Source organism: Catonella morbi ATCC 51271 (genome assembly GCF_000160035.2).
Classification (GTDB): domain Bacteria; phylum Bacillota; class Clostridia; order Lachnospirales; family Lachnospiraceae; genus Catonella; species Catonella morbi.
The window spans coordinates 477,783-535,453 of record NZ_KI535366.1 but is presented as its reverse complement, the minus strand read 5'-3'; the positions used below and the strand labels follow the sequence as shown (position 1 = coordinate 535,453).

Genomic DNA, 57,671 nt, shown 5'->3' with positions numbered 1-57,671 from the left:
AGCATCTAATACAAACAAGAAAATAATAGTTTTAATTAGTGGTGGAGCTCCAACTATTTCTTATGGGCTTACTCTTGATTTTAATCAAAGAGAAGAAGCGCTTTCTAATACACCTAAAGAAGGTTATGAAATTTGGAGTTTAACCAGGTGGCTTGATCCTAAATATCATAGTTCTTGGAAAAAAGGTTATCATAAGAGTAATGAATGGACACCATATTATGTAAAACTTGTTAAAGGACTTATAGATGTCCCAATGGGTAAGACAGCTGAAGTGAAAACTAACACTATAGCTGAAGCGAATAAGATTAAAACTGATAGCGGTGTTGAGATATTTTCTGTTGGTATAAAGGCTGACGGTGATGCAGCGGAAGTATTAAAAAAGATTGCTTCTGATAATAGATATTATGTAGACAATATCTTAAAAGATGTTATAGACAAAGTTATTGAAAGTCTTAAAGAAGTAAAGAAGGAATATAGCATTAAAGATGGTGATTTGGAGATTAAAATGAATGAGGCGGTTAAGTCTGAACTTGATCCTTCAAAGATTACTTTAACTGCACAAAATACAGATTCAACTGCGACAGCAGAAGATAAAGCTGATTTAGCTAGGCGTTTTAATGAAATAAATAAGGAATTTGACAATAAAACTCTTACTTTAAGAAAAATTAATTTAGGTAAAAATGAAGTCCTTAACATAAAATATCAGGCAGAGTTACTTGAAGCATATAAAGATGGAAATCCTCATAACATAGTTGAATATGTTATTTTATATCCTGAAGGGAAAAATGGGAGTAAGGAAGTAAATTTTGCAATCCCTACAGTAAAAGAAGCAATTCATTCGTCTGTTGCCATTACCAAGGTTTGGGAGGGAAAACCGGCAGATACGGCGAATTTTGGGCTTTTCAAAAAAGTAGCTCCTGATGACAGACTTGAACGGATACCTAATGCTAATCCTAAAATATCTAAAAATGCCAATCAATGGACAATTAAATTTGAAAATGTAAAGACTTTTGATATAAACGGTAAAGCAATTGAATATGTAGTAAAAGAGCTTAATGAGCAGGGAAATCCTCTTAAAACGGGGGAGGTTGTAACCCTAAATAACAGAAAATATAGAATTTCTGAGTCTGATAACGGTAAGACTATTACTAACACAGAGCTTATTGACATAAGTGTTGAGAAAAATTGGGCAGATGGTGTTCCTGAAATTGCAATGCAGTCCGTAAAGTTTAGGATAACTGAGGACAATAAGTCAGCTGAATTTAATAAGACTTATGAATTAAATAAAGCAAATGGATGGACGAAGAAATTTGAAAATCTACCTTTATACAAAGGCAATGAAAAGATTAAATATTCAGTAGTTGAAACTTACATAAATGGCGAGAAGATTACAGAGCCTATCAATCCTGAAGCAGATTCAGAAGGTAATCATGTTTATTATTATAAGGCATTTAAGATAACTTTAAGTAAAAATGCCATAGATATAATAGATTCCGGCAAAGTTACAATAACAAACAGTGTAAGAAAACCTGAACAAAATATTCCTGATAAGAGAAGAATAAAGGTTGTCAATAACTGGGGAAAAACTCCGGATTCTAAGAAAAAAGAGATTGAAGTATCACTCTATAAAGTAAATAAAGATGGAGAACTGATTAAGGTTGATGATGCTGCTTCAATGGTTTTAAATAAAAATAATGAGACTGATAAGGATTGGCAGGGTGAATTTGTTGTTGATAATAAAGACAAAGATGGTAACCTTATTCAGTATTATGTTTTTGAAACAAGGATAGATAATGCAACAACCGGTGCTGTTAAGTTTGATCCTAATCTGTACAATGATGGTTATAAGATTGGTGAGTATAATGTAAGAATCAGTGAGCTGACCAGTGAAGCTCAAAATGCTGAGGCAGGAGATTATGGTTTCTACATTCTTAATGAAAGTGAAGGTGTTTCTACTGATCCTGCCACACCTGAAGAAAAGATAGATATTAATGTTACAAAAACCTGGACAGGTTCAACACCTGTTGGACATAAGCTTCCTGTTAAAGTCAGGTTGTTCATTGAAAATGGCGAGTATTTAGTTCCTGTAACAAATGTAGCCGAATTAACATTGAATGACGGCAATAATTGGACAGGAAAATTTGAGAATTTAGAAAAAATTGTTGATAATTATGGCAATGAGATTAAGTACTATGTATATGAAGTAGGTGTAGGAAATAATAATATCATTAATAATAGTGAGTTTATGTCTAAACCTGCTGCGTATAAGATAGGAAGTTACAATGTTACTATTGCAGGAAATGGTACTATAGATGTAACAATAACCAATGATCATAAACCTGCTCAAGCACCCGGGGGTGGGGCAGTAGATCCGGGAAATCCGGGAAATTCCGGAAATCCGGGAGCATCATCAAATCAGGGCTCAAATACACCAAATGTAAATGTTACTGATGACAAAACTCCTCAGGGAACTGTCAATACAGATACAAAACCAACTGATGAAGACACGGACGAAACCGGTGTAGAAGATATTGATGATGATGATATACCGGAGGATGAAGCTGGCTCAAATGAAGATACAGATTCTGGCGGTAAAACTAAAGCTCCGAATAAAGTGAAAGTAAATGAAGATAATGTTCCACGGGGAAAAGCTGCATTACCAAAAACCGGCGGAACTGATTCCACATTGTTTGGCGTTCTTGGCTTTGGCCTTATAGGTTTAGGTTTTTTAATTAAAAAAAGAAGATAAAAAGCTTTCTAAAATAAAAAATAATTACCGCATATCTTTGTGCAATATATACAAAGATATGCGGATTTTTTTGTGCAAGTTCAACATTATCCAATGAATAATACCAAGAAATACTTAGCTTTTTAACACAAACTATCCTTCGGGTAATATTATTTTATCCAAAAAAGTTATATAAAGATTATATAGCACATTATATGCAAATTTCTTTAAGAAAGAAGGTAGGAGTATGAGAAAAAAAGAAAAAAAGCAAAGATTATCTATGCTTGCAAAGTTTATGGTTTTATTAATGATTATAAACTTGTTCAGTGCAATCAGTCCTATGGTTGCAAAGGCAGATGAGCCTGATGACGCGCATTGGAAACCGGGTTCTGTTACAGAAGGAGATTTTACCATTGAAAAAGAAGTTACAGACTATAAGAGCGACGATGATACCTACGGGATTAAGCTCACAGTAAAAATAAGCGACCAGACGCAGGTTCAGGGGTTGCTCATTGACGGCGGAATCATAACTGATGATATGAGTCAATTTGTTGATTTTGTTGAAAATTCTGAACAAAATGTAACAGATGGCGGAGTGCCTCAGATAAATTTTGATAATACTACCGAAGTGTTAAAGGTACGAAATGTAAGTCTTGCCAAAGGTCAAAAACTGGAAGTTACATACAGAATTAAGCTTAAAGAAGTAATGAAAGATGGAGAGTTTCGCGAAACAAACGGTGAAACCAAATTATGGATTCCGGATAACGGAAACGGAAGGATAATGAATTTCGAGATTCCTGAGATAAAACAATTGGTAACAAAAAAGATTACCGTTAGAAAAAACTGGGAAAATACTGAAGAAGCATCAAAAACAGATGTAAATTTTAAGGTTTGGGGTAATACCATTCCTTTATACACAGGTATAATTAATAAGGGTCAACAGGAGACTACCTTTGATGTACCTAAATATGCAAATGGTGATGAAATACCTAATTATGATGTGAGAGAGATAGATATACAGAATGGTAATACTCCGATAAATGAAGGTGAAGAAATTATCTTAGGAGATTCTAAGTTTGAAGTACATTATAGCAATGCTAATGAACCTGATACATATATAATCACCAATAAATTAATAGACAATAAAATTAAGATTAACATTACTAAAAAATGGGCACCGGGTGTTCCTGAGATAGCAAAGAAGTCAGTAAAAGTAATGATTATTGAAGCAGGGCTTAAGGTTGAGCCTAAAGAGGTAACAATAACTGCAGCTACAAACTGGTCTGTCACTGTTGAAGTTCCTAAATATAAAGATGGTGATGCTCTCAGCTATTCAGTTTTAGAAACTGAAATAAATGGTGAAAAAATAAATATTCCGTTTCCGATTAACCAAGATCCGTCAGGTAATGGATATTATTATCATAAAGCGTTTAAGATTACCTTAAAGGATTTTATAGATATAACCGAAGACAGAGAAGTTGTAATTACTAACGGTACAAAAACACCTGAGTTTGATAATAATGACCGTTTAATAAAGGTAGTTAAAAATTGGGGGGAAACTGCAGAAAGCCTTAAAGCAACAGTTAAAGTGAGATTATATAAGCTTAATGGTGCAGGTAAACTTGAAGAAGTGATACTGGTCGGTGATGATAAACCGTTAGAAGTTGAGCTTACTAAAGACAATGACTGGATGAATCAGTTCAAAGTTACTTCTGTACCCGGTCCTGATGTTTACTATGTTCTTGAAACAAAAGTCGGTGGAACTGATATTGATAATGCTAAATTGGATGAATTGGTTTCATCCCCTGCTTTAATTAACGATGGTTATAAGATTGGCGATTATCAGGTAAAAATTAATAAGTTAAGCCATGTAAACGGTAATTATGGATTCTATATTCTAAATGAAGGCAAGAAAACAAATAATAACGGTGGCGGACCTGTAATACCGGGTCCTGATCCAACTCCTGATACAACACCGGGGACTGATACTGCTACCGATTCTGCGATTAATGTATCTACAGATTCAACACCTAAGGGGGATACAGGTAATAATGCAGATAATTCGGATAAAAATACGGATGATAATACAGATGATACAGGTATAATTGATGATATTGAAGATGATGACATACCTGAGGGTGATGTGACTGATGAAGAAAAAGATGAAGATTTAGATGTTACTGACGATACCGCTCCAAAAGGTACTTCAAACTTACCTAGAACCGGTGGAGTTCCTGCTGAGGTATTCGGACTTCTCGGTCTCGGAGTTATAGGCTTAGGTCTTGTAATTAAGAGAAGAAAGTAAGATTGTTAAAAGGATTTTAATATTGACAGAAGCACTGATTACAGATAAAATTGTATAAAATCTTATAATAAAGACCGAAAGGCTTATCTTTCGGTCTTTTATAGTGCAGGAAGGCAGAATGAATAATATATATAGGAACCTTATAAATCATAAAAACAGTGACTTTTATCCGTTTCATATGCCGGGGCATAAGAGAAATGCTGAACTTACTAAGAAATATGGACTCTGGGATGAGGAACTGACTCCTTATGATATCGATATAACTGAGATTGATAATTTTGACAATCTTCACAACCCTGAAGGTATAATAAAAAATGCGGAAACTTTTGCTGCCGGTCTATATGGAGCAAAAGAAAGTATTTACTCTGTAAATGGAAGCACCGGAGCAATCCTTGCTGTACTCGGACTTATGGAGAGAGGAGAGGCTGTGCTTATAGCCAGAAACTGCCATAAGTCTGTTTATCATGGGGTGGAACTCTATGGCCTTGTACCACATTATCTTGCGGGAGAAATTGATGAACTTGGCATATATCAAAGTATTAGCCCTCAAGAAGTAGAGAAGGTATTAAAACTTTATAATTCTGATTGTGAAATTATAAACAAAGAGTGTGGAAAAGTAAAACAGGCAGATAATTCTATTAAACTTGTGGTTATAACCTCACCTACCTATGAAGGTATTGTTTCTGATATAAGTCAAATAGCGGATATCTGCCATAAGTACGGGGCTTTACTTATGATTGATGAAGCACATGGGGCACATTTTGGCTTTGATAAATTTTTTCCGGAAACAGCGGTAAGATTGGGAGCGGACTTTGTAATACACAGCCTTCATAAAACCCTGCCTTCATACACTCAGACTGCAATTTTACATATGAATCTTGAAGATGTGGCTATAATTAAGAGATTACACAGACAGTTTAATTTGCTTGAAACTTCCAGTCCTTCATATATATTTTTAGCTGGTATGGAAAATAGTCTGAAACTTGTGGAAGAGTATGGAAGCAGGTTATTTGAAGAGTATAAGAACAGGCTTATAAATTTTAGAAATAAAACGGCTTCATTGAATAAGGTGAAAATTTATATGCCCAATAATTATTATGCTTATGATTACGGAAAACTTGTTATTACAGCAGGAATTAATTCGGGGGCGGAGCTTTACAGGTATTTATATGAAGAACATCATCTTGTAACGGAAATGAAGTCTAAGGATTATGTAATTGCAATGACAAGTATTTTTGATACTGATGAAGGCTTTGAAAGACTTTCCGGGGCTCTTTGTAAATCAGATAAAGATGAAAACTTCTTTAAACTTGATAATAAGGTAAAATTTGATTATACTTTAAGGAGTGGAACTTTGCCTGAAAGAAAATTACTTCCTTCTGAGGCGGTAAGCCTTTCTGCCAAATATTGCAGGAAAGTAGAGCTTGAAGATTCGGAAGGACTTATTTCAGCGGACTATGTGTATTTTTATCCACCGGGAATTCCTCTTTTAGTGCCGGGTGAAGTAATCGGAGAGGATATTATTGAGCAAATAAAGGCTGCAAGGCTTACCGGCATAGAGATTTATGGAGGATGTGACGGAAATGGGATATTTGTATGTGCTTATTGGCAAGAGCGCAACAGGCAAGGATAGCATATATAAGAAGCTTTTGGAAAATCCTGAGCTTAACTTAAAAGAAGTTGTCCTTTATACAACACGCCCTATGCGTAAGAAGGAAACAGACGGAGTTGAGTATCATTTTGTGACCGAAGACAGGCTCAAAGAACTTAGAAATGCAGGCAAAGTAATAGAAGAACGCTGCTTTAACACTATAGACGGCCCCTGGTATTATTTTACTGTCAATGATGGTAAAATGGATTTAACTACAGGTAATTATATTAGTATTAACACTTTGGAAGGTTTTAACCGGATAAGAAAATATCTCGGAAATGATAAGGTCAAACCTGTTTATATAGAAGTTTCAGATATTGAGCTTATAAAAAGAGCTGTTAAAAGAGAAGAAAAGCAGATAAATCCTAATGTTGCGGAGATTTGCAGGAGATTTTTAGCTGATAATGCAGATTTCAGTGAGGAAAATCTTAAACTTTCCGGAATAGAGGCCAAATCCAGATTTCAAAATGATGAGTTAGAATCCTGTGTAGATAAAATAACTGCTTTTATAAAGGAAAACTGATATGGATATTAAAATCAATCCGTTGATATTACCCCAAACTACTGAAGTAGAAAAAACTGCTAAGACAGATGACGGACAATTTAAATTCACCCTTATAAAAAATATAGAGGATAATTCCCTGGCTGAAAGGCTTAATTCTATGATGAATTCCATAACAATGGAAGGCAAAAAGCTGAAGAAACATATGGATATAAGGGATATGAAGCATTATCGGGGGCTGATAAAAGAATTTCTAAATGAGGTACTTAGTCGGAGTCACGAATTTTCAAGAGAAAATTATTTGGACAGGCGCGGAAGACACAGAGTTTATGGTATAATAAGGATTATTGATAAAGAACTTGATGAACTGGCAGAGGAACTTGTAAAGGATGAGAAGGATGCTATAAGCATACTGGGAAAGATAGATGAGATTCAGGGACTTTTGTTGGATATTTTTACCTGATGTGGGAGGCGGATATGAATACTAATATTTTAGGCAGAGAAAGTCTGGTAGAATACATGAAGACTGCTGCTTCTAAAGAAGAATTTTCACATGCCTATATATTTGAAGGGGAAAAAGGTATGGGAAAGCTTTTCATAGCTAAGGAATTTGCAAAAATGATACTTAGCTGTGGGAAGGAAACTGATGAAGAGAGGCAGATTGTGTATAAACAGGTGGATAACGGCAACAGCCCTGATATTATTTACATAGAGCCTGATAAGCCTACTACAATCAGTGTTGAGGAAATCCGTACAAAACTGGTAGGAACGAGTGATATTTTCCCTTATGGGAAGTATAAGGTTTACATAGTTAAGGAAGCGGAGAAAATGAATGAGCAGGCGCAGAATGCTCTGCTTAAGACTATTGAAGAACCGCCTGAATATGTTATAATAATTCTGCTTTCCGCCAATAAGAACCGCCTCTTGCCCACTATCAGGTCGAGGTGCGTTACACTTGATATAAAGCCTATAGCCGCCAATATTATAAAAGAATATCTGATAGAGAATTATGGGGTAGTTGATTATGTTGCTGATATGGCGGCTAAATTTTCTGCGGGAAATGTTGGCAGAGCTGTAAGATATGCCTGTGATGAGGATTTTCTTGAAATGAAAAATGTGGTAGTAAAGATTTTAAGAAATCTTGATAAGGAAACCATAACCGAAGAAATTGCAAGCATAATTAATCTTGAGGGCTATAAGAAGGAAATAAAAGACTGCATAGAGCTTATGATACTTTGGTTTAGGGATTTGCTTGTACTTAAGACTACCGGAGATGCAAACAAGATACTTTTCAGGGAGGAGTACAGGTATCTGAATGAGCAGATAGCCAAGAGAAATTACAGCTCGATAGAAAGAGCGCTTGAAAGTATGGAAAAGACGAAAAAGCGTCTGGATGCAAATGTTAAATTTGACACAGCTATAGAGATAATGCTGATGTATATGAAAGATAAATAAATTCAGATAGAATGGAGAAATATGGTAACAGTAATCGGAGTTAGGTTTAAAAGGGCGGGGAAGATTTATTTTTTCAATCCTGGAAATCTTGATATAAAGGCAGGAATGCACGTAATAGTAGAAACTGCCAGAGGTATTGAATACGGACTTGTAGCCGTAGGCAGAAAAGAGATAGAAGGAGACAAGGTAGTTCAGCCTCTTAAGGAAGTTATAAGGATAGCGACTCCTGAGGATGATGAGGCAGACAGGAAGAATAAGGAAAAAGAAAAGGAAGCTTTTGATATCTGCCTTGAAAAAATAAGAAAACATGAGCTTGCTATGAAGCTTATAGCCTGTGAATATACCTTTGACAATAACAAAGTAATGTTTTACTTTACCGCTGACGGAAGAATAGACTTTAGAGAACTTGTAAAAGATCTTGCTTTTATATTTAAGACAAGGATAGAACTAAGACAGATTGGAGTAAGAGATGAGGCTAAGATGAAGGGTGGAGTGGGAATCTGTGGCAGACCGCTTTGTTGCCATACATTTTTATCAGAGTTCATTCCTGTTTCCATAAAGATGGCTAAAGACCAGAATTTTTCACTTAATCCAAGCAAGATTTCAGGTGTATGCGGCAGACTTATGTGCTGTCTTAAAAATGAGGAAGCGGCTTATGAATACCTTAATTCAACCCTTCCTGATATCGGAGATATAGTGGAGACTGTTGAGGGCTTTAAGGGAGAAGTAAGCTCTGTAAGTGCCTTAAAACAGCTTGTGAAGATAATTATTGAAAATGAGAGCGGAGTTAAGGAAATTAAAGAGTATAAGGTAGAAGAGTTAAAGTTTAAGCCTAAGAAAAAGAAACAGGATAAAGAGATAGAATCATCTGAAATCAAAGCTTTGGAAGCACTTGAAAGAGCCGAGAGAAAGACACATTTAGACTAAGAAGGTAAAAAATGGAATTTGAACTTAAGGACAGAGAAAGACTTGATGACCTTGAGATAAGCGGACTTCATATTATACAGTCGCCTGATAAGTTCTGCTTTGGTATGGATGCAGTACTTTTATCAGGCTTTGCTTATGCCAAAAAAGGCTATAGAGTTATAGATTTGGGCACGGGTACAGGAATTTTGCCCCTGCTTTTATGGGCAAAAACCGAAGGGGAGCATTTTACAGGGCTTGAAATTCAGGAAGAAAGTGCGGATATGGCGAGGCGGAGTGTTGTAGGCAATAATATTACAAATATAGAAATAGTTGACGGAGATATTAAGTCGGTAGATAAGCTGTTTAAGAGGCAGAGTTTTGATGTGGTGACTTCCAATCCGCCCTATATGATAAATGAGCATGGAGTAGCTAATCCTCAGGCACCTAAGCAGATAGCAAGGCATGAGATATTATGTACACTTGAAGATGTGGTGAAGGCTGCGGCCTATTTACTAAAATCAAACGGGAAATTTTTTATGGTTCACCGTCCGTTCAGGCTTCCGGAAGTTTTTGAGAATCTTGGGAAATACAGACTTGAGCCTAAAAGAATGAGGTTGGTATATCCTCAGATTGATAAAGAGCCCAATATGGTGCTTGTTGAGGCGGTAAAGTATGGAAGGCCAAGGCTTAATGTGGAAAAACCGCTTATAGTTTATGATAAAGATATGAAATATACTGAAGAAATGATGAGGGATTACAGATACTAGAAAGGAAAAATATGGCAGGGAAGTTGTATTTATGTGCTACACCTATTGGCAATCTGGAAGATATTACATTCAGGGTGGTAAGAACTCTTAAAGAAGTAGATGTAGTAGCTGCGGAGGATACCAGAAATTCCATTAAGCTTCTTAATCATTTTGAGATAAAGACTCCGCTTACCAGCTATCATGAGTTTAACAAGTATGATAAGGCGAAGGTTCTGGTAAGCAGGATGCTGGGTGGGGAGAATATTGCGCTTATTACCGATGCCGGTACACCGGGAATATCAGATCCGGGGGAGGAACTTGTAAGACAGTGCTATGAAGCGGGTGTAGAGGTTACATCTTTGCCGGGGGCAGCAGCTTGCGTTACAGCCCTTACCTTATCGGGACTTTCTACAAGACGTTTTGCGTTTGAGGCCTTCCTTCCTGCCGACAAGAAGGAAAAGGCTGCTATTTTAGAGGAACTTAAGTCTGAAACAAGAACTATCATCATTTATGAGGCTCCGCACAGGCTCAAAAAGACTATAGCTGAGCTTTTATCTGTACTTGGTAACAGGAGACTGACTGCTGTGAAAGAATTAACAAAACTTCATGAAAATGTATTTTTAACTACATTTGAAGAGGCGTTGGCTTATTATGAAGAAAATGAGCCTCGCGGGGAATTTGTGCTGGTTATTGAGGGCAGAGATATAGAGGAGCTTAAGAAGGAAAAGGAAGCCTCATTTCTGGAAATGGATATAAATGAGCATATGAAACTCTACCTTGATAAGGGAATGGATAAAAAAGAAGCTATGAAGGCTGTAGCTGTGGACAGAGGAATACCTAAGAGAGAAGTGTATAAGATGTTGTTGACATACGTATAAATACGTAGTAGAATAAAGATGTGGAAAGGAACTAATAAATGCCTCTTACAGGTAAAGAAATGTTGAAATTATTAAAGAAACATGGTTGGAAAGTGGAAAGGCAGGAAGGTTCACATTATCAGCTATTTAAAAACGGGAAAAGAATTACTGTGCCGGTGCATAGTAATAAAGATTTAAAAAAAGGATTGGAACAGAGAATATTAAAAGATGCAGGATTAGATGGGAGGTTATGATATGCTTGAAAAAAGTCTTAATATGGCATTTCCGTTTGTTTTTCATAAGGAAGAAGACGGTGGGTATTTCATAGAATGTAAAGATATAGACGGAGTTTATACAGGCATAGATGAAGATGATATTGCTTATGGGATGAGTATGGCAGAAGAAGTCCTCGGAATGACACTTGCGGATATGCTTGAAAAAGGAGAATCAATCCCGAAACCAAGCAATATAAAGGACGTGAGCTGTGATGATGGATTTGTGACTATGATAATGGTAGATGTAGAAAAATATATAAGAGACACAACTTTAGTAAAGAAAACTTTGAATATTCCTAAATGGGCCAATGATTTGGGGGTAAGACTCGGAATTAATTTTTCAAAAGTACTGACTGACACGATATCGGCAATGGCTGTAACAAAATAAGTTGATTTATTTAATATGATACAAGTGTCAAAAGTATAAAAATTCGATGCAAGCTTGCTTGCAAGAGAATTTATTATCTTTTGACACGCAAAAAATATGAGTAAGGAGCCATTTTTTGCAAAAAATGAGCGGATTACGAATATTTTTGCAAGGATTGCGTGAGGTGAAGCCGAAGCAATCCTGTATTCACTCGCCTTTCTAAAATTAAAGAAGGGCGTTTTTATTTTTAAAATAGATTAGGGTATTAAAAGTATTTTCCCATTGATGCAGGATTGTTACAGCTTAATTTCTTGCAATTCTTGCACAAATTCACAAACAAAATAAAAAAACTTTAAAAATGCCCATATTAGTTATTTCTAACTTATTGAAACTTTCTCTGACAACGGTTATAATATAAAAATCTAATTCGTACTAAATTGGTAGGAATTAAAATTGTTAATTATTAATTGGGAGGCAGTTATGTCAGAATTATTAAAAGTTAAAAATTTATCGGTAGCAATAGATGATGCGGATATACTTAAAAATATTGATTTTACTATAGGTACGGGAGAAACCCATGTACTTATGGGACCTAACGGAGCCGGAAAATCTACCTTAGGTTATACCATTATGGGCAATCCTGAGTACGTTGTTAAGTCAGGTGATATTGAGTTCGAAGGTCAGTCTATCCTGGAAGATGGAACTGATGTCAGGTCTAAAAAAGGTATGTTTCTTTCCTTTCAAAACCCTTACGAGATTGCGGGGCTTTCTCTTGAGAGCTTTCTTAGAAATGCTATCAGGCAGATTACAGGGAAACCGCTTAAAATTATGCAGTTTAAGCGTGACTTGAAGGAAGCCATGGAAATCTTGCAAATGGATGAATCCTATCTTACAAGAGATTTAAATGTCGGCTTTTCAGGCGGTGAGAAGAAAAAATCTGAAATTTTACAGATGCTTATGCTTCGCCCTAAGCTTGCAATCCTTGATGAGACAGACTCAGGACTTGACGTGGATGCTGTTAGAACAGTAAGTCACGGAATTGAGGCTTATCAGAAGAACAGAGACGGAGCACTTTTAATTATAACTCACAGCACAAAAATATTAGAAGCATTAAAAGTAGATTATACACATATTCTGGTTAAAGGTAAGCTTGTAGAGACCGGAGATTCTACACTTGTAGATGAAATAAATAGCAATGGATTTGCACGTTTTGAGAATATTGGAGAGTAGAGATGGCTGAATTGGATAAAAATGAAAAAATGGTCATAGACGATATAGATAGTTCGTTCTATGATTTCAGATATGATGAAAATGATGAGGATTTCCTTAAGCTTGACAAGGGCTTAAGTACAGATATAGTTTTACAGATTTCAAAGGAGAAGAATGATCCTGAATGGATGCGTGATTTCAGGCTTAAATCTCTTGATATTTACAATAAACTTAAAGCTCCTGACTGGGGACCTTCTATCGAAGGGCTTGACATGAATACTATTATGACCTACGTGCGTCATAAGGGAGATATGAAAGGAAAGTGGGAAGAAGTTCCGGAGGATATCAAGAATACTTTTGAAAAGCTTGGTATACCTGAGGCAGAGAGGCTTTCGCTTGCCGGAGTGGGAGCACAGTACGATTCAGAGCTTGTTTATCATAATGTGCGTGAAGAAGTTGCGGCACTCGGAGTAGTTTATACTGACTTGGAATCTGCTATGCATGGCGAATATGGCGATATGATTCATGAGTATTTTATGAAATTAATCCCTCCTACCGACCATAAATTTGCTGCCCTTCATGGTGCGGTTTGGTCGGGCGGCTCCTTTGTATATGTGCCGAAGGGAGTAAAGGTGGACATACCTTTGCAGTCGTATTTCAGACTTAATGCGGCAGGTGCAGGTCAGTTTGAGCATACTTTAATCATAGTTGATGAGGGTGCAGACCTTCATTTCATAGAAGGCTGTTCCGCACCTAAGTACAATGTGGCAAACCTGCATGCAGGAGCGGTAGAGCTTTTTGTTAAGAAAAATGCAAGGCTTAGATATTCAACCATTGAGAACTGGTCAAAGAATATGTATAACCTGAATACCAAGAGGGCTATAGTTGAAGAAAACGGCGTGATTGAATGGGTTTCAGGCTCTTTTGGCTCTCATGTATCCTATCTTTATCCTATGAGTATACTAAAGGGAAACGGCTCAAGAAGTGAATTTACGGGAATTACCTTTGCAGGTAAGGGACAGAACCTTGATACCGGAGCTAAGATGGTGCATATAGGAGAGGATACATCTTCTATTATTAATACTAAATCTGTATCAAAGGGCGGAGGAACCAATACATACAGAAGTATGGTGACAGTGCGTGAAAGTGCAAAACGCAGTAAGGCTTTTGTTTCCTGTCAGTCACTTATGCTTGACAGTGACAGCCGTTCGGACACAATACCGGCTATGGATATAAGAACAGATGATACAGATATCGGACACGAGGCAAAGATAGGCAGAATCAGTGATGATGCAGTATTTTACCTTATGTCAAGAGGAATAAGTGAAGAAGAGGCGAGGGCGATGATAGTCAGCGGTTTTGCAAATCCTGTATCAAAGGAACTTCCTCTTGAATACGCAGTTGAAATGAATAACCTCATTCAGCTTGAGATGAAGGGAGGCATGTAATGAAGTTTGAGTTAAACGGAGCTGTCAATTATCTGCCTGCAATAACCTATGGCAAGATGAAAAACAGCTATGCGGAAGTAGATTTTAGTTATGAAGTAAATGTTGAAAATGATTTAGATATAAAATTAACTGATGGTGTGGAACTTCTTACCGCAGGGGAGTTATATGATGAAATAGTGGCTAAGGCAAGCTTTGTAAAGACAGGTATGGAAGCCTTAAACCTTGATTCAAAAGCAGGCGGAGACAGTCTTGAAGATGAAAACAGACGTGACAGGGAAGTAAAGGATGCTCCCTCTACAGATGTAGTAAGAAATGCTTTTAAGGCTGCAGGTATTCCCGTAAAAGTAATTGCAACTAAAAAAGGAGTTAAAGCAAAAAAACCTGTAAAAATAACTTACAGAGCAGGTGAGAAAAATTCCTTAAACAATCATATAATCTATGTAAGTGAGGGCTCGGAACTAACCGTAATTGAGCTGTTTGAATCTGAGAACAGGGATAATATCGCAGGTTTGCAGACCAGAGTATATGTAGGGGAAAATGCTAAAGTAAAGCTTGTAAGGGTGAACCTGCTTTCAGAGAATACAGACCATTTTGATGATTTGGGATTACACCTTGAAGATGATGCTAAAGCAGAACTTGTACAGCTTGAACTTGGAGGGAAGCGTTCTTATGTTGGTGTAAGATGTGAACTTGTTGGAAGGAAAAGTGAATATAACAGTGCTACAGGCTATCTTTGTAAAGGTGAAAGCCTGCTTGATATGAATTATGTCACAAATGAATGGGGAAGGAAGGCCTCATGTAATATGGATGCAAGCGGTGTTCTCTTAGATAAGGCAACAAAGGTATATCGCGGAACAATTGATTTTAAAGAGGGTGCAAAAGGCGCAAGAGGTTTTGAAAAAGAAGATACTCTCCACTTCAGTTCTGAGGTAATAAACAAATCAGTACCTCTTATACTTTGCCACGAAGAGGATGTGGAAGGTGACCATGGTGCAACCATAGGAAGAATAGATGAAAAGCTTATGTTCTACATAAAGAGCCGCGGAATAGATGAAAATGCAGCAAAAGAACTTATGACAGAGGCTTACATCAATGCTGTTACCGAGAAAATCGGAGATGATGAGACCGAAGAAAGAGTTATAAAATATGTAAGTGAGGTTTTCAAAAATGAGCAGTAATTATAGAGAGGATTTTAAGTTTTTTAGTGAATATCCTGATTTGATTTATTTTGACAATGCTGCTACAACTCAAAAGCCGAATGTGGTGCTTGAAAGAATGATAAGATACTATGAAAGCGAGAATGCAAATCCGCTTCGTGGTGTGTATGATCTTTCTGTAAAGGCCACAGATGCTTATGAAAATACAAGAGCAAGGACTGCGGACTTTATAGGGGCAGAGTCTGCTTCTGAGATTATATTTACCAGAAATGCTTCAGAGAGCCTTAACCTGATAGCAAAAAGTTACGGAGAAGCCTTCCTTAAAGAAGGAGATGAGATTGTGCTTACGGTAATGGAGCATCACAGTAATCTTCTTCCTTGGCAGGAAGTAGGGAAAAAGACAGGTGCAAAGCTTGTTTTCCTTGAGTCTGATAAGACAGGTTTTATTTCAGATGAAGAGATTAAGGCTAAGATTACAGAGAAGACTAAACTTGTAAGTTTGGCTCATATTTCAAATGTACTCGGCAGAAAAAATCCTGTGGAAAAGGTTATAAAAGCGGCTCATGATGTAGGAGCGGTAGCTGTTATAGACGGAGCGCAGGCAGTACCTCATACAAAGGTAAATGTAAGAGAATTAGATGCAGATTTTTATGTGTTTTCTGGTCATAAGATGCTTGCTCCTATGGGAATCGGTGTGGTTTATGGCAAGAAAAAGCTGCTTAACAAGATGCCGCCGTTTCTTACAGGCGGAGAAATGATAGAGTATGTAGAGCTTGATTCGGCTACTTACGCAGAAGTTCCGCATAAGTTTGAAGCGGGTACCGTAAATGTAGGCGGTGCTGTCGGGCTTCATGCAGCCATGGACTACCTTGAAAACATTGGCTTTGACTATATCGAAGAAACCGAGCTTAGACTTACAAAGAGACTGTTTGAAGGGATGAAAGCCCTTCCTTATATAAATATAGCTGGCTCTGACAATGCTGAGGAGCATAACGGAATTATTACATTTACAATAGATGATGTACATCCGCATGACAGTGCTTCCATTCTGAATAATGCTAAAATCTGTGTAAGGGCGGGGCATCACTGTGCTCAGCCTCTTATGAAATTTTTGGGCTTTAACTCAACGCTTAGAGCAAGTCTGTATTTCTACAATACAGAAAAAGAAGTTGACAGATTTTTAGACAGTTTGACAAAGGTAAGGGGGTGGCTTGGCTATGGAGCTTAGAAGCATATACAATGAAATACTTACTGAGCATAATATGCATCCGAATAATAAGCAGGAAATAGAGCATCCTACTATAGAGCTCAGAGGAGTAAATCCAAGCTGCGGCGATGATATTACACTTAAATTACAACTTGAAAATGATGTGGTTGTGGATGGCGGTTATACAGGAACAGGCTGTGCTATATCTCAGGCTTCAGTCGATATGATGCTTGACCTTGTCATCGGCAAGACAAAAGAAGAAGCTTTAAGGCTCGGTGAGCTTTTTATGGGAATGATTAAGGGTGAAATTAAGGCAGATGAAGCCTTGGAGGAACTAGATGAGGCTATAGCACTGAGGGACATTGCACATATGCCTGCAAGGGTTAAATGTGCGGTACTTGGCTGGCGGACACTTGGTCAGATGCTTGATAAGAAAGAAGAATAAAAACTATTACCTCTATCTTTACGGTAGAGGTAAATTTATAACTACATTTATATGTGATTTGCATATAAACCCAAACTGGTAAAATACTCATTTTTTTACCAAATTTTTTGTGAGACTTTCACAAAAATCAAAAGAGTTTTTCCACAAAGTTACATATTGAAATAATTTCACAATCCGTATATACTATGGGCATAAACAAAAAGAAAAGAGGTTCATATGGATAATTTTTTCAGCGCAGAAGATTTAGAATTATTAAATGAAGAACTTGAGGAAATGGAACATTCAGTGGTAAAGAAGGAAGATGAAGATCCTGAGATGGATGCGGCAGCAAGAAGATATGAGGAAATAATCAAGAAGCATAAGGGTGACCGGTAATCCGGTCACCATCATATAAGTTCTGTAAATAATCAAAATCTTAAGATGGTTTTTGTTGTTCTAAAGTAATATTCAAGGTATTTATATTAAATTGATTCCGGACTTATCGGTTCATTCAGATAGTTATAAGATGTAAATTTATTATTTTATTCTGATATTCAAAAGGATATAGGTTTTTTTGTGTACCCAAAATCAGAGAAAAGAGAGGTGATGCTATCTTGCAAGGGGGAACTCTGACAATTTATGATACAGAAGAGGCATATGTAGAGGCTCTGTCAGATTATCTCAATAAAAACATGGAATTGGGAGTTGTAACAGTTGCTTTTTCGGACTTAGATAAATTCACCTCGTATTTAGAAAACGATAAAGCGGGGTATGTGGTTGTATGTGAAGCTTTCGATAAACATAATCTTAAAGGAAGGGTTAACGAAGATAAGATAATAAGCTTGGTTACAACAAAAGATGGTGATAACAGCGGTCCCTGGGTGTATAAATACCAGTCTGCAAAGGCAATAACCAAAGAGCTTAAGGCTGTTATGCTGATGAAAGAGGAAAATATCCTGCTTGAAGATAATAATCTTCATATTGTATTTTCAACTAAAAGCAGTATAGAAAGAGAAGAGTATGCCAATATCTTAATGACTGACTTAAAAAATAAGGGCTCTGTACTGTATCTTGATATGGAGCCGTATAACAGCAGGGTTGTTAACGGATATGGAAATCCCAAAGGAATGTCGGAACTTATCTATTATCTTAAACAGGGCGGAGAAAAACTGAAATGGAAATTTAAAACTCTGATAGAAAAAGAAGATGTTTCAGGAAGAATACTGCCTGTAAGCTGTCCTTTAGACCTCTCAGAGCTTACAGGAGAAGATGTGAAGGAGCTGTTAGACATAGTACAGAGGCTGAATGAATACGACTTTATTCTGATTAATCTTGGATTGTTGACACCGGCGACCTTTGAGCTTATGAAAGCGGGAAAACATATTGAAATTGTGGTAACAAGAAAAAACGGAGACAGGGAAAGCGCAGAGAATCTTATAAATAATATGAAACTTTTAGGAATGAAGGACGTAGAGAGAAGGGTGGAAATAATAGAATTTGGAACAGACACTTGGTTATAGAATAAAAGAAGAATTGCTTGAAAGACTGGATTTTTCAAGGGAACTTACTGATGAAGAGGTTATGAACGAGATTGAAGAAAGAGTTCTAAACCTAAGCAGTGACGAATATATCAGTATAACAGAAAAGAAAAATCTCTGTATTGAAATCTTTAACTCGGTAAGGCGGCTCGGTGTATTGCAACAGCTTATAGATGATGAAAGTATTTCTGAGATTATGGTAAACGGACCTGAGAATATTTTTATAGAAAGAGTGGGTAAAATTCAAAAATTTGAGGGTAGGATAGGCTCAGAAGAAGAACTTGAAGACATAATCCAGCAGATAGTAGCGAAGGTAAACCGTACTGTAAACGAAGCTGAGCCTATAGTAGATGCCAGACTTTCGGACGGCTCAAGGGTAAATGTTGTGCTTCCTCCGATAGCTCTTGGCGGGGCGGTAGTAACCATAAGAAAATTTCCCAAAATTCCTATGACAATGAAAAGGCTGCTTGAATTTGGCACTCTTACGGAAGAGGCAGCTGATTTTATAAAAATAGTCATGGAAACAGGCTGTAATATCATAGTCAGTGGCGGAACTTCTTCCGGTAAAACTTCATTTTTGAATGCTCTTGCTGATTATATACCTAAGAAGGAAAGAGTAATTATTATTGAAGATTCGGCAGAATTGCAACTTTTCGGTATACCTAATCTGGTTCAGATGGAAACCAGAAACGCAAATGTAGAAGGTAAAGGTGAGATAGGCATAGGCGACCTGATTAAATCTTCTTTAAGAATGAGACCGGATAGGATACTGGTTGGAGAGGTAAGAGACGGTAAGGCGGCTATAATGCTGCTTAATGCCTTTAATACAGGGCATTACGGAGAATCAACCATACACTCTAACTCAGCCGCTGATACCGTATCAAGACTTGAAACCCTTGTGCTTACCGGCTCCAATATACCTTTGGCAGCGGCTAAAAGACAGATTGTATCTGCTGTTGATTATATTATTTATCTTGGAAGGCTTAAAGATGGCAAAAGAAAGGTTTTGGAAATAAGTGAACTGTACGAGAAGGATGGAAACATTGTGCTCAATCAAATATTTGAGTATAAGTCTGATTCAGGATTGATAAGGTGTGGGACACCGCTAAGAATGTCAAAGTTTGAAATGGCAGGGTTTAAGAAAGATGAATTATTCAATATATAAAAGAACTAAGCCGGAATGGCTTAAACTGATCGGAATCTGGTTTTTAATATCTGTAAGTCTGGGAATGCTATTTTACAAATCTATTGTAGGAATTCTGATAATTATCCCGTTTGTAATAATATTTGAAAAAGTTAATAAGAAGAAACTGATTGAAAAAAGAAAGAATGAATTATCGGCTCAGTTTATAGAATTTTTGCAGGTAATAATGTCTTCATTAAAAGCCGGAACTTCGCTTGAAAGGGCAATATTATCTGCAAGAGAAAGACTTTACAGTCTGTATAATAATGACTCACTGATAATTACAGAGATTATATCTATGGAAAGCAGCCTGAGAATGAATATACCGGTTGAAGATATTTTATATGATTTCGGAAAAAGAAGCGGTATAGAAGATATAAATCAGTTTGCGGAGGTCTGTAAGGTTTCAAAAAGAGCGGGAGGTAATCTTATAAAGGTAATGGATCATACTATAAAATGCATAGTGGACAAAAATGAAATGGAAAGAGAAATACAGGCATTTATAAGCGGTAAGAAGCTTGAAAGTAAGTTTATGACAGCAATACTGCCGGCAATATTGTTATATATGAATATTTCAATGGCCGATATGATGAACAGTTTATACCAAGGGATCTTAGGCAGGCTTGTTATGAGCGGGGTATTGGCAGGATATGGTTTTTGCTGCCTTTGGTTTGACAAAATAACGGATATTAAGGTGTGAAATGGAAATATACAAATCATTTGATAAAAAACAGAAGAAAATTATTCTAGCAGCCGTGCTTATTTCAATCTTAGGTATTATAGCAGGAATTATATATGACAGTAGCCTGAAAAATATAGAAATAACTAAGCTTAAAAGACCTGAGTCTTATGAGAATGCAGAAGATATAAATTTTGGAATGGAAGTTTCAGGGATAGATGATAAAGAACAATTACAATACACAGGTCAGATAGGAGCAAAGAAGATTGCAGAAGGTGAAATACAAAATTATTTAATAAAAACCCTGGATCAGGTAGAAAAATCAATGTTCAGAGAAGGTGAAAGCAGGGAAAAAGTACTTACCGGAGTAAATATTCCTTCAAGCCTGCCGGAAAATCCCGTAAATATAAGTTTTAGTACAAGTGAAAGCGGGGTTTTACTTGAGAACGGTGATATTAATTTTGATTTGGTTAAAGAGAAACAGCTTTTAACTGTAAAATTATTGGTAGCCTATGAAGGTAAGGAAGCTGAAAGAAATGTTGATATTACAGTATTTCCGAAACTTCTGACTGAAGAGGAAAGAATAAGGCTTGCAGTAAAGGATGAGATGGATAGGCTGCTTGTAGGCGGAGAAAATGAAATTATAGAGATACCGGGTGAAGTAGAAGGGCATGGCGTAAAAGTATTTATCCCTAAGGAAGAGATTACAGGAAGTATAACAGGTTTTACTTTATTGCTGATAATTTGTCTTTTTGTCAGCTTTAACGAAAATAATAAAAAGAAGATAAAAGATAGGGAGGAGGAGCTGAAAAATGGTTATACGGAGTTTGTGGGGCGATTTGTGATTCTTTTGGGAGCAGGGTTAAGTGTATCTGCTATTTGGAAAAAACTTGAAGCCGGTTTTGCTTCCAATAAAAGTCTGAGTGAAGAAATCAGGCTGACACTTTGGGAGACAGCCAACGGAAAGACAGAAAGAGAAGCTTATGAAAACTTTGGAAAGAGAATAGGCGGAACACAGTATGCAAAGTTTGTATCAGTAATAAACCAAAGCCTTAAACTTGGTTCGGGACAGCTGCTGGCAAGACTTGAAGCAGAGTCGGAAGCAGCCATGTTTGAAAGAAGAAATCGGGCAAAGGTCATGGGTGAAGTTGCTGACACAAAATTACTTTTACCTATGATGTTACAGCTTGTACTTATTATGTTAATTATTATGGTACCTGCCCTAATGGCAGTATGAAAGGAGAAATTTATGCGTTTTTTAGAGAACTTGAAGGAAAAATCAAAGGAAGTCTTCTACAGCTTAGAAGTAAAAAAGATGCTTGCAAAGGAAAGATGGCAAGAGATAAAAGGAGATAACAGGGGATTGGCAGTAATTGAGATTATTCTGATTTTGGTTATTGTACTGGGCTTAATCATCATTTTTAGAAAAAACTTAAAAGCAATGATTGATGAAATTTTTAACAAGATAAAAGGAAATCAGAAAGAAATAATAGCACCGCTAAAATAGTCATAAAAGGAGGAGAGAATGAAAGCAAAGGGAAGTGTAACCATATTTTTATCATTGGCTCTCCTCTTGGTTATAGCTTTAGTCGGAAGTCTTTTGGAGTCTGCAAGGGTGACAGTGGCAAGGGAGGTTGCATTGGATGATTCTTATCTTGCAGTTCAGAATATTTTGGCGGAATACCAAAGAGAGATATGGGATGATTATCACATACTTTTTGTGGATGCTTCTGAATTACAAGGGGAGGAAGGAGCTAAGAAGCTCGGTAATTCCTATCTTGCCAAAATGCTGCCTTCAGGTAGGGGTGATTATTTGGGAACTACCGCAGACTTTACAGAAATTGACTATAAAGAAAATTTAACTGAAAATAACTGTTATTATTTTGCAAAACAGGTATCAGCTTACATGAAGTATGGAGTAGCAGGAAGTATCGGAAAGAAAATGCTTAACAATGCCAATATATTAAATGGGGCTGAAAATGGAACAGATGCATTAAAAAAAGCACTTAAGTTAAAGGTAGAGGCTGAAAAAAAGCTTATAGAACTTGAAAGACAAAAGAAAAAACTTGAAGAAAAGGCAGAAGATATCAAGAAGATAAAAGATAAGGTAAGCCCGGGAATAAAGGTGCAGGCTTTATCTAAATCCGATACGCTTGGGGTAGACAGTGGTATGAAAGCGGATGAAGACAAAGCAAAACCAATGAAGAAATCCGAAGCAGAAAAAAAGTATAAACAGTGTCAAAAAAACCTTGATACTGCTACCGGTGAAGGCACAGCAGGCGGTCTTCTCGGAGTGTTTCTTCCTTCGGGTAAAATGGTGTCAAAATTAAAGATAGAACCTACAACCTGGAATGAAATACAAACAACGGAAAAAGAAAAGACTAACCTGATAGATACAGGGCTTATGATACTTTATGCAAAGGAACATTTTAAGAATTTTTTATCACCGGCTAAAGAAAATGAAAAAAGAGAAGCCCTTAAATACGGAATAGAGTATTTAATAGTCGGTAAAGACAGTGATGAAGCAAATCTGGGCTCTGTAACCAATAGGATATTTGGAATAAGAACTATAGTTCAGTACGGTTATTTTCTTACCAGACAGGATAAGGTTGCAGAGGCGGAAGCAATAGCTGCAGCCATTGCGGGAGTCTTAGCCATGCCTGCGGCTATAGAGATTATTAAAACAGGTATTCTTATGGGCTGGTCTATGGATGAGGCGAAAAATGAAGTAAAAAAACTTCTGAAAGGAGAAGAAATTCCGCTTCTTCCCGGAAAAGCAGAAGGAATAAAGCTGAAATACGAAGGTTTTTTGGATTCTTTTCTTTTACTTGTATCTGCCAACCTTCCGACAAGAATGGTTAAGTTGATAGAACAAAACATAAAAGTCAGATACTATGATGGATTCAGGGCTGACAGTCTTTTTGCCGGAATCAACGGTGAAGTCAGAATTAAAACAGTACCGAGGATTTTCAGATTATCCCTGCTTGATGGCATAGTCGGAAAAAATGTAAGTCCTTGGGAATCGTCTATACAGTTGTCGCAAAGTCTTTGTAGGGAATGAAGGCTGCTATAGAGTGCTCATATATGGTTAAAGAAAGGAGTTGTTATTTAGTGTATTTAAGGAATAGTATGTCACCCTGCTTTTAGGCTGTATCTTGTTTTTTGATCATATTTCTTTCATAAAAATTTTTATATCCCAATAAAAAGTGGAATCAAACAAAATCAATGATCAGAAAAAATCATTTTAACACCATTATATGAGCAGTCTATAGCAGCCGGAAATTAATAATATGAGGTAAAAGGTGAAAAAACTAAGAGGAAGTCTAACTATAGAGTCAGCACTTGCCATGCCGCTATTTATATTGGCGGTCAGTATTTTAATATTTTGGACAAGTTTTTTACAAACTCAGGAAAAGCTAAATGCAGATGCGGCGGATAAAGCCAGGGAAATAGCAAAACTGGCCTATGTTACCGAGGAAGAGACAGGTGAAGAAGTAAAACTTATAGAAATAGGCAAAGGAGAGCTTCTTAACGGAACATACTTTGAAAGGATGGCTGTAGCCAGACCGTTTACGGGGCGATATTATAAAAACAAAGAGGGCGGAGATGCGGAGGATAACAGAATAGTCTTTGTAACTAAGACAGGACAGGTATATCATACCAGTAATATTTGCAGTCATATAAAAATATCAGTCAGAGAAGTAGATTTTTCATCTGTAAATCATTTAAGAAATAAAGGCGGAGCTAAATATTATCCCTGCGAATATTGTGCAAGAGGAAAACTTGGCGGAATAGTATACATTACTTCTGAAGGAAACAGGATACATAAGAACAAAACCTGTCCGGGGATAAAAAGAACTGTGACAACAATGAAGAAGACAGAGGCAGAAGCGAGAGGACTTCGTCCCTGTGAAAGATGTGGGAAAATACATGATTAATATGGTTTTATTAGGCTCATTGGCTGTGATTGATTTTAAGAAAAAAGAGATACATATATTTATATTACTACCGGTTATAGTTGTTTGGCTTGGGATATCTATATGGAATAATAATGTAGATTTCTTTGGGATAATATCAGCAGTTTTCCTTGTGTCTGTCAGTCTTGTGACAAAACAGGCTTTTGGAATGGCAGATGCTATAGTTTTATCATTGATTGGAATAGAAAACGGAGTAATGTATATGATGATAATATTTTTCATTTCAGACCTTCTCTTTTTGGCATTTGCAGTCATAAAATTCGGACTTAGGCAAAGGCACAAGGAGCTTCCTTTTATTCCGTTTATATTTACAGCATTTATTCTGGCGAAAATTTTATTAAGGGAGAAAATATGAAGTTAAAAGGGAGTATGGTTATTGAGGCTGCTATCATATTTCCCATGCTTATAATTGCAATGTTTGCAATTATTTTCTTTGCATATTATGAGCGTGACATAGTAGTCTTAAGAAGTGAAGTGAGGTCAGCACTTATAAAATATGTAGCAGAAGACATAGAGGGAGAATGGGAATTTCCTGAGGGAGGTAAAGAAAATTTGTTTTATTTAACTTATGAAGATATGAACAGCTATAAAACCGGAGGAAAATGGACTGCGTCAGCAGAAGCTAAATTCAAAATATTTCCGTTTGTATCGGAATACCTTGATAAAGATTTAACAGATGGTAAATTTGAAGAAGAGTATAAAGAATATATGCCGGCACAGTTTGTGAGGAGAATGGGGGCCTTGGAAAGCCTGAGTGACGATAAGGAAGCCAAATAGCTATAGACTTAATCGGTATTTTGCATTGGAGGAAATTTTTATATGGAGAAATTTAGCTATATTCAAGAAGGGGGCAAGAACTATCTGAAATCAGAAGAGATAAGTCAGATAGATTATACTACTCAAATGCTTATCCATAATGATATACCGGCTTTTGTGACAGCAAAATTTAAGAGCCTGAACAACGAAAATTATATTTGTTATAATATGAACGGGTTGATACCCATAGGTCAGAGCTTTGAACTTAACAAGTTAAATGCAGAAAGAGTGGAGGGGCTTCTGCGCTCTATAGTGAGATTATATGCAAGTATGGAAGAATTTCTGCTTCCGTTTGACAGGTTGATTGTAGATGAAGCTTATATCTATGAGAACTATAATAAGAAAAATGAATTTTATTGGATCTACGGTAATTTGACTACAGACAGTAATTTTACCGCTTTATTTGAAAAATTGCTGGATAAGGTTGATTATAAAGATGAAAAAGCTGTAAAAATGATGTATTCAATGTATCAGGCGGCTAAAGACAACGAAGATATCTTAAATAAAGAAATCGGGGGAAGCAGTATTGCCAAAATTAAGGAAAAAGCAGAGGAGATATTGTCTGCTCCTTATCAGAGTCTTGACATAAGAGCAAAAGAACTGATAAGGCAGGAAAATGAAAGGGTAAATTTGGGGATACCGAATATGAAATATTCTGAAGAGTTGACAAAAGCCGGCTATAAAGAGATTTCTGAGACACCTGACAGTATGGCAAAACGTTACAGGGCAGAAGTTCAAAATAAAGAGGGAAAAAGAAAAATAATGGAAAATCCGGAAAAAAGTAAGGAAAAGAAGCACAAGAAAAAGAGCTCAATCTTAGATAAAAGAATTGATATGAAATCCAAGTTAAAAAAGGTATGGAATTATTTGAATTCAGATATCGGAAGTAAATCTGCGGATGAGGAAGAAGAGCTTGTGGCTGTATCGGAAGAACCATCATACAATATAAGGGAAGTAAGAAGCCCTGTTGTTAAAGAAAAAGAAGTTATAAATAATGAGACGACATTATTGACAGGTGCAATGGTTGGAAAGGGAGTATATTGCTTAAGATCTGAAGATATGAATGAAGATAATATATTGCTTACAGAATTTCCGTTTTTTATAGGGAAATCAGGAGAAAATACAAATCACAGGATAGATGACAGTACTGTCAGCAGATTTCATGCAAGGATAGATAAGGAAGAGGAGGATTTATGGCTTACGGATTTAAATTCTACCAATGGTACCTTCTTAAACGGGATAAGACTTCTTCCCTATGACAGAATAAAAGTAAGCCGGGGCGATTCGGTAGTAATTTCCAGAAAAAGATATGAATTCAGACATCTTGTATAAGAATTTGTATTTTGGATAACTTGTTTTTTCTCCTATAAAGAATTATACTGAATCTATTAAGTATAATGTGGAGATAAAAAATGAAAAAAATAGTTTTAACAGGCGGAGGAACAGCAGGTCATGTAACACCTAATATTGCGCTGATTCCTGAATTAAAAAAAGAAGGCTATGAGATTCATTATATTGGCTCTTATGATGGCATGGAAAGAGCTATGATTGAAAATCTTGGAATAAATTATATAGGTATATCTTCGGGAAAATTAAGACGCTATAAAAGTGCTAAAAACTTGACAGATCCTTTCAGAGTACTTAAAGGTTATAATGAATCTATGAAAGTATTAAAGAGAATTAAGCCTGACGTTGTATTCTCAAAAGGCGGCTTTGTTACCGTTCCGGTTGTTTTTGCGGCCAAAAGGTGCAGAATTCCTGCGATTATTCATGAGTCGGATATGTCACCGGGATTGGCAAACAAACTTTGCATACCAAAGGCTGATTATGTGCTGGCGAATTTTCCGGAAGCACTTGCAAAACTTCCTAAAAATAAAGGTATCCTTTCCGGTACTCCAATCAGGCAGGAACTTTTTAAGGGGGATAGGGAAAAAGGACTGAAATTTTGCGGATTTACCGGAGAGAAGCCTGTACTTCTTGTAGTGGGTGGAAGTCTGGGAGCTTTGGCAGTAAATGAAGCTGTAAGAAAAATCCTGCCTAAGCTTACCGAAAAATTTGATGTGGTTCATTTATGCGGTAAGGGAAAGGCTGATGACAGCCTTAAGGAAGTAAAGGGATACGCACAGTTTGAATATATCAATGAAGAAATGAAAGATATATTTAAAATTACTGATATAGCTATATCAAGAGCCGGTGCAAATGCTATATGTGAGCTTTTGGCACTCAGAATACCTAATATTTTGATTCCGCTTCCTGCCAAAGCGAGCCGCGGAGATCAGATATTAAACGCAGATTCCTTTAAAAATCAGGGATTTTCAGAGGTTCTTGATGAAGAGGACATTTCTGAGGAAGGTCTGTTAGATATTATTTACAGAACATATGATAACAGAGAAGAATATATCAGTAATATGAAAAACAGTCCGCAGACAGATTCAATTAAAATAATTATGGACCTGATAAATAATCTTGCAGTGAAATAAGTGCAGAAGATGAGAACGTAGTTACATTCCTCCATTCAAGGTATAATCTTTGGGTGTTAATTTGGTTTTTTGCATAACTTAATTATATACCAAAAGCCAGACATTTAGGAGTCCGGCTTTTGGTATGAAATAGGAAATCACTCCGAAATTCCTATTACATAAAAAATTTCTGCAAAATAAATCTTTTCGGTAAGTTTGAAGTAAATAGCCGCGAATTTAGATTATTGTAAGAATCAGATAAGCGCGCTTATCTCCCCGGCAAGCTTAGCAGCTTCGCCTTCCTCATATTTACCCGGTGTCCAGGAGAGTTTGCAGTTGTCCTGTTTGTAGCGCGGAATTACATGAACATGAAAATGGAATACAGTCTGTCCTGCAGCTTCTTCATTATTTTGTAAAATATTCACTCCATCACAGTTAAAATGCTTTTTAAGGGCAACAGCAATTTTCTTTGCAAGTACAAAAGCTTTTTCAACATATATATCTTCAAGTTCAAAGACATTGGATGCATGAGACTTCGGAAGTATAATAATATGTCCTTTGTTAGCGGGAGAGGCATCCATAATAGCTCTTAAATACTCATCTTCATAAACTGAATTAGTTGGAATATCGCCGTTTGCAAGCTTACAAAAAATACAATTTTCGTCTCTCATAAATTCATCCTTCTTTCTTATAAAGTTAATATTTATCCTAAAGTATTATGCGGAATAAGAGGTCTGTGACCTATGGTGTGAATAATGGGCTTATTTCACTCTCATTCTTTGGCAAACTGAAAAATGGTATCAAACATTCTAAGAGTCTTAAAATTACCCTTAGCGGCCAAAGCTCCGGACATAAATGCTTTTTGGAAGGTAGTTTTTCCGGCAACTATATCATTTAGCACTTCACCGGTGGTTCTGGAGGCAACATCGGTTTCTTTTAATTCTCCATAATAGCATTTCAGTTCATTTTCCTTTGCTTCGATTATAATGGTGCGAGACAAATCTGACATTTCTATGGAGTAAGTTGCCTTAAACCCTTCTTGAGGCTTAAAGTGATTTCTAAACTGTTTGATTAAATCATTTTGGTCAGTCCCATCATTACCGAGCATTTCCCTGAACATCTGTGAGAGTTCCTCTATATCCTCCTTTTGTTTCTTGACATAATTGTCATTTGAAACATAGACAGAGAGTTGCTCACTTTCCTGAGGTGTGAGCGGAAGATTGCTTCCGATAGCGGTATTACTGCGTATAGTAAATTCACTTGAAGGGAAAACCGTAAGATTTTGATTAACTGCACGATACAAGTCTTCAGCAATCCTCTCAATTCTTCTTGCATAATGACCGTTCAGCTCAAATTCGGTATGATCCTCAACGTAAGCGCTTATCCCCTGACAGGTATTGCCGCCAAGTATTTTCCAGGCCCTTATCAGACTCAGATATGATTCATCTTCACCAAAGGCTGTTGAGGTAACCACGGGCATCATAAAAAGACCTGCAATTTTAGACTTATCCCCATAAAGCCAACAGGCATCAAGGAATTGGAGCATATAACCGCCTATACCAAACCATTCAAGACTGGAAGCAAGTATAATGCCATCAGCTTCCTTAAGAGTTTTTGGAAGCATGCTGATACTGTTTTTTTCCTCAAACAGATTGTAACGTTTAACCTGCACCCGAAGCTCGGTAAGAACTTCCGTAATTTTATCGCAAACATAGATGGTGGGATCTTCAATGAGACCTCGCCCGCCATAATAAATATTAATATTCATGCCAAATACCTTCCTGATTCTTAGATTGCTTAGTTATAACCAGCCCAATAAGAAAACCGGATACAAATCCCCCAAGATGCGCAATATTATCTGTACTTGTATTTGCAAACCCCGCATAAAGACTGAAAATAGCAAATAATATCATTTGCCTTTTTGAAATTGTTTTAAGTTTATTCCTGTTTTTTACCACGGAGGCTACAGAAGCCCCAATTAAAGCGAAAATTGCACCCGAAGCTCCAAGTGAAACAATTTCATTTCTCATTATCATATTATATGACAAAGATGCTATGCTTGCAAGGATTCCTCCAAGAAAATAGACCAGACCGAAACGAAATCTTCCTTCACTTTCTTCATATCGTTTTCCGATTATAAACAGGACAAACATATTATTTAGCAGATGATTCAAATCAGCATGAAGAAACATGGATGTAAATATTCTATAGTATTCACCATTCCCTTTAACCGCCATCCAGGAATTATCAAAGTTTGATATTATATCAACTCCGTTTTGCAGTAAAAACATATTTAATATTATGTAAATTACTACATTTAAGCCTATTAATACAGATGTTATCAAAAGTAATCTCCTTAGTTTATTATGTTCTTCAAATATACCAAAATAATCCCGTACTTGCAAGCTAAACACAGATTGTTAATAAAATGATACAGGATTGCGGCAGCTTTGCTTCCCGCAATCCTTACAAAAATGGTTGCTTACTCATATTTTTTACATATTGAATCTTTATACTTTTGACACTTGTATCAATACATAAAATTTAATGAAACTTACTCTGATTTTTTTTGTAAAAACACAAAAAATTGCTTGTATTTCCTAGGTATTTGAGTTAGAATATATTTGTTTGATTCGATTGATTTTCAGATTATTTTTAGCGATATAATCTGAACACTTTTATTGGGCAGGGACAAGGGGTTACTTTGTTTCTGCCTACTTTTTGACTTAACAAGGAGGTGCTATGAAAAGTAGACTACAGTTACTTGTGGTTCTGCTTTTTATTGGGATAGCAGGTGTAATCTTTGTATTTTCCGGCGGAGGTAATGAAACATCTAGCGGTTTAGAGATTGTTGACGATATTTCAGGCAATAAATCCGGCAGTATTGTTGATACCGAGTCTTCCGTGGCTGAAACAGAGAAAGATTCACAAAAGGAAGATAAATCTGATAACTTGAAGAAAGAGAGCCTGCAGGCTGATGAGAATTTAAAGGAAAATCGAAAGATTTTTATACATGTCTGCGGAGCGGTTAAGAATGAAGGAGTATATCAGGTTGAAGCCGATGCCAGGGTTGTAGATGTAATTAAGGCAGCGGGCGGACTTACCAAAGAGGCTGCAAGTTCCGGAATAAATCAGGCGAAACAACTGGAAGATGGTATGCAGGTGTATGTTCCTACTAAAAAGGAAGTATCAAAAGCAGGTACACAGATTCCGGGTTTGCAGAAAGAAGATTTACAAAATTCAGCATCAGTAAACTCACAAAATTCAGCTATCAATATAAACACCGCAACCAAAGAAGAACTTATGAAGTTAAAAGGAGTCGGCGAAGCAAAGGCTGTGCTCATCATTACTTACAGAGAGAACAATGGCGGATTTAAAGAGATTACCGACTTGATGAAAATTAAAGGTATAAAACAGAAGTTTTTTGACAAAATAAAAGATAATATTTGTGTGTAAAGGGTTATGTGAATCATATATTAGCCTAAAATCAGAAAGGATGACATATTATGGCGAGGAAAATTCTGGTTGTAGATGACGAAAAGCTCATTGTCAAAGGTATAAGGTTTGGTCTGGAACAGGATGGGATGGAAGTTGATGCTGCTTACGATGGAGAAGAAGCATTGGAAATGGTTAAATCGTGCGCTTATGATATCATTCTGCTTGATCTTATGTTGCCTAAGATGAATGGTTTTGAGGTATGTCAGCAGATAAGAGAGTTTTCGGATGTTCCTATAATTATGCTGACGGCAAAAGGTGAAGATATAGATAAAATTATGGGGCTTGAATACGGTGCGGATGATTATATGACCAAACCTTTCAATATTTTAGAGGTAAAAGCCAGAATCAAGGCAATCCTAAGAAGAAATGAGAAGAATAAGGTTGTAAAGGAATCAACCGGTAAAACTCTCTATGGTGAATTGGGAATAGATTTTGAAGGACGCAGAGTATATATAAATGATAATGAGATTAATCTTACGGCAAAAGAATTTGACCTTTTGGAATTGCTTGTTAAGGATGAGAATAAAGTATATTCCAGAGAAAAATTGCTTGATATAATCTGGGGTTCTGATTATCCGGGAGATGTCAGGACCGTGGATGTTCATATAAGAAGGCTTAGGGAAAAAATAGAAGAGACACCGGGAGAACCTAGATATATTCATACTAAATGGGGGGTGGGTTACTATTTCAAAAATTAAACCGCTCATTCAATTTGTAAGAAGCCTTAAATTTCAAGGTTTTATGGTTGTATTTTTTGTAACCTTTGCTTCTTTGTTTATATATTCAGGAATTTTGATGGCTTCCTATGATAAAAATGCGTATGAATCCAGGGTTGCAACAATTAGGGAATATGGAACTACCATTGCCAACAATTTAAGTGCACTCGGCATTTTGAATAAAGATACAATTACCGATTTTGAATCTGAAATTAAGTATTTTTCTAACATGTATGATGGAAGAACACTTGTTATAGACAAGAATTTGAGGGTACTTTTTGACACCTTTGGGCTTGAAAAAGATAAAACTCTTATTTCGGAAGACGCAATAGCCAGCCTTTCAGGAAAAGAAAGCACTTATAGGAATAAAGTAAAAAACTATGTGGAGCTTATTATTCCCATAAGTAGTACCGATGATAAGACGGTTATCGGAATGATGGTTTTCAGTTTTTCATTGAAGGCTCTGTCCGCTATAGGTGAAAAGCTTTCATATACGGCAAGTACCATGCTTGCAATTATACTGACAATAGTAATTATAATAGCTTTTGGATATGCATTTGGCATTTCAAGGGCTCTTCATAAACTCTCTGTAGAAATTGATAAAATTACGGACGGTAATATTGAAGAAATTGATTCTGTATACAGCTATACAGAATTGGAAAATGTCTCGGTTTCTTTTAATAAAATGTTAAATAAGGCAAAAAAGTTGGAGGGAAGCAGACAGGAATTTGTGTCCAATGTATCACATGAGCTGAAAACTCCCATGACTTCTATGAAGGTGCTTGCAGATTCTCTGCTTAGCCAGCCTGATGCAAGCATTGAGATGTATAGAGAGTTTATGACTGATATAAATAACGAGATTGAACGTGAAGATAAAGTTATAAATGATTTGCTTTCTTTGGTTAAATTTGACAGGAAAACAGGCAGTATCAATGTAAAGCAGACAGATCTCAATGAACTGCTTGAGCAGATACTTAAGCGGTTACGTCCAATAGCTATGAAAAACCACGTAGAGCTTGTATTTGAGAGTTTTAGGGCAGTAAGCGCCGAAGTAGATGAGGTTAAGCTTTCGCTTGCACTTTCCAATCTTATTGAAAATGCAATCAAATATAACAAAGAAGATGGCTGGGTGAGGGTATCGCTGAATGCAGATCATAAATTCTTCTTTGTAAAGGTAGTTGATTCGGGAATAGGCATACCCGAAGAATTTCAGGATCAGATCTTTGAAAGATTTTACAGAGTGGATAAGGCCAGGAGTAGAGGAACAGGCGGAACAGGTTTAGGTCTTTCAATTACCAAAAATGTAATTATGATGCATCATGGAGAGATCCGCCTTTACAGTAAGGAAGGAGACGGAACCACATTTACGGTCAGGATACCTTTAAGCTACATTCCGCCTAAAAAATACGCAACAAAAAAGAAAGGCGGTGGACTGAAACTTGTCAAATTATAGAGTGTTTAAGTATTTATTCTGCCTGATTTTCTTGGTGTTGATAATAAATATTTCAGGTTGTAATAATCAAGTAAAGGAACAAATCGTAGAGGATGAGAATTATTATAAAATTTATTATGTTAATAATTTAGAAGATAAGCTGGTTTCTGAGGATTATTTCGCGAAAGAAGATAAGACGGATAAACTGGTTAAGGAACTTATAGGAAGGCTTACCAGCATCCCTGACGGAATAACGCTTAAGAAACCGATTCCTGACGAGGTTAAAATAAAAGACATAAAAATTAAGGATGATTGTGTAACCATTAATTTTTCTGAAACTTATAAACAAATAACAGGTATATCTGAGATTTTAAGGAGAGCTTGTGTAGTAAAAACTCTTTGCCAGATAGACGGTATAAATAAGGTGGAATATACCATTGAAGATCAGCCTCTTATGTATTCTGAGCTAAATCCTGTCGGGGCTATGTCGGCAGATGATTTTATAGACAATACCGGAGGAGAGACTACTTATTATCAGAATGTGCAGGTGAGCCTGTACTATACAGATTTAGAAGGTAAGAAACTTTTTCAGACAAGGCATAATGTTGAATTTGATGGAACAATTTCGCTTGAAGAGCTTGTGGTCAGGCAACTGCTGGCAGGTCCGCTGGAAGATGATAAACTGTCTCCTGTATTGCCGGCAGGTACAAAGATAAATAAGGTAAGCTTAAAGGATGGTATCTGTTATGTTGATTTTAGTAAAGAATTTCTTGAAGGCAGAGATGGGGTTTCTGATGATGTAATAGTTTACTCTGTTGTAAATTCTCTATCAGACATAGGAAATGTATCCAAAGTACAGTTTTGGATAGACGGTAAACCTGTGAGTTCATACAGGGAGACTGTTCAGATAGATTTACCGATTGAAAGGAAGTTTGACATTATTGCTGAGGATTAAAAGACCGCTTGTAGCGGCAGCTTTGGTACTTATGCTGTTATTTGTGATTTATGACAGTATAAATCCACCAAAAGAGCCGGAGTATGTAGGTAAAACTCTTATTTTATCCGGCAGAGTTACCGGAATAAAAAAATATGATGTACCTTTTGGCGAAAGAAAATTTAGGCTGCAAATAGAAAACGGACCTAAAGAGCTTCCTGCTTTCTTTGTAAAAATTAAAGAAAGCAGGCTGCTTAAAGCTTGTGGTGTAGAAAAGCGGGATGATGATAAATATCCCAAGCTGCTTGAAGAGCAGTTATACGGAAGGGTGATTAAATGTAAAGGTCGGTTTGAAAATTTTGAAGCACCGATAAATCCGGGACAGTTTGATGTTAAGGAATACTATAAGAATGAGGGATTCTCAGGCATCTTAAATGCCGAGGAAGTCAGTTTGCAGAATAATAAATCAACATTATTATCTAATATTTATTTACATAGATTAAATCTTGCCATTTCTGAAAAATATCAAAAAATCTTAGGTTCTAAAGATGCAGGAAGTCTTTCTGCGATGGTTTTAGGCGATAAAAGTAATCTGGATGAAGAAATTAAAGAATTATATCAGGAAAATTCAATAAGTCATCTGCTTGCAATATCAGGTTTACATATTTCTTTGGTTGGTGGTGCTATCTATCTATTTCTGAAAAAATTAAAAATAAGTTTTAAATTTCCTCTTATCACAGCAGGAATTATCCTGATTCTTTACGGAACATTTACAGGTTTCTCTGTTTCTACAACAAGAGCTGTAATTATGATGTGTATTTTCTTCCTTTCGTTTCTGATAGGAAAAAGTTACGATTTACCAAGCGGTCTTGCTCTTGCAGCCATAGTGATTATGTCAATCAATCATAGGGTTATTTATCAAAGCGGTTTCCAACTTTCTTTTCTTGCAGTAATAGGAATTTTTTATATAATGCCTGAACTTATGTATATTTTTAATGTACAGAGCCTGAACACAAAGGGAATTAATAAGCTTGCTTATGTAATCTTAAGTTCAATTATCTGCTCTGTCAGTATAAATCTGGCTACCTTACCTGTAATTTTAATAAATTTTTATGAAATTTCACTTTTGGGTATAGTTTTAAATATAATTGTAATACCGCTTATGTCAGTATTGGTTGTTACAGGCTTGATTGGAGGTTTTACGGCTCTTATATTTGAAATGGCAGGAAGATTTATTTTGGGGATAGCCTATTATATATTAAATTTTTATACCTTACTTTGCAGAATAGGTGACAGTCTGGTCTTCTTCAGAATAATTTTGGGAAAACCCGAGAAATACCGGATAATTTTATACTATGCACTTATATTTCTTGTTACTTACTTTCTGTCTAAAAAGAGAAGGCTTGAAAAAATCGAGTCTCTAAAAAATACTGCACTCACTAAGACCAATAAATCTAAACGGATGTTTATAACAGGATTGGTAATAAGTATCAGCTTTATAATACTTATTTATAAAAGAGAAGAGTTTTCACTTAATATGCTGGATATAGGTCAGGGTGACTGTTTTGTGGTAAGCGACGGGAACAGAAATATATATATTTCTGACTGTGGAAGTACAACAGTAAATGAGGTGGGAAAGAAAAGGCTGCTTCCGTTTCTGAAATCAAAAGGCTGGAGCAGAGTAAATACAATTTTCGTTTCACATATGGACAAAGATCATGTAAATGGTGTTAATGATTTGTTAAAATGCCCTGAAATTGCAATAGACAGGGTAGTTATATCAGAAAGCTATAAATCGGAAAAACTTAATTGTGCGGAGTTAGAGGAATTAAAAACTCTTGCAGTTAAGCGGAAAGTAAATCTATATTATATGAAAAAAGGAGAGGAGATAAGGCAGGGAGAACTTGGATTTAAGTGTCTATACCCGACAGGAGATGAGGATATAGAAGATCAAAATGAGGCATCTATAGTAATGCGGATGGATTATAAGAACTTATCCGTGCTGTTTACAGGAGATATTGCAAGTTCAACGGAAACTCAGGTAATGAAGGTTGCAGATAAAGAAATGCTCAACTGTGATATTTTGAAAGTATGCCATCATGGAAGTAAAAACTCGTCTTCACCTGATTTTTTGGAAGCTGTAAATCCTAAGATTTATCTTGTCAGCTGCGGACTTATGAACCGCTATGGTCATCCACACAAAGATGCACTTGAACGAATGGGGGCAGAAGGCGGAAAGATACTGAGAACAGACCATATGGGCGCAGTTGAAATAAAGCTTAAGGAAGAAAAACTGTTTATTAAGTATAATTCAAAAGATTTATCAAATAAGGAATTTTTACCTGCAAAAGAATGTGACTGTGAAGACTGTATCAAAATTAAAGTAAATACACATTTAAAAAGTCGGAAAAGCAATTAATCAAATTAAAAGTGTAAATAGTGGAAATGGTGCAGGTCATCCGATTAATAAAACTTGAAAAAAAATAATTTTTTTAGTATAATCAAGAATATAGAATGTTAGATAAATAAAAACCTGGAATGTTCGATAATTTCTGATGTTTTGAACCTACATGACTTAAAAAGGGATTCCTATATCCATATCTTGATGTCAGGCCTCATTCTTTAGAGGAAGGCAGATAATATGTGCGGTTGCCCACCTAGTAAACGCTAGGAGTCAAGAATCAGAAACCGGCATTTTGGGTTTTTATTGCTTATTTGATTTTTGTTTTTATGAATAAACTTTAATAATTAACCCTCAAACCCCTTGAAATACAAGGATATTTGCAAGAGAACAGATTGAATTTACTACCAATTTACTACTTTTGAGGAAAAAGCCTTGATGTGCTGTAAAAACTCTTGCGAATAAAGGTATTTTACCACAGATGCCGTAAGGTATGTTGCAGGGATCAAAATTAAATAGGAAATCGTAAAAGCGGTGATCTTTCGCTTCTGTAAAGGAAGTATAAGAACACCGCTTTTTTTATGCCCATGTTACGAAGTAGAAGCCAATCAGGGCTTGAAATACAAGGCTTTCAGAGGACGGTTTTGACAAAGTAAAGGGAATATACCTTTTCCCTCAAAATCGCCCTTTCACTGCGTAACAAATAAAAAATGAAAGGAGCTAAGATCATGGCAGTTTTCAAAGTAGAGAAAAACAAGGGCTATACCGTCATGAGCAACCATCATCTGCGAAATAAGGAACTGACCCTAAAGGCAAAGGGCCTGCTTTCTCAAATGCTTTCACTTCCTGAAAACTGGGACTATACCCTTGCGGGACTATCCCATATCAACAAGGAAAGCATTGATGCCATTCGTACCGCAGTCTTGGAGCTTGAAAAAGCGGGATATATCGAAAGGTCGCAAGGCAGAGATGAAAAAGGAAAAATGACAGCCATTACCTACACCATTTATGAGCAGCCGATTAGTCCGGTATTGGAAAATCCAACATCGGATAAGCCGATATTGGAAAAACCGAAAGCGGATAATCCGATATCGGAAAATCCAACGCAATTAAATAAAGATATACAAAATACAGATCTATCAAAAAAAGAAGAAAGAAATAAAGATGGATTGAATACCGATTCCATTCCTATCCTTTCCCCTGACCCCTCTCCTTTGGAGAAGTCCTTACCGGAACAGGACGGAAAGGAAGAGAAAGACGCATACAAAATCTATGAAGAAATTATCAAGGACAATATCGAGTATGAACACCTCATAAATGCAAAACGCCTTGACCGTGATCGTATTGATGAAATCCTTGACCTCATTCTTGAAACAGTATGCAGCAAAAGAAAGAAAATCTTAATTGCAGGTGATGAGTACCCTGCGGAGCTTGTAAAGGCAAAATTCATGAAGCTTAACAGCAGCCACATTGAATTTGTTCTTGACTGTATGCAGGAGAACACCACAAAGGTAAGAAACATCAAGCAGTATCTAAAGGCAGTGCTTTTCAACGCCCCGTCAACAATAGGAAACTATTACACCGCGCTTGTTAATCACGATATGTACGGAAGAAATGACTTCTAAAGGAGAAAATTTATGAAACAGGGAACCCTTATCTTTGATGAATACCGCGACCGCTATGACATTCGTTTTGACTTAACCGAATATTACGGAGGGCTGCACTGCGGGGACTGTCTTGAGGTATTTACCCGCGGCAAGTGGAAGCCCGCTCGAATGGAGTACGGCAATAACTGGTATCTTACGGGCATACGCACCGAGGACTTAAACGGACTTTTGGTACGAATTTAATTCATATAGCCGCGTAGGAAGCGGAGAAAGGAGGAGGAAATTTGCAGGAAGAAATAAATGAAAAAGTAATCGCCCTGTATATCAAGGGCGGAAAAATAACGGCAAGGCTATTACAAAAGGCAATGAAGATATTTCTTGCCGAAATAAAAAAACAGGAAGCAAGGCGGCAGCTTCCTCACGGAAAGCAAAGCCTAAAGCAGCTTATGAAACAGAATGCCGGCGTTTCCAACATTGAAATCACAGATGAGAATATCAAAGCCTTTGAAGCGACCGCAAAGAAATACGGAATCGACTTTGCCCTAAAAAAAGACAGAAGCACTTCGCCGCCCCGCCACCTTGTATTTTTCAAGGGACGGGATGCGGATGTTCTAAAGGCGGCATTTGACGAGTTTTCAAAAAAGAAACTCACAAAAGAAAAGCTCCCCTCTGTAAGAAAAGTGCTTTCCACCTTTAAGGAGCAGGCAAAGGCAATAAACAAAGGACGGGAGGTTGTAAAAAATAAGGACAGGGGGGATTGAACGATGACGGAAGAAACAAAGAAACAAATTTTACTGCATCTGCCGTATCTGGTCTTTGTCTATCTCTTTGACAAAATAGCACAGGGCTTTCGCTTATCCTACGGAATGGATATGGGAACAAAGCTTCTGCATTTTCCAAAGGGTTTAACAGAAGCCTTCTCTTTTCCCCTTATCAGCTTTCATTTATCCGATCTTTTGATAGGGATCATAGCGGCGGCACTTATTCGTTTTGCTGTCTATGTAAAAGGCAAAAATGCAAAGAAATATAGGAAAGGAACAGAGTACGGATCCGCCCGTTTTGGAAATAAAAAAGACATTAAACCATACGTCGATCCGGTCTTTAGAAATAACATTCCTCTTACTAAAACGGAGTGCATTACCATGAATAGCCGTCCGAAAAATCCGAAGTACGCAAGAAACAAAAACATCCTTGTTGTCGGAGGATCAGGCAGCGGAAAGACGCGGTTTTTTGTAAAGCCGTCCCTTATGCAGATGCACAGCTCTTATGTAGTTACCGACCCGAAAGGCGAGCTTCTTCTCTCCTGCGGAAAGCTTCTGCAGCGAGGCGGATATAAGATTAAGGTGCTGAATACCATCAATTTCAAAAAGTCTATGAGGTATAACCCTTTCTCATATATCCGAAGCGAAAAGGATATTTTGAAGCTGGTAAATACAATCATTATGAACACCAAAGGCGACGGCGAAAAAGCCGCCGAGGACTTCTGGACCAAATCGGAACGTCTTTTCTACTCTGCACTGATCGGATATATCTTCTATGAAGCACCGGAGGAAGAAAAGAATTTCACCACGCTTCTTGAAATGATAAACGCATCGGAGGCAAGAGAGGACGATCCGGAATTTCAAAGCCCTGTTGACCTTATGTTTCAGAGATTAGAGGAAAAAGATCCGGAGCATTTTGCGGTAAGGCAGTATAAGAAATTTCTGCTTTCCGCCGGAAAAACAAGATCCTCAATCTTAATTTCCTGCGGCGCCCGACTTGCCCCCTTTGACATTAGAGAGCTTAGAGAGCTATTTGAAAAGGACGAAATGGAGCTTGATACCATAGGAGATCGAAAAACCGCACTCTTTGTTATCATAAGCGACACCGATGATACCTTTAACTTTGTTGTAAGTATTCTATACACCCAGCTATTTAATCTTCTCTGCGACAAAGCCGATGATGTGTACGACGGAAGGCTGCCTGTTCATGTTCGCTGTCTGCTTGATGAGTTTGCAAATATCGGGCAGATTCCAAAGTTTGAAAAGCTCATTGCCACCATCCGAAGCCGTGAAATATCGGCTTCTATTATTTTACAGTCCCAGTCCCAGCTTAAAGCCATATATAAGGAAAATGCAGACACCATTGTCGGAAACTGCGACAGCTTCCTCTTTCTTGGAGGCAAGGAAAAAACAACGTTAAAGGACGTATCTGAAATACTCGGTAAAGAAACCATCGACAGCTTTAACACCTCTGAAACAAGAGGACGGGAATTATCTCACGGACTGAACTATCAAAAGCTCGGTAAAGAGCTTATGACGCAGGATGAAATCGCGGTAATGGACGGCGGAAAGTGCATCCTGCAAATAAGAGGTGTAAGACCGTTCTTTTCGGATAAGTACGATATTACAGCCCATCCCAATTACAAATACCTTTCCGACTATGACAAGAAAAACTCTTTTGATGCGGAAAGGTATATCAAACGCCGCCCCGCAGTCGTAAGACAAAATGAAGTCTTTGACTACTATGAAATCGATGCGGAGAAATTGACGGAAGAATAAAAGAAGGAGGAAAAACTTGATCTATAAGACAGCAGTATATAGAGCGCGGGCGCCTGACGCCTAAACACCGATCCGCTAAAAAAAGCGGATTTTTTTATGAAGAAAAAAAGAAAACAAAACTATGTTTAGCCGATGTATCGGCAGAAAGGATGAATCTATGGGATTTTTTAATTCAGCAGTCGGAGTATTACAGACACTTGTTATCGCACTTGGCGCAGGTCTTGGAATTTGGGGCATTGTAAACCTTTTGGAAGGATATGGGAACGACAATCGTGCGACACGTTCATAAGTGAAAAGCTTATGCACTAAGTCAAAGGACTAAAAGTTCAAAACTTAGGAGAACTGACAATCTGATAGGTAGAATGACGGGGTAACGCCCTGAAATGCCTACACTGATACTCCGATTGGCAATGAATATTAGACTATTTCATTGTCAAAAGCTCGGTGAAGTCGGCAGAGAGTAGCCGTAAGACTGATATTAACATCAGACACGAAAGCTGTCCAGAGGTGGACGGTGCTGCCTATATGTCGGGTGTCGAATACGCATGGTGAGAATGTGTATACCAAAGCACTGACGTACTTCCGAATGTACAAGTCTAAACGTTTGAATTTGCCTAACGGCAATTCCCATCAAAGATGGGGTGTTTGTGGATGAGTAAGAATGGTTGTTATGAAAATCCATATATCGTTACAGGCGATATAGCGAAAGCTAAACACAGGCTTAGAGGAAGAACCTAAACGTATTCAAAGATAAGATTGTCGGAACGTGGTAAGCCAGGAACATGGAAGCAGTCTAATGCTAATGAAGTGTTGAATGGGAAAATGACTGAAAAAACAGCATATAACCGTTCTTTATCTTGGTGAAAGCGGTGGCACAGTACCTATGAAGCGAAAATAATAAGTTCGTGGAGGGATAGCCACCAGTCACAGGAAAGTACAAGAACTGAAATTAAGACAAACACAGCTTCGAGTATGGCAAAGAAAATCAAATCCGAAAGGAGATGGTGACTGTGTCCACTTCGAAACAAACACTGAAACAAAGCAAAATCCGTTATACGGAATATTATGACTTGCAAAAAGTCCTTGATGATTTATATGAAGATAGTAGTAAGAATAAAATATTTTCAAATTTAATGGAGTTGATAACTTCAAGAGAAAATATAAAACTTGCCTATCGCAGTATCAAAGGGAACAAAGGCAGTCATACAGCCGGAGTAGATGGCAGAACAATAAAACATCTATCAAGGCTAAATGAAGAAAAATACATTTCTCTCATACAAAAACAGTTTCATTGGTATAAACCACGCCCTGTAAAGAGAGTGGAAATGCGAAAGTCTAACGGGAAAATCAGACCTTTAGGAATACCGACTATTGTAGACAGAATTGTACAACAATGTATCTTGCAAATATTAGAGCCGATATGCGAAGCCAAGTTTCATGACAGCTCCTATGGGTTTCGACCTAACAGGAGTACGGATCACGCTATCGCAGAATGTGCAAGACTAATGCAGATACAGCACTTACACTATGTAGTTGATATTGATATACAAGGATTTTTTGATAACGTATATCATGCAAAGCTCATAAGGCAGCTTTGGAATTTGGGAATCCAAGACAAAAAGTTACTTTGTATCATTAAGGAAATGCTGAAAGCAGATATTGTTATGCCCGATAAAGAGGTAATTACACCAACAAAGGGAATACCACAAGGCGGAATATTATCACCGCTACTATCTAATGTAGTCTTGAACGAATTAGATTGGTGGGTGTCCTCCCAGTGGCTGACAATGCCCACTCATTATCCATATAAACAGAGAACGAACAGTCAAGGAACAGAGATAAAAAGCCATACCTACAGAGCTTTAAGAACAAGCAACCTAAAAGAAATATACATTGTAAGGTATGCCGATGATTTCAAGATATTTTGCCGTAATTACTACGATGCAAAAAGAACCTATCAGGCAGTTACAAAATGGTTGCAAGACAGATTAAAACTAAATGTAAGTGAAGAAAAATCTAAAATAACAAATCTAAAACAAAGGTACTCGGAGTTCTTAGGCTTCAAGCTTAAGGTTAAACCAAAAGGCAAAAAGTTTGTTGTACAGTCGCATATAAGTGATAAGGCACTGAAAAATGCAAAAGAAGACATTTCTAAATGTGTTGCGGATATAAAAAGACCTGCAAACGAAAAGGAGCAGTACAAAGCAATAGCCAAGTATAATGCCACTGTTTCAGGCTTGCATAATTATTACCAAATAGCAACAAACGTGAGTTTGGACTTTACTAAAATAGCCTTTCACATTAAAAAGCAGATGAACAATAGACTTGATATTAAAACCAGTGGAACACTAAGCAAAGGATTTATCAAAGAAAAATATGGAAAAAGTAAACAGCTTCGCTTCCTTAATGGACATCCGCTAATTCCAGTGGGATATATCAGAACAAAGGACGCAAAACACAAGAAAAAGGTTGTAAATAAATACACTGTAAAGGGTAGAGCTTTCATTCATAAAAATCTACAAATTGATGTAGATACACTTGTCTGGCTGATGAAACACCCTGTGCTTGATAAAAGTATAGAGTTTGCAGACAACAGAATCTCGCTCTTTGCAGCTCAATATGGCAGATGTGGAGTAACAGGTGTAAAACTTATACCAAACGACATACATTGCCATCACAAGATACCACTTGAACAAGGCGGTACAGACAGTTACAGCAACTTAATTCTTGTTACGGAGGCAGTTCATATACTCATCCATGCAACAAAAGAAGATACAATCCAAAAATATATAAAAGAGCTTGGGTTAACAGTCAAGCAGATTGAGAAATGTAATAAGCTTAGAAAAATGGCAGAATTGCCACTAATTTAGAGAAAAAATAATTTGTTACGAAGTGTGTAAGTCTTAGTTAAAACGTGAGAATCTTTCTTGTGATGGAACGCCGTGTGCGGTGAAAGTCGCATGCACGGTGTGAAGTGGGGGAAAATTCGGAGATAACATCAAAGGATTACCTATCACTATCCGGCGCAAAATCACAGGGAATAAAGCAGCTTATGGCGGGCGGAGGCGTTGCCCTTATCGGTACAACCCTTGTTCCGCTTCTTCGCGGACTGTTCGGATAAGGAGGTAACACGTGCAGAGCATACTTGATGCAATCAATGAATGGATCAAAGATATTTTAATCGGATCCATTCAGGGAAATCTTGAAGCTCTGTTCGGAGATGTCAACGAAAAGGTAGGAACCATAGCGGCAGAGGTAGGCAAAACCCCGCAGAGCTGGAACGGCAGCGTATTTTCCATGATAAAAACCTTGTCGGAAAATGTGATCGTCCCCATTGCGGGGCTTGTCATTACCTATGTTCTTTGCTACGAGCTGATCAGCATGATTATTGATAAAAATAACCTGCACGAGCTGGACACCTTTATGTTTTTTAAGTGGTTTTTCAAGGCATGGGTAGCGGTATTTATCGTTACCCATACCTTTGATATTACTATGGCGGTATTTGATGTGGCGCAGCACGTCGTATCGGGCGCAGCCGGTGTAATCAGCTCGGACACAAGCATGGATATTTCTTCAACCATAACATCTATGGGCGATAAATTAAAGGACATGGAGATACCGGAGCTTCTGCTCCTTTCCATAGAAACGGGACTTGTAAGCCTTTCTATGAAAATCATGTCCATTTTTATTACCGTTGTCATCTACGGCAGAATGATAGAGATCTATTTAGTCTGCTCCGTCGCCCCGATTCCTTTTGCCACTATGACAAATAAGGAATGGGGATCGATCGGAAACAATTACCTTAAAAGTTTATTCGCACTTGGTTTTCAGGGCTTTTTAATCATGGTATGCGTCGGAATTTATGCCGTCTTGGTAAAGGGCATGACTATATCGGATAACCTGCATACCGCGATATTTTCCCTTGCGGCATATACCGTGCTGCTTTGCTTTATGCTTCTAAAATCAAGTGCTATTTCAAAATCAATTTTCGGGGCACATTAGCCCTTAATGGAAAGGAGGAATCAGAACAATCAGTAAAAAATACAGCATTATCTATGCCGATCCGCCGTGGAAGTACGAAAGAAGTAAGGTACAGGGCGCAGCAGAAAATCACTACCCCACCATGAGCATAGAGGAACTTTGTGTGCTTCCCGTTTCTGAAATTGCGGAAAAGGACTGCGTACTTTTTTTATGGGCTACTTTCCCGCAGCTAAAAGAAGCCCTGCAGCTTATCAAGGCATGGGGCTTTCAGTATAAGACGGTTGCTTTCGTATGGCTGAAAACGAACAGGAAAGCAGGCACATGGTTTTACGGGCTTGGCTTTTGGACAAGAGGAAACGCGGAAATCTGCCTGCTTGCAACGAAAGGTCATCCCAAAAGGAAGGCTGCAAATATCCACCAGCTTATCATAAGCCCCGTTGAAGCACACAGCAAAAAGCCGGATGCGGCAAGAGAAAAAATCACAGCCCTTATGGGAGATCTTCCTAAAATAGAACTTTTTGCAAGGAAAGAAAGTCCCGGCTAGGATATATGGGGAAATGAAGTAAAAAGCAGTATAACGCTTTAGCGGAAAGGAGGTTTTTATGGCGTATGTACCCGTACCGAAGGACTTAACAAAGGTTAAGACAAAGGTTGCCTTTAACCTGACAAAAAGGCAGATCATTTGCTTTACGGCAGCCTTAATTTTAGGGCTGCCTGTTTTCTTTCTCCTGAAGGGAAGCACAGGAACAAGCCTTGCAGCTTTTTTCATGATTTTAATCATGCTTCCCTTTTTCCTCTTTGCCATGTACGAAAAGCACGGACAGTCCCTTGAGGTCATCCTGAAACACATCGTGCAGACAAAGTTTATCAGAAAGAAAGAGCGTCCATACAGGACGAGAAACTATTATGCCCTGTTAATAAAGCAGAGAAAACTTGAAAAGGAGGTATTTCATATTGTTAAAGGACAAAACAAAGGGAAAAAACAGCGTAAAAAATAAAAGGAAGCTCACAAGAAGCGAAAAGAAACAGATTGCGGAGCTGATCAGAAAAGCAAAGCCGGATAAAAAGGCTTCTTCTACGCAGGAGAGCATATCCTACATTTCAATGCACCCGGACGGGATCTGCAAGGTAACGGAAAACCGCTACAGCAAATGCATTGCTTTTTCCGACATAAACTACCAGCTTGCAGGAGCGGACGAGAAAACCGCTATCTTTGAAAACTGGTGCGACTTTCTAAACTATTTTGATTCCTCTGTGGATGTACAGCTTTCCTTTATCAATCAGGGAAGCCGCGGAGAAGCAAAGACCGCAATTGAAATTCCGATGCGTGATGATGGCTTTCAGTCCATAAGAAGCGAGTATCAAAAAATGCTTTCCGAGCAGCTTTCCAAAGGAAACAACGGTCTTGTAAAGCTGAAATTCGTAACATTCAGCGTGGAAGCGGAAAATATGAATGCGGCAAAGGCAAGGCTTAACCGCATTGAAACGGATATATTAAACAATTTTAAGGTGCTTGGTGTAAGTGCCCACTCTATGAACGGCTACGAAAGATTAAAAACCATGCACGGCATTTTTCATCCGGAGGGAGAGCCTTTCTTCTTTTCTTGGGACTATCTTGTGCCGTCAGGATTATCGACAAAGGACTTTATCGCACCATCCTCTTTTTACTTTGGAGAAGGCAGAACCTTTCGCATGGGAAAAAAGCTTGGTGCAGTAAGCTTTCTTGAAATCTTAGCTCCGGAATTAAACGACCGCATCCTGTCCGACCTTTTGGATTTGGAAACGGGAATGATTGTAAACCTGCATATTAAAAGCATCGATCAGGCGGAGGCGATTAAGACGATAAAAAGGAAAATCACCGACCTTGACAAGATGAAAATTGACGAGCAGAAAAAAGCGGTACGCTCCGGCTATGATATGGATATTATCCCGTCCGATCTTGCCACTTACGGAGGGGAAGCGAAAAACCTGTTGCAGGATTTACAAAGCAGAAACGAAAGAATGTTTTTTGTTACCTTTTTAGTGGTGAACATGGCGGGCAGCAAAAGAAAGCTGGATAACGATATTTTTGCCGCCGCAGGAATCGCACAGAAATATAACTGTGCCTTAACCCGCCTTGACTTTCAGCAGGAGGAAGGCCTGATGTCAAGCATCCCGCTTGGAAGAAATGAAATTGAAATTCAAAGAGGACTTACCACTTCAAGCACCGCCGTATTCATTCCCTTTATCACGCAGGAGCTTTTTCAAGGCGGAGAAGCGCTTTACTACGGGCTTAACGCACTTTCAAGCAACATGATTTTATGCGACAGAAAGCAGCTTAAAAACCCGAACGGCTTGATACTGGGGACGCCCGGTTCCGGTAAATCCTTTGCGGCAAAGCGTGAAATTACAAACGCCTTTTTAATCACGGACGATGACATCTATATATCCGATCCCGAAGCCGAGTACGCTCCTTTGGTAAACAGCCTTTCAGGGCAGGTAATCCGCATTTCTCCTACAAGTAAAGAATATATCAACCCTATGGATATAAACCTTAATTACAGCGATGATGATAATCCCCTTGCACTAAAATCGGATTTTATCCTTTCCCTTTGCGAGCTTGTAGTCGGAGGAAAGGAAGGACTTGCTCCTGTGGAAAAAACAGTCATCGACCGTGCGGTCAGAAATATTTACAGAGAGTTTCTTGCAGATCCTGTGCCTGAAAGGATGCCGATTTTAGGAGATCTTTATGAGGAGCTTTTAAGACAGCCGGAGCCGGAAGCTGCAAGAGTTGCGGCTGCACTTGAGCTTTATGTAACGGGTTCTCTTAATGTCTTTAACCACAGAACCAATGTAGAGCTTTCTAACCGCCTTGTGTGCTTTGATATAAAGAGCCTTGGAAAGCAGTTAAAAAAGCTTGGAATGTTAATCGTGCAGGATCAGATATGGAACCGCGTTACCATAAACAGAGCAAAAAAGAAAGCAACCCGCTACTACATGGACGAATTTCACCTTTTGCTTCGTGAGGAACAGACAGCGGCATACAGCGTTGAAATCTGGAAGCGTTTCAGAAAATGGTCGGGAATCCCCACAGGGATCACGCAGAATGTCAAGGATTTGCTTTCAAGCCGCGAGGTAGAAAACATCTTTGAAAACAGCGACTTTGTACTGATGCTGAATCAAGCGGTAAGCGACAGAAATATCCTTGCAAAGCAGCTTAATATTTCTCCACAGCAGATGAAATATGTAACCCATACGGAATCCGGCGAAGGACTTCTCTTTTACGGAAATGTGATTCTGCCCTTTGTAGATCACTTCCCGAAAGATACGAAGCTTTACAAGGTCATGACGACAAAGCCGGAGGAAGTGAGCAGAGAATGAAGAAACTGACGCATTTCAGCCTGTTTACCGGAATCGGAGGAATCGACCTTGCGGCAGAAGCCGCAGGCTTTTCTACCATTTGTCAATGCGAATGGGCGGACTTTCCGACCGCTGTATTAAAAAAGCATTGGCCAAAGGTTCCGCGTTTTCAGGATATTACCACAGTTACAAAGGAGGCATTTATTGAAAAAACAGGACAAGAAAGCGTCACACTCATATCCGGAGGCTTCCCGTGTCAGCCTTTCTCCGCCATCGGAGCAAAAAAGGGCTTTACAGACCCCCGTTATCTCTGGCCGGAAATGTGCAGAGTTATTAAAGAGCTGCGCCCCCATTTCGTGCTTGGCGAAAATGTTGCTAACTTCGTCAATATGGGGCTCAACAAAACGATCATTGACTTGGAGAAAGCGGGATATGCCGTTTGGACATTCGTACTTCCTGCTTGCAGCGTCGGCGCATGGCATGAACGCAAGCGAACTTTTATCGTGGGGGCAGATGTTTCCTACGCCCCTTGCTTCCGACACCGGAACGCGTCCGAGAGTGCCGCAGGTAATCCTATCTCCTGCGGGCTCCTTTCGCAGAAAGAAGAAAACGGGGCACTGGTCGGCGAATCTTTCGGAGGCAATCTATTATCTGGAAAAGGATGCGGCACCCGATCTTCGCTTCAATCCGGAGTGGGTAGAGTGGCTGATGGGATTCCCGCGGGCATGGACGGAAATCTCCTCTGGATAACAGAGCCTACGGATATTCCGAGGCTTACAAGAGATAAAAAAGACAGGGTAAAACGCTTAAAGGCACTGGGTAATGCCGTTGTTCCCGCACAGGTTTATCCGATACTCAAATACATTGCGGATATTGAGCTTGGGCGCTGCAAAAGCGCTTGCGTCTTTTCAGGAAAGGAAGGTGATGCACTTTGAAAGAACCGCTAAAGCCCCGCGATAAGTACAGGCAAAAAATGAGCCGGGACGGGCTTATAAGAGAAAATATGACAACCGGAGAAACAGAAAATATATCAAAAAGGATGCAGGAAAATCCCGAAAATGATATTCCCAAAAGTCCTATATCGGATAAGGAAATCCCGAAAAGAAAATCCTCAAGGCTTACCTTTACCGAGGAAGAAAGAGCTATCCCGGAGCTTCAAAGGTATATCAAAAAATCCGATCAGGCGGCGGACCGTCTTGATAAAGCAAGAGATAAAATCCCAAAGAAAAAGAGCCTTTCCTTTGAGCGTGAGTTTGATGAAAGATCCGGCAAAGGAAAAACGAGGCTTCACTTTGAAGAAAAGGAAAAGCCCATAGGCTCCGGTAAGTCTGCAAATCCTCTTTCGCCTGCCCTTGATGAAGCAGGCGCCTTTGTGCATAAGAAAATTCATGAAACGGAGCATGACAATGCAGGAATTGAAGCAGCCCACAAAACCGAAAAAGCCGCAGAAACACTTGGTCGTTACAGCGTAAGAAAGGCAAGAGAAAATTACAGAAATCAGAAGCTAAAGCCCTACCGCAAGGCAAGAAAAGCAAAGAAAGCCGCAGAGAAAGCAAATGCAAAATACTTTTACAAAAAAGCCATGTATGAAAATCCGAATCTGACATCTGCAAACCCCGTTAGTCGTATTTGGCAGAAAAGGAAGATAAAAAAGAAGTATGCGGCGGAGCTTCGCAAGAAAGGTCAGAGCGCGGCAAAGGCGGCAAGGACATCCGCAGAGAAAACAAAACAGGCAGGCTCCTTTATCATACGCCACAGACGAGGGCTTGCCCTTATTATTTCTCTGCTTCTAATCTTCATTCTGATTTTTACCGGCTTATCGTCCTGCTCCTCTCTTTTATCGGGAGGCTTTAACGGCATTTTAGGCACAAGCTATACATCCGAGGACAGCGATCTTGTGGAAGTGGAAAATGCCTATGCCGCTATGGAAAGTGCGCTTCAGGGGAAAATAGATAGTGTAGAAAAGGATCATCCCGGCTATGACGAGTACAAATATGAGCTTGACGGTATCGGGCATAATCCCCATGAGCTTGCGTCTATCCTTACGGCAAAGCACCAAAGCTACACCCTTTCCAAAGTGCAGGCGGACTTACAGAAGATTTTCACAAAGCAGTATTCTTTTACCCTGCAGGAAGAAATTGAAGTGCGCTATAAAACGGAAACCCATACCGATCCGGACACCGGAGAAACCACAGAGGAAGAAGTCCCGTACAACTATTACAATCTTCATGTAAAGCTGAAAACGACACCGCTTTCTGATATTGCAAGAGAAATCTTAAATGAAGAACAGCTTAAAATGTATGGCGTCTATCTTGAAACCAGCGGAAACAAACCCCTTGTATTCGGCGGAGGCTCCCCTGATGGCAGCGCGTCGGAGGATTTAAGCGGCGTTCATTTTGTAAACGGCACCCGCCCCGGAAATCCGGAGCTTGTAAGCCTTGCAAAGAAGCAGGTCGGAAATGTGGGCGGCTATCCTTACTGGAGCTGGTACGGCTTTAACGGACGCGTGGAATGGTGCGCCTGCTTTGTATCTTGGTGCTACAACAAGGCGGGAAAAAATGAGCCGCGCTTTGCAGGCTGTCAGTCGCAGGGCGTTCCTTGGTTTACCTCACGCGGACAATGGGGAGCAAGAGGCTATAAAAATATTGCACCGGGCGATGCCATTTTCTTTGACTGGGACGGTGACGGCGGAGCCGATCATGTGGGAATCGTTATCGGAACGGATGGAAGCCGTGTTTATACCGTTGAAGGAAATTCAGGCAATGCCTGCAAGATAAAAAGCTATGACTTAAATTCAGGCTACATCAAAGGCTACGGTCTTATGAACTGGGATTAAAAAACGAAAGGAGAACAACATTTATGGCAAACAAAAAAATCCTGAAAATCGAAAACGAGATCCAAAAGACCCGTGAGAAAATCACGGAGCAGCAAGGCAAGCTAAAAGACCTTGAAATGCAGAAAACGGAGGCGGAAAATCTTGAAATTGTGCAGATGGTAAGGTCGCTTCACATGCCCCCTGCCGAGCTTTCCGTATTTTTAGCAAAGGGCGTCATTCCTGATGTACCCGCAAATAAAAATGAAGATATGGAGGATATGGAAAATGAAAAATAAAATTTTGATGAGAATAACGACAGCTCTCTTTGCCGCCCTGATCCTTATGGGCGGCTTTTCTATTCCCGCTTATGCAAATGGCGGTGAAGCTACCGATGACAGCAATGTAAAAACAGAGGAAAAGAAAGAAGAAAAAACGCCCCTTACTCCTGACGGCAACATGAGCCTTGTGGATAATGTCAAGGGAGATGCCGCAAAGGACAAGGAATTTATCATTGTAAAAAGCAAGGGCGGAAATTACTTCTATATCGTAATCGATCATGCGGCGCAGGGAGAAAACACGGTTCATTTCTTAAATCAGGTGGATGAAAAAGACTTACTTTCCATTATTGATGAAAAAGACAGTCTGAGTGCAAAGCTGGAGCTTCCAAAAGAGGAGGAGAAGAAAGAGCCGGAGGCGGAAAAAGAAAAGCCGGAAGAAAAACAGGAGAAAAAGAACCCTGCCGGAATAATTGCCTTATCACTCATCTTGATTCTTGGACTTGCAGGCGGCGTCTTCTACTATTTCAAGATTCTAAAGCCGAAGCAGAATGTAAAGGGTACGACAGAGCTTGACGAATTTGACTTTGAGGACTATGAGGACGAGTTCACAGATGAAGATAACGAGGACGGCGAGGAAGCTTTAGAAGAAGCAGAGCCGGATGAAACAGTATGACATGGTTTACAGACAGTATCTATGAAAGGCTGATGAGTGAAAAACCGAAATGCGGGCGGCACGAAAAAGAGCCACCTGCTTCTTTTTCTTCAAAATGTGAGGGCTGTCCTTACAGGAGAAAGTCCCCATGCATCGGGTACTGTATCAGGAAAATAAAAGAAAAAAGCGAACCGGAGCTTTAGATATTATATGAGAAAGGATCAGATATGAAACTTGTTATATGTGAGAAACCGAGTGTGGCAGCATCGATTGCTGCCGCCCTTGGAATAGAAATGAAAAAGGACGGATATATGGAAGTTGCGGACTTTCTTGTGTCTTGGTGCATAGAACACCTTGCAGAGCTTTCCGAGCCGTCCTGTTACGGAAAATGCTATGAAAAGTGGAGCCTTGAAGCCTTACCCATCCTGCCTGAAACATGGCAGCTTACTGTATCAAAGGATAAGGAAAAGCAGTTTTCTGTATTAAAGACACTTCTTTTTAGAAAGGATGTTACCGAGGTTATAAACGCCTGCGATGCCGGACGCGAGGGAGAACTCATTTTCCGTTTCGTTATGGAAAAAGCAGGCTGCAAGAAGCCTGTAAAAAGACTTTGGATTTCCTCAATGGAAGAAAGCGCAATCCGAAAAGGCTTTGAAAATCTGAAAGACGGAGCGGACTATGACAGCCTTTATCAGTCCGCCCTGTGCAGAGCAAAAGCGGACTGGCTTGTCGGAATCAATGCAACCCGCCTCTTTTCCCTGTTATATAACCGTACCTTGAATGTAGGACGGGTGCAGAGCCCGACCTTAAAAATGCTTGCGGATCGAAGCGAGGCGATTATGAGTTTCAAGAAAGAAAAGTATTACCATGTGCGCCTTATTTTAGACGGTACGGAAGCTGTAAGCGAAAAGTTTTCAGAGAAAGAAGCGGCAGAAAAAATCGCAACATCCTGCAAAGGAAAAACGGCAGTCTGCACTTCTGTTACCTCTGAAAAAAAGGAAGTGCTGCCGCCTAAGCTCTTTGATCTTACCGCACTTCAAAAGGAAGCAAACCGCATTTTCGGTTACACCGCAAAGCAGACCCTTGACCTTGCACAGAGCCTTTATGAAAAGAAGCTTCTGACCTATCCGAGAACGGACAGCAACTACCTGACAGACGATATGAAAGAAACAGCGGATAAGGTTATTCTCATGCTTCTTTCAAAGCTTTCTTTTATGAAAAGCATAGAATTTACACCAGAGATTACAAGGCTTCTTAACAGCAAAAAGATATCGGATCACCATGCCGTGATTCCTACAATGGAGCTTGAAAAAACGGAACTTTCCCTGCTTCCCGAAAGCGAGCGAAACATTCTCTTTCTTGCAGGTGCAAGGCTTCTTATGGCTTCCGCATCCTCTCATGTCTATGAAACGGTTACGGCTACATTTAGCTGCGAGGATCATACCTTTACAGCAAAGGGAAAGACTGTGTTATCTTCCGGCTGGAAAGAAATAGAAAGATTCTTTCTTATGAGTTTAAAAGAAAAACCGGATAAAGAAAATGAAAAAGAGCTTCCGGCATTTTGTAAGGGAGAAAGCTTTGACAGCTTCCCGATAAAAGTTACGGAGCATGACACACTTCCCCCAAAGGCATACACGGAAAGTACGCTTCTATCTTCCATGGAGCGCGCAGGAAACAAGGAAACCACAGAGGATGCAGAGCGTAAAGGTTTAGGTACTCCCGCAACCCGTGCAGCCATCATTGAAAAAATCATCAAGGCAGGCTTTGTTACAAGGAAAGGGAAACAGCTTATCCCGACCAAAGACGGAATGAACCTTATCTCCGTACTTCCTGAAACCCTGACCTCTCCGCTTCTTACGGCAGAATGGGAAAACGAGCTTTCAAGGATTGCAAAGGGAGAAGCGGATGCTGACAGCTTTATGGAAAAGATAGAAGCCATGACAAAAGAGCTTGTAGAAAATGCGGACGCTGAAAAAGCAAAAGCAGAACTTTTCAAAGAGGAAAAAACCGTAATCGGCTTATGCCCGCGCTGTAAAAATCCCGTTTACGAGGGAAAGAAGAACTACTATTGCAGTAACAGGGATTGCCGCTTTTCCATGTGGAAGAATGACCGCTTCTTTGAGGATAGGGAAATCACCTTTACACCAAAGATAGCAAAAGCACTGCTCAAAGATAAGACGGTAAAAGTAAAGGACATCTACTCTCACAAAACAGGCAAAACCTATGACGGAAATGTGGTTCTTTGCGATACCAAAGATAAGTATGTGAACTATCGTATTGAAATAGAGAGGAAGAAAAAAGAAGAATAGCAAGCATAGGAAAGGGGTACCCTTTCCGTGAAAAATCTCCGTTTTCCGCACCTGCGGCGGCGGAGATTTATATTTTCCGGGATAGTCCCGGACCCTTAAAAAACGAAAGGAGAAAAATTCATGCCATATATGGAAAAAGCAGAAGAAATAAAAGAGGTTACGCCCATTGTCCTAAGCTCTGAAAATCAAAAGGACAGACTAAAGGAAATTACGGATCGTTTGGAGCAAGGGATTTTAGAAGTCTTTGAAAGCGAAAGGTACAAGGAGTATCTTCGCGTCATGTCAAAGTTTCATCATTACAGCTTTAAAAATACCATGCTGATTGCCCTGCAAAAGCCTGACGCTTCCCTGATTGCAGGCTTTAGTGCATGGAAAAACAGCCACGGAAGAACGGTCAAAAAAGGAGAAAAAGGAATCCGTATTATCGCTCCTGCACCCTTTAAGGTAAGGCAGAAAATGGAAAAGCTTGATCCGAAAACAAATATGCCCCTTGTCGGAGCAGACGGAAAGGCAGTTACCGAAGAAAAGGAAATTACCATTCCTGCCTACAAGGTGGTATCCGTCTTTGATGTATCACAGACAGAAGGAAAAGAACTTCCCTCTATCGGAGTAAATGAGCTGATCGGCGATGTGTCGCAGTATGAGGACTTTTTTACGGCGCTGAAAAAGGCATCCCCTGTTCCGATTGCCCTTGAGCATATCGAGGGAAGCGCTCACGGCTACTATCACCTTGCGGAAAAAAGAATTGCCATTGACGATAACATGAGCGAGCTGCAAACACTAAAGACCGCCATTCACGAAATCGCCCATGCAAAACTTCATGATATTGACCTAAATGCACCGAAAGAGAAACAGGAAAATCGCCCGAACCAGCGTACCCGCGAGGTTGAAGCGGAAAGCGTCGCCTATACCATATGTCAGCACTACGGGCTTGATACCTCCGATTATTCTTTCGGATATGTTGCAGGCTGGAGCAGCGGTAAGGAACTGTCAGAACTCAAAGGCTCTCTTGAAACCATCCGCCTTGCTGCATCGGATCTGATCGACAATATAGACGGGCATTTCAAGGAGCTTCAAAGGACAAGAGAAAATGAGCTTTCAGAAACGGAAGCGGAACCAGCTTTGCAGGAAGAAAAACATGAAGCAGCTTACCAACTTGAAAACGGAAGCTATCTCTATATTCAGACCTGCGAAACAGGCTATGACTATACTCTGTATCAGCCTGACTTTACAGACCTTGATGGCGGACAGCTTGATAATCCGGAAATCTCTATTGAAAAAGCCCGTGATGAAATCCTAAAAATGCACGAGCTTTCAGGGCAAGACTTAAAGGAAATCTCCATAGATGATTTTGAAAAGATGCAGGAAGAAGCTTCACAGGAAAAGAAAGCCGGAATACAGGTAAAGTATTATCCTATCAATGAAGCTGCGGCAAAAAGAGCAAAGGAAATGAACAGCTTTTCGGACTACACGCCGAGAAGTGCAACTCTTGAATACAAAAGCCTTGTGGATCAGGCGACGGAAATTGCTGAAAATCAAAAAAAGAGAGTTGATCCGTCCTTTCATACCAAAATCGACGCCCTGCTTGATACCTACTCTAAAAGACTTGCGGCAAATATGAATAACGGATTTGCGATTGATGTCCGCGTTCCCTCTGTACTGATTGCGGGAGGATCCAATTTCCCTATGCGAAAAAAGGAAAAGCAAAACACCGCCCGTGATAAAAACTATGGAGAGTGGAAAGATATTCAGGGACTTCTTGAAAAAATCAGAAGCACCGGAATGGGCGGAATCAGCGCAGATGATCCGGATGCAGTAAAGAAATTAACTGCAAAGCTTGAGAAGCTGACAAAGACGCAGGAAACCATGAAGGCGGTCAATGCCTACTACCGAAAGCATAAAAGCCTTGAGGGCTGCCCGGAGCTTGACAGTGAGGCAATCGAAAAGCTAAAGAAAAGAATGGAAATCAGAGGCATTCAGGACAAGCCCTATCCGTCATGGGCACTTTCCAATAACAATGCAGAAATCAGAAGAATTAAAGAGCGTATTCAAAGCCTTTCCGTAAATAAGGATAAGCTTTACACAGGCTGGGAGTTTACCGGAGGCAGAGCCGAAATAAATGTAAAGGATAACCGCTTGCAGCTTTTCTTTGACGATAAGCCGGACGGCAAAAAAATCAGAGATGAATTAAAGGCAAACGGCTTTCGCTGGTCGCCGAAAGCTTCCGCGTGGCAAAGACAGCTTAATTCCAATGCAATCTATGCGGCGGATGCTATCAGCAGCATAAAACCCCTTACGGGAGAACGCGTAATAGAGCTTCAAAGAAATTTCAGAAAGAAAGGCAGCATTGAAGCTACCCCGGAATATATCTACAAGGTACTGGAGGATCCCTCTGAAAAAGACAGCACGAAAAACTTTCGCCTTGAGGCCTATATCGTAAAGGAAAAAGGCAAGGCGCAGTCCGAGCTTTTATATGCCGGAACAAAGGAGAAATGCAAGCAGCTTTTAGATGAGGTGCGTTCCGGAAAACTCACAAACGGACAGATCAAAGAGCTTTACGCAAAGGCTGAAAACACTACCCCTGAAAAAGATACCTTTCGGATCTATCAGCTAAAGCGCGGCGAGGACACAAGAGAGCTTCAATTTGAATCCTACGACCGCTTAAAAGAATCGGGGCAGATACTTAACCCGGATAACTATGTCAAGGTATATGAGGCGGAGCTTTCAAAGGGACTTTCCCTTGAGGATATTTATACCCGCTTTAATATCGATCATCCAAAGGACTTTTATGGACACAGCCTGTCTGTTTCCGATGTGGTTGTACTTCATAAGGACGGAAAGGACACGGCTCACTATGTAGACCGACTTGGTTACAAGGAAGCCCCGGAATTTCTGAAACCGGATAATTACCTGAAAACTGCCGAGATTTCTACAGAGCAAAATTACAACATGGTTGACGGAATTATGAATAACACACCGCCTGCACCTACCGTAGACGAGCTTGAACAGAAAGTAAAGGCGGGAGAATCTATTTCTCTTACCGAGCTTGCAAAAGCGGTTAAAGCGGAGGAACACCATTCCACTGATTCGGAGAAAAAGCCGTCTATCAGAGCACAGCTAAAGGAAGCAAAGAAACAGTCTGAACACAAAAAACATAACACGAAAACAAAAAATTATGAATTGGAGGTATGAGCATGAATCCTTTTACAGTAGAAGAAATGAATTTGTTAAGCATTTACAGAGGCGAAAGCAAAGAGGAAGTAACGGAGAAAATCGCATT

Annotated in this window: 53 protein-coding genes, 1 other RNA gene and 2 pseudogenes (2 of these 56 cut by a window edge); 53 read left to right on the top strand and 3 right to left on the bottom strand. The window is 38.7% G+C overall.

The annotated features are described in order from the left end of the window. From GCWU000282_RS02430 to GCWU000282_RS02300, 28 genes are all read left to right on the top strand, one after another. Nucleotides 1–2,749, top strand: the 3' portion of a protein-coding gene (locus tag GCWU000282_RS02430; RefSeq protein WP_023353399.1) for a Cna B-type domain-containing protein. Its footprint begins 581 nt before the window's first position; the window shows 2,749 of its 3,330 coding nt (coding positions 582–3,330); the start codon falls outside the window, past its left edge; the stop codon is at nucleotides 2,747–2,749. A 226-nt stretch (nucleotides 2,750–2,975) separates the two neighbouring features. Then, nucleotides 2,976–5,033, top strand: coding sequence for an LPXTG cell wall anchor domain-containing protein (locus GCWU000282_RS02425; protein ID WP_023353398.1), 2,058 nt, complete (start codon nucleotides 2,976–2,978; stop codon nucleotides 5,031–5,033). 118 nt (nucleotides 5,034–5,151) lie between these two features. Continuing rightward, nucleotides 5,152–6,666 carry an aminotransferase class I/II-fold pyridoxal phosphate-dependent enzyme gene (locus GCWU000282_RS02420; RefSeq protein ID WP_051384106.1) on the top strand — a complete coding sequence of 505 codons (1,515 nt, stop codon included), beginning with the start codon at nucleotides 5,152–5,154 and terminating at the stop codon, nucleotides 6,664–6,666. Continuing rightward, the gene (locus GCWU000282_RS02415) at nucleotides 6,617–7,207 is read left to right on the top strand and encodes a nucleoside/nucleotide kinase family protein (RefSeq protein WP_023353396.1); all 591 of its coding nucleotides are present in this window, start codon (nucleotides 6,617–6,619) and stop codon (nucleotides 7,205–7,207) included. The genes GCWU000282_RS02420 and GCWU000282_RS02415 overlap by 50 nt, the downstream gene beginning before the upstream one ends. A 1-nt stretch (nucleotide 7,208) precedes the next feature. Beyond that, nucleotides 7,209–7,649: a YaaR family protein gene (locus tag GCWU000282_RS02410; RefSeq protein WP_023353395.1), complete on the top strand. Its 441-nt coding sequence runs from the start codon at nucleotides 7,209–7,211 to the stop codon at nucleotides 7,647–7,649. 14 nt (nucleotides 7,650–7,663) lie between these two features. Further along, nucleotides 7,664–8,641 carry a DNA polymerase III subunit gene (locus GCWU000282_RS02405; RefSeq protein ID WP_035039068.1) on the top strand — a complete coding sequence of 326 codons (978 nt, stop codon included), beginning with the start codon at nucleotides 7,664–7,666 and terminating at the stop codon, nucleotides 8,639–8,641. Nucleotides 8,642–8,662: 21 nt separating this feature from the next. Further along, nucleotides 8,663–9,568: a PSP1 domain-containing protein gene (locus tag GCWU000282_RS02400; protein WP_023353393.1), complete on the top strand. Its 906-nt coding sequence runs from the start codon at nucleotides 8,663–8,665 to the stop codon at nucleotides 9,566–9,568. An 11-nt stretch (nucleotides 9,569–9,579) separates the two neighbouring features. Continuing rightward, nucleotides 9,580–10,314, top strand: a complete 735-nt coding sequence (locus GCWU000282_RS02395; RefSeq protein WP_023353392.1) for a tRNA1(Val) (adenine(37)-N6)-methyltransferase — start codon at nucleotides 9,580–9,582, stop codon at nucleotides 10,312–10,314. Nucleotides 10,315–10,325: 11 nt separating this feature from the next. Further along, nucleotides 10,326–11,171 carry a 16S rRNA (cytidine(1402)-2'-O)-methyltransferase gene (gene rsmI, locus GCWU000282_RS02390; RefSeq protein WP_023353391.1) on the top strand — a complete coding sequence of 282 codons (846 nt, stop codon included), beginning with the start codon at nucleotides 10,326–10,328 and terminating at the stop codon, nucleotides 11,169–11,171. A 38-nt stretch (nucleotides 11,172–11,209) separates the two neighbouring features. Further along, nucleotides 11,210–11,404: a type II toxin-antitoxin system HicA family toxin gene (locus GCWU000282_RS02385; protein WP_023353390.1), complete on the top strand. Its 195-nt coding sequence runs from the start codon at nucleotides 11,210–11,212 to the stop codon at nucleotides 11,402–11,404. A gap of 1 nt (nucleotide 11,405) precedes the next feature. Continuing rightward, nucleotides 11,406–11,813, top strand: coding sequence for a type II toxin-antitoxin system HicB family antitoxin (locus tag GCWU000282_RS02380; RefSeq protein ID WP_035039064.1), 408 nt, complete (start codon nucleotides 11,406–11,408; stop codon nucleotides 11,811–11,813). Between the two features lie 459 nt (nucleotides 11,814–12,272). Continuing rightward, nucleotides 12,273–13,022 carry a Fe-S cluster assembly ATPase SufC gene (sufC, locus tag GCWU000282_RS02375; RefSeq protein WP_023353388.1) on the top strand — a complete coding sequence of 250 codons (750 nt, stop codon included), beginning with the start codon at nucleotides 12,273–12,275 and terminating at the stop codon, nucleotides 13,020–13,022. A gap of 2 nt (nucleotides 13,023–13,024) precedes the next feature. Beyond that, nucleotides 13,025–14,449 carry a Fe-S cluster assembly protein SufB gene (gene sufB, locus GCWU000282_RS02370; RefSeq protein ID WP_023353387.1) on the top strand — a complete coding sequence of 475 codons (1,425 nt, stop codon included), beginning with the start codon at nucleotides 13,025–13,027 and terminating at the stop codon, nucleotides 14,447–14,449. After that, nucleotides 14,449–15,627, top strand: a complete 1,179-nt coding sequence (locus tag GCWU000282_RS15710) for a SufB/SufD family protein (protein WP_023353386.1) — start codon at nucleotides 14,449–14,451, stop codon at nucleotides 15,625–15,627. Before sufB ends, GCWU000282_RS15710 begins: the two co-directional genes overlap by 1 nt. After that, nucleotides 15,617–16,834, top strand: coding sequence for an aminotransferase class V-fold PLP-dependent enzyme (locus GCWU000282_RS02360; protein WP_023353385.1), 1,218 nt, complete (start codon nucleotides 15,617–15,619; stop codon nucleotides 16,832–16,834). Before GCWU000282_RS15710 ends, GCWU000282_RS02360 begins: the two co-directional genes overlap by 11 nt. Next, nucleotides 16,824–17,258, top strand: a complete 435-nt coding sequence (gene sufU / locus GCWU000282_RS02355; protein ID WP_023353384.1) for a Fe-S cluster assembly sulfur transfer protein SufU — start codon at nucleotides 16,824–16,826, stop codon at nucleotides 17,256–17,258. Before GCWU000282_RS02360 ends, sufU begins: the two co-directional genes overlap by 11 nt. 216 nt (nucleotides 17,259–17,474) lie before the next feature. Then, nucleotides 17,475–17,633: a hypothetical protein gene (locus GCWU000282_RS16550; RefSeq protein ID WP_023353383.1), complete on the top strand. Its 159-nt coding sequence runs from the start codon at nucleotides 17,475–17,477 to the stop codon at nucleotides 17,631–17,633. A 218-nt stretch (nucleotides 17,634–17,851) separates the two neighbouring features. Then, a complete protein-coding gene (locus tag GCWU000282_RS02350; RefSeq protein WP_023353382.1) occupies nucleotides 17,852–18,757 on the top strand; it encodes a P-loop NTPase family protein in 906 nt (301 codons plus the stop codon). Further along, on the top strand, nucleotides 18,735–19,940 hold the full coding sequence (locus tag GCWU000282_RS02345) for a CpaF family protein (RefSeq protein ID WP_023353381.1): 1,206 nt from the start codon (nucleotides 18,735–18,737) through the stop codon (nucleotides 19,938–19,940). Before GCWU000282_RS02350 ends, GCWU000282_RS02345 begins: the two co-directional genes overlap by 23 nt. Further along, nucleotides 19,921–20,658, top strand: coding sequence for a type II secretion system F family protein (locus GCWU000282_RS02340; protein ID WP_023353380.1), 738 nt, complete (start codon nucleotides 19,921–19,923; stop codon nucleotides 20,656–20,658). The genes GCWU000282_RS02345 and GCWU000282_RS02340 overlap by 20 nt, the downstream gene beginning before the upstream one ends. Before the next feature lies 1 nt (nucleotide 20,659). After that, nucleotides 20,660–21,874, top strand: a complete 1,215-nt coding sequence (locus GCWU000282_RS02335) for a type II secretion system F family protein (protein WP_023353379.1) — start codon at nucleotides 20,660–20,662, stop codon at nucleotides 21,872–21,874. Between the two features lie 12 nt (nucleotides 21,875–21,886). Beyond that, a complete protein-coding gene (locus GCWU000282_RS02330; RefSeq protein ID WP_023353378.1) occupies nucleotides 21,887–22,144 on the top strand; it encodes a Flp1 family type IVb pilin in 258 nt (85 codons plus the stop codon). An 18-nt stretch (nucleotides 22,145–22,162) separates the two neighbouring features. Next, entirely contained in the window at nucleotides 22,163–23,698 is a 1,536-nt protein-coding gene (locus GCWU000282_RS02325) for a DUF5702 domain-containing protein (protein WP_023353377.1), read from the top strand. 241 nt (nucleotides 23,699–23,939) lie between these two features. Further along, nucleotides 23,940–24,575, top strand: coding sequence for a TadE family protein (locus tag GCWU000282_RS15705; protein ID WP_023353376.1), 636 nt, complete (start codon nucleotides 23,940–23,942; stop codon nucleotides 24,573–24,575). Continuing rightward, nucleotides 24,568–24,969 (top strand): prepilin peptidase, encoded by a 402-nt coding sequence (locus tag GCWU000282_RS02315; RefSeq protein WP_023353375.1) that lies wholly within the window; start codon nucleotides 24,568–24,570, stop codon nucleotides 24,967–24,969. The genes GCWU000282_RS15705 and GCWU000282_RS02315 overlap by 8 nt, the downstream gene beginning before the upstream one ends. Beyond that, the gene (locus tag GCWU000282_RS02310; protein WP_023353374.1) at nucleotides 24,966–25,391 is read left to right on the top strand and encodes a TadE/TadG family type IV pilus assembly protein; all 426 of its coding nucleotides are present in this window, start codon (nucleotides 24,966–24,968) and stop codon (nucleotides 25,389–25,391) included. Before GCWU000282_RS02315 ends, GCWU000282_RS02310 begins: the two co-directional genes overlap by 4 nt. A gap of 42 nt (nucleotides 25,392–25,433) precedes the next feature. After that, nucleotides 25,434–26,762, top strand: a complete 1,329-nt coding sequence (locus GCWU000282_RS02305) for a DUF6382 domain-containing protein (RefSeq protein WP_023353373.1) — start codon at nucleotides 25,434–25,436, stop codon at nucleotides 26,760–26,762. 80 nt (nucleotides 26,763–26,842) lie between these two features. Further along, on the top strand, nucleotides 26,843–27,910 hold the full coding sequence (locus GCWU000282_RS02300; RefSeq protein ID WP_023353372.1) for an undecaprenyldiphospho-muramoylpentapeptide beta-N-acetylglucosaminyltransferase: 1,068 nt from the start codon (nucleotides 26,843–26,845) through the stop codon (nucleotides 27,908–27,910). A gap of 233 nt (nucleotides 27,911–28,143) precedes the next feature. Here GCWU000282_RS02300 and GCWU000282_RS02295 read toward each other — a convergent pair whose 3' ends face one another. The 3 genes from GCWU000282_RS02295 to GCWU000282_RS02285 all read right to left on the bottom strand — a co-directional run bounded on the left by GCWU000282_RS02295 (nucleotide 28,144) and on the right by GCWU000282_RS02285 (nucleotide 30,234). Continuing rightward, entirely contained in the window at nucleotides 28,144–28,560 is a 417-nt protein-coding gene (locus GCWU000282_RS02295) for an HIT family protein (RefSeq protein ID WP_023353371.1), read from the bottom strand. A gap of 101 nt (nucleotides 28,561–28,661) precedes the next feature. Next, the gene (locus GCWU000282_RS02290) at nucleotides 28,662–29,657 is read right to left on the bottom strand and encodes an SCP2 sterol-binding domain-containing protein (RefSeq protein ID WP_023353370.1); all 996 of its coding nucleotides are present in this window, start codon (nucleotides 29,655–29,657) and stop codon (nucleotides 28,662–28,664) included. Continuing rightward, nucleotides 29,647–30,234, bottom strand: a complete 588-nt coding sequence (locus GCWU000282_RS02285) for a rhomboid family intramembrane serine protease (protein WP_035039060.1) — start codon at nucleotides 30,232–30,234, stop codon at nucleotides 29,647–29,649. The genes GCWU000282_RS02290 and GCWU000282_RS02285 overlap by 11 nt, the downstream gene beginning before the upstream one ends. Before the next feature lie 397 nt (nucleotides 30,235–30,631). Here GCWU000282_RS02285 and GCWU000282_RS02280 point away from each other — a divergent pair, with 397 nt between their 5' ends. The 25 genes and pseudogenes from GCWU000282_RS02280 to GCWU000282_RS02170 form a co-directional block, all read left to right on the top strand. Then, nucleotides 30,632–31,345 carry a helix-hairpin-helix domain-containing protein gene (locus tag GCWU000282_RS02280; protein WP_023353368.1) on the top strand — a complete coding sequence of 238 codons (714 nt, stop codon included), beginning with the start codon at nucleotides 30,632–30,634 and terminating at the stop codon, nucleotides 31,343–31,345. A 50-nt stretch (nucleotides 31,346–31,395) separates the two neighbouring features. Further along, the gene (locus GCWU000282_RS02275; RefSeq protein WP_023353367.1) at nucleotides 31,396–32,085 is read left to right on the top strand and encodes a response regulator transcription factor; all 690 of its coding nucleotides are present in this window, start codon (nucleotides 31,396–31,398) and stop codon (nucleotides 32,083–32,085) included. Nucleotides 32,086–32,182: 97 nt separating this feature from the next. Continuing rightward, nucleotides 32,183–33,556: a sensor histidine kinase gene (locus GCWU000282_RS02270; protein WP_242828919.1), complete on the top strand. Its 1,374-nt coding sequence runs from the start codon at nucleotides 32,183–32,185 to the stop codon at nucleotides 33,554–33,556. Then, complete coding sequence (locus GCWU000282_RS02265) at nucleotides 33,543–34,490, top strand: GerMN domain-containing protein (RefSeq protein ID WP_035039057.1); 948 nt, start codon at nucleotides 33,543–33,545, stop codon at nucleotides 34,488–34,490. Before GCWU000282_RS02270 ends, GCWU000282_RS02265 begins: the two co-directional genes overlap by 14 nt. Further along, the gene (locus GCWU000282_RS02260) at nucleotides 34,477–36,888 is read left to right on the top strand and encodes a DNA internalization-related competence protein ComEC/Rec2 (protein WP_035039055.1); all 2,412 of its coding nucleotides are present in this window, start codon (nucleotides 34,477–34,479) and stop codon (nucleotides 36,886–36,888) included. Before GCWU000282_RS02265 ends, GCWU000282_RS02260 begins: the two co-directional genes overlap by 14 nt. A 108-nt stretch (nucleotides 36,889–36,996) precedes the next feature. Then, a non-coding RNA gene (gene ssrS, locus GCWU000282_RS16195) (6S RNA) lies at nucleotides 36,997–37,176 on the top strand. Nucleotides 37,177–37,598: 422 nt separating this feature from the next. Beyond that, nucleotides 37,599–38,495, top strand: a complete 897-nt coding sequence (locus tag GCWU000282_RS16880; protein WP_035039052.1) for a DUF6017 domain-containing protein — start codon at nucleotides 37,599–37,601, stop codon at nucleotides 38,493–38,495. 12 nt (nucleotides 38,496–38,507) lie between these two features. Continuing rightward, nucleotides 38,508–38,720 carry a DUF5348 domain-containing protein gene (locus GCWU000282_RS02250; protein ID WP_009220354.1) on the top strand — a complete coding sequence of 71 codons (213 nt, stop codon included), beginning with the start codon at nucleotides 38,508–38,510 and terminating at the stop codon, nucleotides 38,718–38,720. A 41-nt stretch (nucleotides 38,721–38,761) separates the two neighbouring features. Further along, the gene (locus tag GCWU000282_RS02245; RefSeq protein WP_023353362.1) at nucleotides 38,762–39,238 is read left to right on the top strand and encodes a PcfB family protein; all 477 of its coding nucleotides are present in this window, start codon (nucleotides 38,762–38,764) and stop codon (nucleotides 39,236–39,238) included. 3 nt (nucleotides 39,239–39,241) lie between these two features. Next, entirely contained in the window at nucleotides 39,242–41,017 is a 1,776-nt protein-coding gene (locus GCWU000282_RS02240; protein WP_023353361.1) for a VirD4-like conjugal transfer protein, CD1115 family, read from the top strand. A gap of 157 nt (nucleotides 41,018–41,174) precedes the next feature. Continuing rightward, nucleotides 41,175–41,306: a Maff2 family mobile element protein gene (locus GCWU000282_RS16185; RefSeq protein WP_004802695.1), complete on the top strand. Its 132-nt coding sequence runs from the start codon at nucleotides 41,175–41,177 to the stop codon at nucleotides 41,304–41,306. 712 nt (nucleotides 41,307–42,018) lie between these two features. Continuing rightward, on the top strand, nucleotides 42,019–43,887 hold the full coding sequence (gene ltrA / locus GCWU000282_RS02230; RefSeq protein WP_023353359.1) for a group II intron reverse transcriptase/maturase: 1,869 nt from the start codon (nucleotides 42,019–42,021) through the stop codon (nucleotides 43,885–43,887). Nucleotides 43,888–44,039: 152 nt separating this feature from the next. After that, nucleotides 44,040–44,138, top strand: a pseudogene (locus GCWU000282_RS16180) (Maff2 family mobile element protein); the annotation flags it as partial. Nucleotides 44,139–44,149: 11 nt separating this feature from the next. Beyond that, nucleotides 44,150–45,019, top strand: a complete 870-nt coding sequence (locus GCWU000282_RS02225) for a VirB6/TrbL-like conjugal transfer protein, CD1112 family (protein ID WP_023353357.1) — start codon at nucleotides 44,150–44,152, stop codon at nucleotides 45,017–45,019. Nucleotides 45,020–45,047: 28 nt separating this feature from the next. Further along, nucleotides 45,048–45,542 carry an MT-A70 family methyltransferase gene (locus GCWU000282_RS02220; RefSeq protein WP_156913103.1) on the top strand — a complete coding sequence of 165 codons (495 nt, stop codon included), beginning with the start codon at nucleotides 45,048–45,050 and terminating at the stop codon, nucleotides 45,540–45,542. 58 nt (nucleotides 45,543–45,600) lie between these two features. Next, nucleotides 45,601–45,996, top strand: a complete 396-nt coding sequence (locus GCWU000282_RS02215) for a PrgI family protein (RefSeq protein ID WP_009220360.1) — start codon at nucleotides 45,601–45,603, stop codon at nucleotides 45,994–45,996. Beyond that, nucleotides 45,953–48,358, top strand: coding sequence for a VirB4-like conjugal transfer ATPase, CD1110 family (locus tag GCWU000282_RS02210; protein WP_023353355.1), 2,406 nt, complete (start codon nucleotides 45,953–45,955; stop codon nucleotides 48,356–48,358). Before GCWU000282_RS02215 ends, GCWU000282_RS02210 begins: the two co-directional genes overlap by 44 nt. Beyond that, a complete protein-coding gene (dcm, locus tag GCWU000282_RS02205; RefSeq protein ID WP_009220362.1) occupies nucleotides 48,355–49,272 on the top strand; it encodes a DNA (cytosine-5-)-methyltransferase in 918 nt (305 codons plus the stop codon). Before GCWU000282_RS02210 ends, dcm begins: the two co-directional genes overlap by 4 nt. A 104-nt stretch (nucleotides 49,273–49,376) precedes the next feature. After that, nucleotides 49,377–51,173, top strand: a complete 1,797-nt coding sequence (locus tag GCWU000282_RS02200) for a CHAP domain-containing protein (RefSeq protein WP_330365796.1) — start codon at nucleotides 49,377–49,379, stop codon at nucleotides 51,171–51,173. A 23-nt stretch (nucleotides 51,174–51,196) separates the two neighbouring features. Continuing rightward, entirely contained in the window at nucleotides 51,197–51,448 is a 252-nt protein-coding gene (locus tag GCWU000282_RS02195) for a DUF4315 family protein (RefSeq protein WP_023353353.1), read from the top strand. Then, complete coding sequence (locus GCWU000282_RS02190) at nucleotides 51,438–52,103, top strand: CD1107 family mobile element protein (protein ID WP_023353352.1); 666 nt, start codon at nucleotides 51,438–51,440, stop codon at nucleotides 52,101–52,103. Before GCWU000282_RS02195 ends, GCWU000282_RS02190 begins: the two co-directional genes overlap by 11 nt. Beyond that, nucleotides 52,100–52,285, top strand: a complete 186-nt coding sequence (locus GCWU000282_RS02185; protein ID WP_023353351.1) for a hypothetical protein — start codon at nucleotides 52,100–52,102, stop codon at nucleotides 52,283–52,285. The genes GCWU000282_RS02190 and GCWU000282_RS02185 overlap by 4 nt, the downstream gene beginning before the upstream one ends. A 24-nt stretch (nucleotides 52,286–52,309) precedes the next feature. Further along, nucleotides 52,310–54,391 carry a DNA topoisomerase 3 gene (locus GCWU000282_RS02180; protein ID WP_023353350.1) on the top strand — a complete coding sequence of 694 codons (2,082 nt, stop codon included), beginning with the start codon at nucleotides 52,310–52,312 and terminating at the stop codon, nucleotides 54,389–54,391. Between the two features lie 132 nt (nucleotides 54,392–54,523). Beyond that, a pseudogene (locus GCWU000282_RS02175) lies at nucleotides 54,524–57,583 on the top strand (YodL domain-containing protein); the annotation flags it as partial. Between the two features lie 2 nt (nucleotides 57,584–57,585). Next, nucleotides 57,586–57,671, top strand: partial view of a transposon-transfer assisting family protein gene (locus GCWU000282_RS02170; RefSeq protein WP_035039039.1) — the start only. Its footprint extends 121 nt past the window's final position; only the first 86 of its 207 coding nucleotides appear in the window; it begins with the start codon at nucleotides 57,586–57,588; its stop codon lies beyond the right edge, outside the window.

Coding starts and splice junctions, on each gene's coding strand:
- GCWU000282_RS02425 (WP_023353398.1), top strand. CDS start 2,976: ATGAGAAAAAAAGAAAAAAAGCAAAGATTATCTATGCTTGCAAAGTTT.
- GCWU000282_RS02420 (WP_051384106.1), top strand. CDS start 5,152: ATGAATAATATATATAGGAACCTTATAAATCATAAAAACAGTGACTTT.
- GCWU000282_RS02415 (WP_023353396.1), top strand. CDS start 6,617: ATGGGATATTTGTATGTGCTTATTGGCAAGAGCGCAACAGGCAAGGAT.
- GCWU000282_RS02410 (WP_023353395.1), top strand. CDS start 7,209: ATGGATATTAAAATCAATCCGTTGATATTACCCCAAACTACTGAAGTA.
- GCWU000282_RS02405 (WP_035039068.1), top strand. CDS start 7,664: ATGAATACTAATATTTTAGGCAGAGAAAGTCTGGTAGAATACATGAAG.
- GCWU000282_RS02400 (WP_023353393.1), top strand. CDS start 8,663: ATGGTAACAGTAATCGGAGTTAGGTTTAAAAGGGCGGGGAAGATTTAT.
- GCWU000282_RS02395 (WP_023353392.1), top strand. CDS start 9,580: ATGGAATTTGAACTTAAGGACAGAGAAAGACTTGATGACCTTGAGATA.
- rsmI (WP_023353391.1), top strand. CDS start 10,326: ATGGCAGGGAAGTTGTATTTATGTGCTACACCTATTGGCAATCTGGAA.
- GCWU000282_RS02385 (WP_023353390.1), top strand. CDS start 11,210: ATGCCTCTTACAGGTAAAGAAATGTTGAAATTATTAAAGAAACATGGT.
- GCWU000282_RS02380 (WP_035039064.1), top strand. CDS start 11,406: ATGCTTGAAAAAAGTCTTAATATGGCATTTCCGTTTGTTTTTCATAAG.
- sufC (WP_023353388.1), top strand. CDS start 12,273: ATGTCAGAATTATTAAAAGTTAAAAATTTATCGGTAGCAATAGATGAT.
- sufB (WP_023353387.1), top strand. CDS start 13,025: ATGGCTGAATTGGATAAAAATGAAAAAATGGTCATAGACGATATAGAT.
- GCWU000282_RS15710 (WP_023353386.1), top strand. CDS start 14,449: ATGAAGTTTGAGTTAAACGGAGCTGTCAATTATCTGCCTGCAATAACC.
- GCWU000282_RS02360 (WP_023353385.1), top strand. CDS start 15,617: ATGAGCAGTAATTATAGAGAGGATTTTAAGTTTTTTAGTGAATATCCT.
- sufU (WP_023353384.1), top strand. CDS start 16,824: ATGGAGCTTAGAAGCATATACAATGAAATACTTACTGAGCATAATATG.
- GCWU000282_RS16550 (WP_023353383.1), top strand. CDS start 17,475: ATGGATAATTTTTTCAGCGCAGAAGATTTAGAATTATTAAATGAAGAA.
- GCWU000282_RS02340 (WP_023353380.1), top strand. CDS start 19,921: ATGAATTATTCAATATATAAAAGAACTAAGCCGGAATGGCTTAAACTG.
- GCWU000282_RS02335 (WP_023353379.1), top strand. CDS start 20,660: ATGGAAATATACAAATCATTTGATAAAAAACAGAAGAAAATTATTCTA.
- GCWU000282_RS02330 (WP_023353378.1), top strand. CDS start 21,887: ATGCGTTTTTTAGAGAACTTGAAGGAAAAATCAAAGGAAGTCTTCTAC.
- GCWU000282_RS02325 (WP_023353377.1), top strand. CDS start 22,163: ATGAAAGCAAAGGGAAGTGTAACCATATTTTTATCATTGGCTCTCCTC.
- GCWU000282_RS02315 (WP_023353375.1), top strand. CDS start 24,568: ATGATTAATATGGTTTTATTAGGCTCATTGGCTGTGATTGATTTTAAG.
- GCWU000282_RS02310 (WP_023353374.1), top strand. CDS start 24,966: ATGAAGTTAAAAGGGAGTATGGTTATTGAGGCTGCTATCATATTTCCC.
- GCWU000282_RS02305 (WP_023353373.1), top strand. CDS start 25,434: ATGGAGAAATTTAGCTATATTCAAGAAGGGGGCAAGAACTATCTGAAA.
- GCWU000282_RS02300 (WP_023353372.1), top strand. CDS start 26,843: ATGAAAAAAATAGTTTTAACAGGCGGAGGAACAGCAGGTCATGTAACA.
- GCWU000282_RS02295 (WP_023353371.1), bottom strand. CDS start 28,560: ATGAGAGACGAAAATTGTATTTTTTGTAAGCTTGCAAACGGCGATATT.
- GCWU000282_RS02290 (WP_023353370.1), bottom strand. CDS start 29,657: ATGAATATTAATATTTATTATGGCGGGCGAGGTCTCATTGAAGATCCC.
- GCWU000282_RS02280 (WP_023353368.1), top strand. CDS start 30,632: ATGAAAAGTAGACTACAGTTACTTGTGGTTCTGCTTTTTATTGGGATA.
- GCWU000282_RS02275 (WP_023353367.1), top strand. CDS start 31,396: ATGGCGAGGAAAATTCTGGTTGTAGATGACGAAAAGCTCATTGTCAAA.
- GCWU000282_RS02270 (WP_242828919.1), top strand. CDS start 32,183: ATGGCTTCCTATGATAAAAATGCGTATGAATCCAGGGTTGCAACAATT.
- GCWU000282_RS16880 (WP_035039052.1), top strand. CDS start 37,599: ATGGCAGTTTTCAAAGTAGAGAAAAACAAGGGCTATACCGTCATGAGC.
- GCWU000282_RS02250 (WP_009220354.1), top strand. CDS start 38,508: ATGAAACAGGGAACCCTTATCTTTGATGAATACCGCGACCGCTATGAC.
- GCWU000282_RS02240 (WP_023353361.1), top strand. CDS start 39,242: ATGACGGAAGAAACAAAGAAACAAATTTTACTGCATCTGCCGTATCTG.
- GCWU000282_RS16185 (WP_004802695.1), top strand. CDS start 41,175: ATGGGATTTTTTAATTCAGCAGTCGGAGTATTACAGACACTTGTTATC.
- ltrA (WP_023353359.1), top strand. CDS start 42,019: ATGGTGACTGTGTCCACTTCGAAACAAACACTGAAACAAAGCAAAATC.
- GCWU000282_RS02215 (WP_009220360.1), top strand. CDS start 45,601: ATGGCGTATGTACCCGTACCGAAGGACTTAACAAAGGTTAAGACAAAG.
- dcm (WP_009220362.1), top strand. CDS start 48,355: ATGAAGAAACTGACGCATTTCAGCCTGTTTACCGGAATCGGAGGAATC.
- GCWU000282_RS02200 (WP_330365796.1), top strand. CDS start 49,377: ATGCAGGAAAATCCCGAAAATGATATTCCCAAAAGTCCTATATCGGAT.
- GCWU000282_RS02195 (WP_023353353.1), top strand. CDS start 51,197: ATGGCAAACAAAAAAATCCTGAAAATCGAAAACGAGATCCAAAAGACC.
- GCWU000282_RS02190 (WP_023353352.1), top strand. CDS start 51,438: ATGAAAAATAAAATTTTGATGAGAATAACGACAGCTCTCTTTGCCGCC.
- GCWU000282_RS02185 (WP_023353351.1), top strand. CDS start 52,100: ATGACATGGTTTACAGACAGTATCTATGAAAGGCTGATGAGTGAAAAA.
- GCWU000282_RS02180 (WP_023353350.1), top strand. CDS start 52,310: ATGAAACTTGTTATATGTGAGAAACCGAGTGTGGCAGCATCGATTGCT.